The organism is Paenibacillus fonticola DSM 21315, assembly GCF_000381905.1.
GTDB lineage: Bacteria > Bacillota > Bacilli > Paenibacillales > Paenibacillaceae > Fontibacillus > Fontibacillus fonticola.
Genome location: NZ_KB907261.1, coordinates 57,672 through 115,342, shown reverse-complemented (window position 1 = coordinate 115,342; position 57,671 = coordinate 57,672). Strand labels below are relative to the sequence as shown.

The 57,671-nt window shown below is 43.2% G+C and carries 56 protein-coding genes, 5 tRNA genes, 1 pseudogene and 1 riboswitch (2 of these 63 cut by a window edge); of the genes and pseudogenes, 45 read left to right on the top strand and 17 right to left on the bottom strand.

Annotated elements, in window-relative coordinates; genetic code table 11:
* The 5 genes from G358_RS31810 to G358_RS0117535 form a co-directional block, all read left to right on the top strand.
* Positions 1-518: the 3' portion of a glycosyltransferase gene (locus G358_RS31810; RefSeq protein ID WP_019638554.1), read on the top strand. It extends 13 nt beyond the left edge of the window; 518 of the gene's 531 nt are visible here — the last part of the coding sequence; the start codon falls outside the window, past its left edge; the stop codon is at positions 516-518.
* Positions 519-697: 179 nt separating this feature from the next.
* Positions 698-1,525, top strand: coding sequence for a hypothetical protein (locus G358_RS0117560; protein ID WP_019638553.1), 828 nt, complete (start codon positions 698-700; stop codon positions 1,523-1,525).
* A gap of 601 nt (positions 1,526-2,126) precedes the next feature.
* Positions 2,127-3,704, top strand: coding sequence for a glycosyltransferase (locus G358_RS30360; protein ID WP_084662821.1), 1,578 nt, complete (start codon positions 2,127-2,129; stop codon positions 3,702-3,704).
* Between the two features lie 283 nt (positions 3,705-3,987).
* Positions 3,988-4,191 (top strand): FG-GAP repeat protein, encoded by a 204-nt coding sequence (locus tag G358_RS0117545; RefSeq protein WP_019638550.1) that lies wholly within the window; start codon positions 3,988-3,990, stop codon positions 4,189-4,191.
* A gap of 709 nt (positions 4,192-4,900) precedes the next feature.
* Positions 4,901-6,055 (top strand): YhcN/YlaJ family sporulation lipoprotein, encoded by a 1,155-nt coding sequence (locus G358_RS0117535; protein ID WP_019638548.1) that lies wholly within the window; start codon positions 4,901-4,903, stop codon positions 6,053-6,055.
* A 169-nt stretch (positions 6,056-6,224) separates the two neighbouring features.
* Here the strand turns inward: G358_RS0117535 and nagA are convergent, their stop codons facing one another.
* Genes nagA through G358_RS0117520 form a run of 3 tightly spaced genes read right to left on the bottom strand, consistent with a single transcriptional unit; the run spans position 6,225 to position 9,006 of the window.
* The gene (gene nagA / locus G358_RS0117530) at positions 6,225-7,409 is read right to left on the bottom strand and encodes an N-acetylglucosamine-6-phosphate deacetylase (RefSeq protein ID WP_019638547.1); all 1,185 of its coding nucleotides are present in this window, start codon (positions 7,407-7,409) and stop codon (positions 6,225-6,227) included.
* Positions 7,410-7,411: 2 nt separating this feature from the next.
* Positions 7,412-8,140 (bottom strand): glucosamine-6-phosphate deaminase, encoded by a 729-nt coding sequence (nagB, locus tag G358_RS0117525; RefSeq protein WP_026342324.1) that lies wholly within the window; start codon positions 8,138-8,140, stop codon positions 7,412-7,414.
* A 5-nt stretch (positions 8,141-8,145) separates the two neighbouring features.
* Positions 8,146-9,006 carry a MurR/RpiR family transcriptional regulator gene (locus G358_RS0117520; protein ID WP_033404178.1) on the bottom strand — a complete coding sequence of 287 codons (861 nt, stop codon included), beginning with the start codon at positions 9,004-9,006 and terminating at the stop codon, positions 8,146-8,148.
* 301 nt (positions 9,007-9,307) lie between these two features.
* Here G358_RS0117520 and G358_RS0117515 point away from each other — a divergent pair, with 301 nt between their 5' ends.
* The 3 genes from G358_RS0117515 (at position 9,308) to G358_RS30355 (ending at position 11,849) form a co-directional block, all read left to right on the top strand.
* Positions 9,308-9,763, top strand: coding sequence for a MarR family winged helix-turn-helix transcriptional regulator (locus tag G358_RS0117515; RefSeq protein WP_019638544.1), 456 nt, complete (start codon positions 9,308-9,310; stop codon positions 9,761-9,763).
* 268 nt (positions 9,764-10,031) lie between these two features.
* Positions 10,032-11,522, top strand: a complete 1,491-nt coding sequence (gene glpK / locus G358_RS0117510) for a glycerol kinase GlpK (RefSeq protein WP_019638543.1) — start codon at positions 10,032-10,034, stop codon at positions 11,520-11,522.
* Positions 11,523-11,654: 132 nt separating this feature from the next.
* Positions 11,655-11,849 carry a LuxR C-terminal-related transcriptional regulator gene (locus G358_RS30355; protein WP_019638542.1) on the top strand — a complete coding sequence of 65 codons (195 nt, stop codon included), beginning with the start codon at positions 11,655-11,657 and terminating at the stop codon, positions 11,847-11,849.
* A 279-nt stretch (positions 11,850-12,128) separates the two neighbouring features.
* On the opposite strand, the gene G358_RS0117500 is transcribed toward G358_RS30355, so the two are convergent.
* Positions 12,129-13,865, bottom strand: a complete 1,737-nt coding sequence (locus tag G358_RS0117500) for an ATP-binding protein (protein WP_019638541.1) — start codon at positions 13,863-13,865, stop codon at positions 12,129-12,131.
* The gene (locus tag G358_RS0117495; RefSeq protein ID WP_019638540.1) at positions 13,840-14,952 is read right to left on the bottom strand and encodes an SIR2 family protein; all 1,113 of its coding nucleotides are present in this window, start codon (positions 14,950-14,952) and stop codon (positions 13,840-13,842) included. Before G358_RS0117495 ends, G358_RS0117500 begins: the two co-directional genes overlap by 26 nt.
* Positions 14,953-15,240: 288 nt before the next feature.
* Here G358_RS0117495 and G358_RS0117490 point away from each other — a divergent pair, with 288 nt between their 5' ends.
* From G358_RS0117490 to G358_RS0117465, 6 genes are all read left to right on the top strand, one after another.
* Positions 15,241-15,996, top strand: coding sequence for an ABC-three component system protein (locus G358_RS0117490; RefSeq protein WP_019638539.1), 756 nt, complete (start codon positions 15,241-15,243; stop codon positions 15,994-15,996).
* Positions 15,993-16,232, top strand: coding sequence for an ABC-three component system middle component 7 (locus G358_RS0117485; protein WP_019638538.1), 240 nt, complete (start codon positions 15,993-15,995; stop codon positions 16,230-16,232). The genes G358_RS0117490 and G358_RS0117485 overlap by 4 nt, the downstream gene beginning before the upstream one ends.
* Positions 16,210-17,823 (top strand): DUF2326 domain-containing protein, encoded by a 1,614-nt coding sequence (locus tag G358_RS0117480; RefSeq protein ID WP_019638537.1) that lies wholly within the window; start codon positions 16,210-16,212, stop codon positions 17,821-17,823. Before G358_RS0117485 ends, G358_RS0117480 begins: the two co-directional genes overlap by 23 nt.
* 175 nt (positions 17,824-17,998) lie before the next feature.
* The gene (locus tag G358_RS0117475) at positions 17,999-18,607 is read left to right on the top strand and encodes a type IV toxin-antitoxin system AbiEi family antitoxin domain-containing protein (protein ID WP_019638536.1); all 609 of its coding nucleotides are present in this window, start codon (positions 17,999-18,001) and stop codon (positions 18,605-18,607) included.
* Positions 18,607-19,335, top strand: a complete 729-nt coding sequence (locus tag G358_RS31330; protein WP_019638535.1) for a nucleotidyl transferase AbiEii/AbiGii toxin family protein — start codon at positions 18,607-18,609, stop codon at positions 19,333-19,335. Before G358_RS0117475 ends, G358_RS31330 begins: the two co-directional genes overlap by 1 nt.
* 327 nt (positions 19,336-19,662) lie before the next feature.
* Positions 19,663-20,544, top strand: a complete 882-nt coding sequence (locus G358_RS0117465; RefSeq protein ID WP_019638534.1) for a tyrosine-type recombinase/integrase — start codon at positions 19,663-19,665, stop codon at positions 20,542-20,544.
* A 395-nt stretch (positions 20,545-20,939) separates the two neighbouring features.
* On the opposite strand, the gene G358_RS0117460 is transcribed toward G358_RS0117465, so the two are convergent.
* From G358_RS0117460 to G358_RS0117450, 3 genes are read right to left on the bottom strand one after another with little or no spacing between them, the layout of a single operon-like run.
* Complete coding sequence (locus tag G358_RS0117460) at positions 20,940-21,350, bottom strand: hypothetical protein (protein ID WP_019638533.1); 411 nt, start codon at positions 21,348-21,350, stop codon at positions 20,940-20,942.
* Complete coding sequence (locus tag G358_RS0117455; RefSeq protein WP_019638532.1) at positions 21,347-21,682, bottom strand: recombinase family protein; 336 nt, start codon at positions 21,680-21,682, stop codon at positions 21,347-21,349. The genes G358_RS0117460 and G358_RS0117455 overlap by 4 nt, the downstream gene beginning before the upstream one ends.
* A gap of 5 nt (positions 21,683-21,687) precedes the next feature.
* Positions 21,688-21,972, bottom strand: coding sequence for a hypothetical protein (locus G358_RS0117450; protein WP_019638531.1), 285 nt, complete (start codon positions 21,970-21,972; stop codon positions 21,688-21,690).
* Between the two features lie 332 nt (positions 21,973-22,304).
* Between G358_RS0117450 and G358_RS0117445 the strand changes: the two genes are divergently transcribed.
* Positions 22,305-23,756, top strand: a complete 1,452-nt coding sequence (locus G358_RS0117445; protein WP_019638530.1) for a TOTE conflict system archaeo-eukaryotic primase domain-containing protein — start codon at positions 22,305-22,307, stop codon at positions 23,754-23,756.
* Positions 23,753-24,298: a crossover junction endodeoxyribonuclease RuvC gene (locus G358_RS0117440; RefSeq protein WP_019638529.1), complete on the top strand. Its 546-nt coding sequence runs from the start codon at positions 23,753-23,755 to the stop codon at positions 24,296-24,298. The genes G358_RS0117445 and G358_RS0117440 overlap by 4 nt, the downstream gene beginning before the upstream one ends.
* Here the strand turns inward: G358_RS0117440 and G358_RS0117435 are convergent.
* On the bottom strand, positions 24,295-25,041 hold the full coding sequence (locus G358_RS0117435) for a LytR/AlgR family response regulator transcription factor (protein WP_240480058.1): 747 nt from the start codon (positions 25,039-25,041) through the stop codon (positions 24,295-24,297). The genes G358_RS0117440 and G358_RS0117435 overlap by 4 nt on opposite strands.
* Before the next feature lie 19 nt (positions 25,042-25,060).
* Entirely contained in the window at positions 25,061-25,456 is a 396-nt protein-coding gene (locus G358_RS0117430) for a type II toxin-antitoxin system PemK/MazF family toxin (protein WP_019638527.1), read from the bottom strand.
* A gap of 250 nt (positions 25,457-25,706) precedes the next feature.
* Between G358_RS0117430 and G358_RS0117425 the strand changes: the two genes are divergently transcribed.
* Entirely contained in the window at positions 25,707-25,994 is a 288-nt protein-coding gene (locus G358_RS0117425; protein ID WP_019638526.1) for a hypothetical protein, read from the top strand.
* Positions 25,995-26,057: 63 nt separating this feature from the next.
* Here the strand turns inward: G358_RS0117425 and G358_RS0117420 are convergent, their stop codons facing one another.
* Positions 26,058-27,428: a PIN domain-containing protein gene (locus tag G358_RS0117420; RefSeq protein WP_019638525.1), complete on the bottom strand. Its 1,371-nt coding sequence runs from the start codon at positions 27,426-27,428 to the stop codon at positions 26,058-26,060.
* Positions 27,429-28,097: 669 nt separating this feature from the next.
* On the opposite strand from G358_RS0117420, the gene G358_RS0117410 reads away from it, so the two are divergent.
* The 8 genes and pseudogenes from G358_RS0117410 (at position 28,098) to thiC (ending at position 36,298) form a co-directional block, all read left to right on the top strand.
* Positions 28,098-28,325: a DUF5348 domain-containing protein gene (locus tag G358_RS0117410; protein ID WP_019638523.1), complete on the top strand. Its 228-nt coding sequence runs from the start codon at positions 28,098-28,100 to the stop codon at positions 28,323-28,325.
* 119 nt (positions 28,326-28,444) lie between these two features.
* Positions 28,445-29,224 carry a DNA-methyltransferase gene (locus tag G358_RS0117400; protein ID WP_019638521.1) on the top strand — a complete coding sequence of 260 codons (780 nt, stop codon included), beginning with the start codon at positions 28,445-28,447 and terminating at the stop codon, positions 29,222-29,224.
* Positions 29,225-29,426: 202 nt separating this feature from the next.
* Positions 29,427-29,597, top strand: a complete 171-nt coding sequence (locus G358_RS33155) for a hypothetical protein (protein ID WP_019638520.1) — start codon at positions 29,427-29,429, stop codon at positions 29,595-29,597.
* Positions 29,598-29,694: 97 nt separating this feature from the next.
* Positions 29,695-31,305 (top strand): recombinase family protein, encoded by a 1,611-nt coding sequence (locus tag G358_RS0117390; protein ID WP_019638519.1) that lies wholly within the window; start codon positions 29,695-29,697, stop codon positions 31,303-31,305.
* Between the two features lie 381 nt (positions 31,306-31,686).
* On the top strand, positions 31,687-33,030 hold the full coding sequence (locus G358_RS0117385; RefSeq protein ID WP_019638518.1) for an AAA family ATPase: 1,344 nt from the start codon (positions 31,687-31,689) through the stop codon (positions 33,028-33,030).
* Positions 33,031-33,033: 3 nt separating this feature from the next.
* On the top strand, positions 33,034-33,939 hold the full coding sequence (locus G358_RS0117380; RefSeq protein ID WP_019638517.1) for a DUF4435 domain-containing protein: 906 nt from the start codon (positions 33,034-33,036) through the stop codon (positions 33,937-33,939).
* A 28-nt stretch (positions 33,940-33,967) separates the two neighbouring features.
* Positions 33,968-34,057 (top strand): annotated as a pseudogene (locus G358_RS32425) (LuxR C-terminal-related transcriptional regulator); the annotation flags it as partial.
* A 253-nt stretch (positions 34,058-34,310) separates the two neighbouring features.
* Positions 34,311-34,422, top strand: a riboswitch (TPP riboswitch).
* Between the two features lie 94 nt (positions 34,423-34,516).
* Positions 34,517-36,298 (top strand): phosphomethylpyrimidine synthase ThiC, encoded by a 1,782-nt coding sequence (thiC, locus tag G358_RS0117375; RefSeq protein WP_019638516.1) that lies wholly within the window; start codon positions 34,517-34,519, stop codon positions 36,296-36,298.
* Between the two features lie 462 nt (positions 36,299-36,760).
* On the opposite strand, the gene G358_RS0117370 is transcribed toward thiC, so the two are convergent.
* Positions 36,761-38,116 (bottom strand): dipeptidase, encoded by a 1,356-nt coding sequence (locus G358_RS0117370; RefSeq protein WP_026342321.1) that lies wholly within the window; start codon positions 38,114-38,116, stop codon positions 36,761-36,763.
* 279 nt (positions 38,117-38,395) lie between these two features.
* Here G358_RS0117370 and G358_RS30345 point away from each other — a divergent pair, with 279 nt between their 5' ends.
* The 3 genes from G358_RS30345 to G358_RS0117355 all read left to right on the top strand — a co-directional run bounded on the left by G358_RS30345 (position 38,396) and on the right by G358_RS0117355 (position 41,725).
* Positions 38,396-39,715, top strand: a complete 1,320-nt coding sequence (locus G358_RS30345; protein ID WP_019638514.1) for a peptidyl-prolyl cis-trans isomerase — start codon at positions 38,396-38,398, stop codon at positions 39,713-39,715.
* Positions 39,716-39,977: 262 nt separating this feature from the next.
* Positions 39,978-40,721, top strand: a complete 744-nt coding sequence (locus G358_RS0117360; RefSeq protein ID WP_019638513.1) for a class I SAM-dependent methyltransferase — start codon at positions 39,978-39,980, stop codon at positions 40,719-40,721.
* On the top strand, positions 40,718-41,725 hold the full coding sequence (locus G358_RS0117355) for an MBL fold metallo-hydrolase (protein WP_019638512.1): 1,008 nt from the start codon (positions 40,718-40,720) through the stop codon (positions 41,723-41,725). The genes G358_RS0117360 and G358_RS0117355 overlap by 4 nt, the downstream gene beginning before the upstream one ends.
* A gap of 146 nt (positions 41,726-41,871) precedes the next feature.
* Here the strand turns inward: G358_RS0117355 and G358_RS0117350 are convergent, their stop codons facing one another.
* On the bottom strand, positions 41,872-42,432 hold the full coding sequence (locus tag G358_RS0117350) for a phosphatidylglycerophosphatase A family protein (protein ID WP_019638511.1): 561 nt from the start codon (positions 42,430-42,432) through the stop codon (positions 41,872-41,874).
* Positions 42,433-42,595: 163 nt separating this feature from the next.
* Here G358_RS0117350 and G358_RS0117345 point away from each other — a divergent pair, with 163 nt between their 5' ends.
* The 3 genes from G358_RS0117345 to G358_RS0117335 all read left to right on the top strand — a co-directional run bounded on the left by G358_RS0117345 (position 42,596) and on the right by G358_RS0117335 (position 45,432).
* Positions 42,596-43,657, top strand: coding sequence for a GerMN domain-containing protein (locus tag G358_RS0117345; RefSeq protein ID WP_019638510.1), 1,062 nt, complete (start codon positions 42,596-42,598; stop codon positions 43,655-43,657).
* Positions 43,658-44,044: 387 nt separating this feature from the next.
* A complete protein-coding gene (gene rph / locus G358_RS0117340; protein WP_019638509.1) occupies positions 44,045-44,803 on the top strand; it encodes a ribonuclease PH in 759 nt (252 codons plus the stop codon).
* Positions 44,803-45,432, top strand: a complete 630-nt coding sequence (locus tag G358_RS0117335) for an XTP/dITP diphosphatase (RefSeq protein ID WP_019638508.1) — start codon at positions 44,803-44,805, stop codon at positions 45,430-45,432. The genes rph and G358_RS0117335 overlap by 1 nt, the downstream gene beginning before the upstream one ends.
* 231 nt (positions 45,433-45,663) lie before the next feature.
* On the opposite strand, the gene cmpA is transcribed toward G358_RS0117335, so the two are convergent.
* Both cmpA and G358_RS0117330 read right to left on the bottom strand, forming a co-directional pair.
* Positions 45,664-45,798, bottom strand: a complete 135-nt coding sequence (cmpA, locus tag G358_RS33150; protein WP_157274405.1) for a cortex morphogenetic protein CmpA — start codon at positions 45,796-45,798, stop codon at positions 45,664-45,666.
* 77 nt (positions 45,799-45,875) lie between these two features.
* Positions 45,876-46,226, bottom strand: a complete 351-nt coding sequence (locus G358_RS0117330; RefSeq protein ID WP_019638507.1) for a hypothetical protein — start codon at positions 46,224-46,226, stop codon at positions 45,876-45,878.
* Positions 46,227-46,356: 130 nt separating this feature from the next.
* Between G358_RS0117330 and G358_RS0117325 the strand changes: the two genes are divergently transcribed.
* The 6 genes from G358_RS0117325 (at position 46,357) to G358_RS0117295 (ending at position 48,672) form a co-directional block, all read left to right on the top strand.
* A complete protein-coding gene (locus G358_RS0117325) occupies positions 46,357-46,824 on the top strand; it encodes a SprT family protein (RefSeq protein ID WP_019638506.1) in 468 nt (155 codons plus the stop codon).
* A gap of 134 nt (positions 46,825-46,958) precedes the next feature.
* Positions 46,959-47,174 carry a hypothetical protein gene (locus tag G358_RS0117320; RefSeq protein WP_019638505.1) on the top strand — a complete coding sequence of 72 codons (216 nt, stop codon included), beginning with the start codon at positions 46,959-46,961 and terminating at the stop codon, positions 47,172-47,174.
* Between the two features lie 783 nt (positions 47,175-47,957).
* A tRNA-Asn gene (locus G358_RS0117310) sits at positions 47,958-48,033 on the top strand.
* A 5-nt stretch (positions 48,034-48,038) separates the two neighbouring features.
* Positions 48,039-48,130, top strand: a tRNA-Ser gene (locus G358_RS0117305).
* A 302-nt stretch (positions 48,131-48,432) separates the two neighbouring features.
* Positions 48,433-48,507, top strand: a tRNA-Glu gene (locus tag G358_RS0117300).
* An 82-nt stretch (positions 48,508-48,589) separates the two neighbouring features.
* Positions 48,590-48,672 (top strand) — tRNA-Leu (locus G358_RS0117295).
* A gap of 646 nt (positions 48,673-49,318) precedes the next feature.
* Here G358_RS0117295 and G358_RS0117290 read toward each other — a convergent pair.
* Positions 49,319-50,176 (bottom strand): Cof-type HAD-IIB family hydrolase, encoded by an 858-nt coding sequence (locus G358_RS0117290; protein WP_019638504.1) that lies wholly within the window; start codon positions 50,174-50,176, stop codon positions 49,319-49,321.
* A 200-nt stretch (positions 50,177-50,376) separates the two neighbouring features.
* Between G358_RS0117290 and G358_RS0117285 the strand changes: the two genes are divergently transcribed.
* Both G358_RS0117285 and G358_RS0117280 read left to right on the top strand, forming a co-directional pair.
* Positions 50,377-50,694 (top strand): AzlD domain-containing protein, encoded by a 318-nt coding sequence (locus tag G358_RS0117285; RefSeq protein ID WP_026342320.1) that lies wholly within the window; start codon positions 50,377-50,379, stop codon positions 50,692-50,694.
* Positions 50,695-50,710: 16 nt separating this feature from the next.
* Positions 50,711-51,409, top strand: a complete 699-nt coding sequence (locus G358_RS0117280) for an AzlC family ABC transporter permease (RefSeq protein WP_019638502.1) — start codon at positions 50,711-50,713, stop codon at positions 51,407-51,409.
* Positions 51,410-51,431: 22 nt separating this feature from the next.
* Here G358_RS0117280 and G358_RS0117275 read toward each other — a convergent pair whose 3' ends face one another.
* The gene (locus G358_RS0117275; RefSeq protein WP_084662817.1) at positions 51,432-52,076 is read right to left on the bottom strand and encodes a PAS domain-containing protein; all 645 of its coding nucleotides are present in this window, start codon (positions 52,074-52,076) and stop codon (positions 51,432-51,434) included.
* 201 nt (positions 52,077-52,277) lie between these two features.
* Between G358_RS0117275 and G358_RS0117270 the strand changes: the two genes are divergently transcribed.
* From G358_RS0117270 to G358_RS34025, 6 genes are all read left to right on the top strand, one after another.
* Positions 52,278-52,634 carry a helix-turn-helix domain-containing protein gene (locus G358_RS0117270; RefSeq protein WP_019638500.1) on the top strand — a complete coding sequence of 119 codons (357 nt, stop codon included), beginning with the start codon at positions 52,278-52,280 and terminating at the stop codon, positions 52,632-52,634.
* 68 nt (positions 52,635-52,702) lie between these two features.
* Positions 52,703-52,785: transfer RNA gene (locus G358_RS0117265), tRNA-Leu, on the top strand.
* 420 nt (positions 52,786-53,205) lie between these two features.
* Positions 53,206-54,924 carry an alkaline phosphatase gene (locus G358_RS0117260; RefSeq protein WP_019638499.1) on the top strand — a complete coding sequence of 573 codons (1,719 nt, stop codon included), beginning with the start codon at positions 53,206-53,208 and terminating at the stop codon, positions 54,922-54,924.
* 89 nt (positions 54,925-55,013) lie between these two features.
* On the top strand, positions 55,014-55,718 hold the full coding sequence (locus G358_RS0117255) for an ABC transporter ATP-binding protein (RefSeq protein ID WP_019638498.1): 705 nt from the start codon (positions 55,014-55,016) through the stop codon (positions 55,716-55,718).
* Positions 55,715-57,028: an ABC transporter permease gene (locus tag G358_RS0117250; protein WP_019638497.1), complete on the top strand. Its 1,314-nt coding sequence runs from the start codon at positions 55,715-55,717 to the stop codon at positions 57,026-57,028. The genes G358_RS0117255 and G358_RS0117250 overlap by 4 nt, the downstream gene beginning before the upstream one ends.
* A 13-nt stretch (positions 57,029-57,041) precedes the next feature.
* Positions 57,042-57,671, top strand: the 5' portion of a protein-coding gene (locus tag G358_RS34025) for a hypothetical protein (protein WP_019638496.1). The gene runs 408 nt beyond the window's last position; only the first 630 of its 1,038 coding nucleotides appear in the window; its start codon is at positions 57,042-57,044; the stop codon falls past the right edge of the window.

The window sequence follows — 57,671 nt, the reverse complement described above, 5'->3', positions numbered from 1 at the left end:
TCGGTATTTTTGCGCATCTCCCTGATATGCAAAATTATTACATGCCAAACAATGGACGAAAGCTGGAGAAGGCTAAAGTAAAGGATCCTATTTATGAGAAAATTTACGGTTATTACGAGCGGGAAATGAGGCATGTGGATCCATGGATCAGATGGAGAGATATCGAGAGATATTGTTTTGAGGTCGCTGCCACTGCTTTTGGACTGCAACAGTATGATTTAATCCACACCCAGGATATCGTCTCAACTAGAGCATTATGGCGTGTCAAACCGATTGTTTGCTCCGATGCGGGCGGGATTCCCGAAATGGTATTGCATGGCACTACAGGCATGATGTCTCCCGCAGGAAATAGTGAGGCGATGTACAGCAATCTGCTGCATATTTTGCAGGATGACGCGCTGCGCAGCCGGATTGATGAAACAGCGAGACAATGGGCTATACAGCGCTGGTCACTGCGAACGATGATCGACAAAAAGATGGATGCCTATCAGTCTGCAGTAACACAACGATCTATATAAGATGAACTAAAAAATGGGCTGCAGGCAAGGGAGAGAAATGATCCGACCGGACTTTTACTTCTTATGAACGTATATCATCCAAGAAATTCGGGCGCAATATCGATCGTAGGAACATTTTATGTACTTGCCACACATTCATTTGATTTGTTCAACTTATATACACTAGGGAGGATATAAGTATGTTTACGGGTTATTCTACAAGTCTGCCTCGTCCCGGTAAGCCCTGGGTTAGACAGGGGATGCGTATCGTACAGTCTGAGAGTACCAATTCGAACAAAGGGCTGGTGTCCGAGAAGAAAGCAGTAAAGAAAACAGTGAAGAAAGCAGTAAATAGACAAGGCCTGAAACAATCAAAGCCAATACTCACGCAAAAGCGCACAAGAATGATTTTGCAAAAAAGAGCGTCCCGGCGCCGTAAATATTATTTTATAAGAAGAAAAGCTCACAGCCGTAAACGTTTATTAATCAGAAGGAGCAGATTGCGGCATCATCCTAACAAAAGAAGATTTGCTGCTTCTTCCCCTCGCCGACAGGGGAGACAGCTTAGAACTCAATTGATTCACCCGCCAACAAGCCAGTCAGTCAATCCCAACCTAGCTGCTCCATTATCCCCGCCCCTTTGGGCCGCTCCAGAGAACACAGTCCATCTCCCCGTTGGTTTTGCAGGGAATCCTGCAGATCAGTTGACTCCGCAATCCGTTGCCGTGCTTTCTCCACCGGGTGACCCTATATTATTATATCCAGGAAACTCAGTACCGGTTGTCGAGCCATTGACGCCTGTGCCTATTGAACTTCTTCATCCTGGTCCTGGGAAAGCCGTTTCCGTATCCCCTGAGCAGCCTGAAACTTTGGAAAATGCTGTTCCAGCGCAAATTCCCCCTTTCGAGAACGCGTTCCCATTTGAAATGTATCCTGATCCTGCCTTCATTCAAATATTGTCATCGGAGAACGGTATTGAAGCGGTTAGTTCCGAAGCAGGCATGGCCGAAACGGATGAATCCGTTTGAACTGTTCTTCCGGCCAATGCGACCTCCTCGTTGGCCGGACAAATTACGGTCGAGCCAGTCTGAGCTTATGAACGATCATTTAAGAGCAAACGGCAGCTTCTTTATAGGGAGGCTGTCTTTTGCTGTTGAATGAATTTAATATAAATGATCGGATGTCCATACCATTCTATTTTACGGAATATACTGTCTATCGTAACCGTTGATATTGCAAGCAAGATTCTAATATTAGTATAAGGAGTTGGATTTAGAATGAGCCAGAACAGAAATAAGCCAGCACTATCTTCCGATTGCTGAGGACGATATTGTCGAGTATGTCCCTGAATATATTTCGGAATACAATGATGATGAGCTGACGGATGAATATGACGACCAGCTTGGTGGAGATGCAGTTAAGGATGAGGATAAGCTTTAATAGGGCTCCTGAAGCTGAACTAAATATGCAACTCTCTTAACCACGAGACGATTGTCTAGTGGTTTTCTCTTTTTATGCAGGAAAATAAGCCAAGCGCATAAAGCAAATCAATTGGCAGCGAATATATTGCTAATATATTCAAAGATTTACTGTCTATGAATTGAGCAGCAGAGTGGGGTGAGACGTTTCATGAGAATATTGCTAGTTACGTACTGGTCCTACCCGCACATTGGTGGTGTTTCAACACACCTGAACATTGTTCGCTCACGCTTGGAAGAAATGGGCCATGAGGTAGATGTGCTTGCTCAGCATCCTAACCTGACTAAGTATTACTTCGTACAAAGCGGTGTTTCCATTCATAAACAGTCCTATCTAAAAACAGCAGAGTCTGCCGTGAAGCTAATTTTCAAACGGGGCGGGATTGAACCTACCCCATGGATTTTATGGAGAGAGACCGAGAAGTACGCTTTTGAATTAGTTTGTAATGAAATTCCATTGGAAGACTATGATTTAATCCATGCACAGGATATTATCTCTTCCTATGTTTGCCGTAAAGCCAAGCCACCGCACGTTCCGCTTGTAACTTCGATTCATAGCTGTCAGGCTACGGAATGGATCGCTAACAACGAGATTCAGGTTCGCTCCAGGCTGGAGCGGGATTACTTGTCGCTCGAGGAATATTTCGGCTCGATGTCGCCCGACTGCCTGATTGTGCCAAGCCGCTGGCTCTCGGCAAACCTGTCCTATTTTCACGTGAACCATCCTAGTGAAAGTATAATCCCTTATGGTCTTAATCAGAAAGCATACCGAGATCTGCTAAAAGAATCCGAGACGAAAGCAAGTTTAGATGAGGCAGTTCAAAAAAATATCGACAAAAGGAAGACAGTTATCGCTTGCCCGGCACGATTTGTAGTGATCAAGGGACAAACTTATCTGCTGCAAGCGATGAGAAAGCTCGCAGATGTTACGGAGAATGTCGTCTGCTGGTTGATCGGCGATGGCGTGATGCGGAGGGAACTGGAGCAGCAGGTAAATAACTTAGGACTTGGAAATCACGTTTTTCTTTTGGGAAATCGGGACGACGTTCCCCAGCTGCTCTCTCAGGCGGACATTGTAGTTTTTCCTTCCCTGCAGGATAATCTCCCCTATTCCATTATTGAAGCACAGAGCCTTGGCAAACCCGTGGTAGCTTCCAGAACAGGCGGCATTGTAGAGATGATTGAGGAAGGGATCAATGGATTGCTTGCTGAGCCTAGAAATGTACAGGAGCTGTATGAAAAGCTGCTGCTGCTGATCCAGGATGAGGAGCTGCGTGCTGAGCTCTCAAGGGAAGCAAGAAAGCGTGCGCTTGCTGTATGGAACGACATGGTGATGCTTGAGCAGATGCTTCACGTATATGAAAAAGCGGTCACTAAGGGCAGTGAGCCCGTACTTTGGGAGCAAGATTTTATAGCCGCGTTGAAGTACTGCTCCAAAAATTATAAAGGGATAAAGGAAGGCGGGATTATCCATGTAACCAGTTTACTGGGTAAAGTGCTTGATACGGCTAGCAGCCGTCCGGTTTCAAATGCCAATATCCATTTGCTGGATATTTCCGGTGTTGTCCTTCGGTCGATTTCGAGTGATGCAGTCGGCAGGTTCAGGTTTCATGACGTTCAGCCCGGAAATTATGAGCTGGGCTGGTCTGTGCCGATGAGCAGCGGGCTGAGAACTAGGAAAATCGTTGTGAGTACTCTTGAACCATTAGATATTGAAGTGACCGTATAAGGAGGTATGAAATTGAGTAATCGGCTGCCGTTTTATTTGTGGAATCGTTTGGGAGGAGAACGCCAGCACGATCGGTTCGGAGACCTTATTGTCACTGCGATATTAATGGGGATGGGCTTGAGGAGTGGATTATTTCCGCGAGCACCGCAACCGATATTGAGGATGAAGATGGCGTTAATCCGATTCCTCATTATTATAAAGGCAAGGTATATGTATTTTCCCATGACTTGAAGCCTCATTTACATTGAGCGGGGAAAATTAAGGCAATTGTTTCGGCTCATCCTTGGCCGTTGGTGATGTCAATGGGGATGGCATACCGGAAATTATCGTTGCTGCATCCCGGGCCAGTGCTGCGGACAAAATAGAGTGCGGAGTCGTTTATGTATTCTCCGGCCAAAACGGGAAGCTGCATCACAAATGGACGGGAGATGAGGATTACGCCAGGTTTGGCACAGCTATGACGGTATTGAGACTGGAACCGGGATAGCGGTCTTATTTTTGCGATGACTGGAAAGCGGGCCTATGACGAATTCGGGAGAAGCTGGCGGTTCATGATATGGATGGAGATGAAATTGCCGACGTAGTTGTCTGTTCGGGCATGCCCTCGCCTGTATTCATTTGGAAGGAGGGGCGCAAATAGCTGTTGGCGCCATTTCGGGCATGAACCATAATAAATTCATGTCAGGCTGCGTATACTTTCTGATTGAGATGGCCGCACGGGGCTGCTGTTTGATGATGCGAATGAAGAACAGTTGGCAGAGCTGATAAACAGAATGATGATGGATGCGGATTTAAGGCAGTCCATTGCAAAGCAAGCATCCGAATGGGCTCCCGCATATTACTTCATTATGCCAGGAATTGTTGCCCGAAATCCCTTTGTTTTGCTTTAATAATTGTTTTGATTCAAATGTATTTGCCTATCGCCAGCCTTCAGCTCCCCCCACAGCACCCATTATCGCTTGGATCGGCCGTATCAAGGACACTAAAAACTGGAAGGGATTTTTGTAACAGGACATTCTTTAAGATTTTATTATCCCGAGCTGCAGTTATGGATGTTTGAATTTTATGCATATGCTGCAAACCATTTAGTTGGAATAACTATTTACCCGGATATGTTTACCTGTATGCCGATCCCCCTATGAGTGCATCCTAACAGATGTTCATCATACATTACTTTAATGACGGGGGATGACTACATGCGAATTGCCAAAGTCGTTAGCTTATCGTTGTCCGCGACGTTAATCGCCAGTTTGGTTGGAGTGACGGGCTGTGGGCCTAGAACGGACAACAATATGCGGTCACAAAGTTTACGGAATGTGAATCAGCGAAATTATAACGTAAATTCGCTGCGTGACGGTAACCGTAATCTTACTCGCAACCTTGGTGATGGCCAAAGCGAGCGCATCAATTCTTTGAAGTACAGTCCGGCTCTAAGCAATAAAGTATCTCAGCTTAGCGAGGTTCAATCCGCGCATGTTGTCGTTACAGACCGTGATGCTTATGTAGCCGTAACGCTTCACGATCAAAGGCATGGGCGGTCGGTTGGCCAAGGACGAGGGATGACTTCAAACTATGGAACGACGAGCCATGGTGCTACAAACATCATGAATACACCAAGCGGTTTAGCAAACTATGGAAGAACTCCCGGTACAGTGAACTACGGGACAACAGGTTATGGAACAGCGAATTATGGAACGGGCTATGGAACAGGTTATGGCTCAGGCTTTGATATGGGGAGCGGGGCAATGAATCCGGGAACCTATGGTAATAATTATGGGCCGCGCGGAACGGGAAATGACGGTTTAGGACGAGGCATTATGGGCAGATCGGGTGTAGCCGGAAGTCTGTTTGATACAACTCGGGGTAACCGAGGGATGACCGGTACCGGCCGAACCGATGGCCTCGGTATGACGACCCGCAATAGAAACACAAACGTTGTGGATGGTACAGGGAATGGATCCGTTGTCGGACTGGGAACGGGAACCGGAGCTGCATTGGTCGATAATGTTCCCCAGACCGTAAAAGATAAAATATCTGCAGCCGTAAAGAAAACAGCGCCTCATATTCGTAATGTGCACGTATCTGGACATCAGGAATTTGTAAACCATGTAAGCAACTATGCGACGCATTCACGCAGCGGAGCAACTTTACAAGGATATGTAACTGACTTTGAACAGCTTGTTAATCGAATTTTTCCTGGCCGTGCCGGAACGATGACTGGACCGAGCGGGTATAGAAACACCAGTGTTCCTAGAGGTACAGGAACAACAGGTACAGGAACGGGGATATCCGGTACTACAGGAACTGGTACGGGTGCCGGAACAGGATTTTCAGGCGGAGTAACCAGGTAAAAAAGTCAGCTTTTCGACAGGTAAAAAGCAGCAGCCAGGAGGAGAATACAAAATCCTAAGCTGCTGCTTTTTCGATAAAACATACAGTTTAAGCTGAATTGAGCTAGTTTCTGTTATTAAGAAACAAGTTATGGGCGAATTGCGCCAGTTTCTTTTTCCCTAAAAACAATCAGGAGTCGAACTTACGCCCCTTCACCCAGGTGGCCTGCAAATTTAATTCCTGATCAACTAGCAGTAAATCAGCTTGCTTCCCTGTCTCAATAGAGCCGGTCAAATGGTCAATGCGGATGAGTTTTGCCGGATTCAAGCTGGCAGCTTCGGAGGCTCTTTCCACCGAAAGACCGACTTCCTTTACTAAATGGCGGAAGCCGCGGATCATCGTTAATGTGCTGCCGGCAAGAGTATTGTCGCTGTCCTTAAGAGTACACACATTATCTTTTACGATTACGGGGAGATCGCCTAGTTTGTATTCGCCGTCCCCAAGCCCCGCTGCCGACATAGCGTCCGTAATCAAGATCAGGTTGCCGCTATTTTTAACTTGGGCGAGCAGACGAATAGCCGCGTGATGGACGTGAATGCCGTCAGCGATAATCTCCGCGCTGATCGCCGGAGTGCTTAGTACAGCACCAGCCGTTCCTGGTTTACGGTGATGAAGCGGAGTCATAGCGTTAAAAGTGTGAACGGCATGATGCAGTCCGACTTCAACGGCTGCTGTAATCTCTTCGTAGGTCGCATCTGTATGTCCTGCTGCTGCGACGATTCCTTCTTTGCGAAGATAGCGGATCAGCTCCAGAGCTCCCTCCCGCTCGGGAGCAAACGTAACCTGTTTGATCAGTCCCGGGTACTTGGTGTTCCAAGCCTCAACCCAAGAGCGGTTTGGCGGCACAATATGCGCGGGGTTTTGAGCCCCCGGCCATTCCGGGCTAATAAATGGCCCCTCCAAATGAACTCCAACCAACTGCGCATATGGCATGTCATTCAGCATATATTCGTGAACTTCCGCCAGCACTTCATCGATGACATCGTATGGCATTGTCATCGTAGTAGCCAGCATGGATGTCGTTCCCTGGCTGCAATGGAGCCTTGTAATCGCATCGAAGGCATCTTTGCCCGGAATGGAGAAATCCTCAAGCATGCCGCCGTGAACATGTACATCGATAAATCCGGGGATCACATAGTTTCCGCCAGCGTCAATCGTTGCAGCAGAAGCCGGAGAATTCGAAGGCAATCCTGATGCTGAGCCCACATAGGCGATAACGCCTTCCTCTACGATCACAGCGCCGTCATGAATGATTCCCCTTGGCGTTACGACCTCGGCGTGTGTAATTTGAAAGCTCCGGTTCTGGCTGGACATCGTTATAACAGCCTCCCGGCGTCCTGATCCACAATAACGACGACATTTGGATGAAGCTGCAGCAAAGAAGCTGGGCATTGCGTCGTGATTGGACCTTTAAGTGCTTTGGCTACAATTTCAGCCTTATCGGCTCCTTTGGCCATTAGTAGAATTTGCTTAGCTTTTAAAATGGAGCCGATCCCCATCGTAATCGCGTGAGTCGGTACTTCGTCAATTGAGCTGAAATAACGCGCATTGGCTTTGCGGGTCACTTCATCCAGCTCCACGACGTGTGTCGTTGCCTTTAACTCTTCAGCAGGCTCATTGAATCCGATATGTCCGTTATGACCGAGGCCGAGAAGCTGTAAATCTATTTGGCCTGCTTGCTCCAAAAGTTCCGTATATTGTTCTGCGGCTTTATGCCCATCGCCGGATACGCCTGATGGCACATGCGTGTTGTTTAAATCTATGTCTACATGATTGAACAGCTTCTCGTTCATAAATCTGCGGTAGCTTTCCGGATGATCCTCCTGCAGGCCAATATATTCATCAAGGTTGTAGCTGCGGGCTTCCTTAAAGCTAACAACCCCTTGTCTATGCAGTTCGATCAGATGTTTGTACACCCCGACAGGAGTGCCCCCGGTTGCTAGGCCTAGCTTGGCACGCGGATTCGTTTGCAGCAGACTGGCAATAATTCCTGCTCCGGTCTCATTGAATTGCTGCTCATTCTCTACTTTAATAATATTGAACATCATTATTAACCTCCTGTAGTCTTGCGATAGATTTGTACGTTCTGATATGAGTTTTTCAGCTTTGGTGTATAATCCGTAAATTCCAGACTTACCATTCCTGTAAATAAAATATCGATCACATGGAGCTGGGCAATTCTTGATGCCATGTCGCCCCGGCGCATACCTTCCTCCAATGACGAGGAGAATAAAGAGATGTCGGCGAGCGATGCAAGGGTGCTGCTCCCATATTGGGTTAAGGATAAGGTAACGGCCCCGCTGTCTTTGGCGCAGCGCAGCGCGTCTATCGTTTCCGGCGTTTCTCCGGAATAGGAGATGGCCAGTGCCGCATCCCCCTCGCTTAAACTGGACGCAGATGTGATTTGCATGTGAGAATCCGCAAAGGCGGTACAATTTTTGCCAATTCGAATGAGTTTCTGGTAAAAATCCTGCGCGATGACCGAGGAGGTGGCGACACCATAGAGATCGATCCGTTTTGCCCGGCAAAGGGTCTCTACCGCTTTTTGCAGCTGGGAAATATCCAGTAGGCGCGTCGTGTCGGTAATCGAAGCAAGATGATTCGCCTCCATCGCCTGCACGATTTTGTGCAGATCATTGCCAGCGATAATATCCTGATAGTGGCTTTCCGATGGTTTATGGGCCAACTCGAAAGCTAGCTTCATTTTTAAATCAGGGAAACCTTTAAAATGAAACGACTTGCAAAATCTTGTCACCGTGGAAGGACTAATTCCGCACTTCTCAGCAAGATCGGTAATGCCCATATGGATTACTGATGCAGGAGCATTCAAAATATGTTCTGCCAGGCGTTTTTCTTGTGGTGGCAAGGTGTTCAGCTGAGTAGACAACGCATGCAGAATAGGAGTAAGAATTTAGGTTCACCTTCTTCCTATAGGAGAATACAGTAAGTAAGAAAATAATTTTTGTTATTTTTGCTTAAATGATGAAAACTATTTTAGTACATAATAAAATATTCCACTTTATAATGCAAGGAGTTTTCTTGGTGCTAATGTGACATTTCTGAAACGATGTTCCTTGTAATTTCAGAGGGCACATAATACACTTATATGTGTTAAAAAACTACGTGTTAAACGATAGCTGCTATGTGCTGCATAGCCGTAGCTGGCTTGAAGTAACCCGTATGTTTGCCCGAAGAGGAGGAATAGGAATAGCGTGGATCCGAATCTTGATCAATATATCGACCGCCTTCAATCGAAATATTCTATGGTTATTAAAAAGCTGCGAAATGAAATCATGCAGCACCGCGAGATACAATTAACAGGGCCGCAGTTTCATATGCTATCGCTCATTGCTAAGGAGCAAAGCTGTAATGTCACTTATTTGGCAGAAGCGCTCGTTGTAAAGCCAAGTGCGATCACAGTCATGATCAATCGCCTTGTTCAGAACGGCTATGTGGAACGCAAGCATGATGAACAGGATCGCCGGGCCGTTTTGTTGTCGATTACTCGGCATGGCAAGGAAGTATACGAGCAAGCCCGCAGGAAATCTAGGGAGGTGCTCGCTTATTATTTTGCTTGCCTGGACGAGCACGAGAAGGAAGTACTGGAGCGGATTATAGTCAAATTTGACAAGGCGGGACGCCTCAAGGTGAAGGAAACGGAATTTTGAAACGGAACATGAGCTGGATGACAGCAGTTGGTTGAGCACCTGAAGGTGCTCTTTTTTTATTCATGCTGCTGCTTGTACTTGTTTTTTACTGTGGTTGTTACTCGTGTTGTTGATGTGCTTGGTAATGCTTTTTCATTTGTAACGTAATCGGCTGTCGAGGTAGAATAAGGTTAATATTACTCTAATTCTGAATTTCTAATTTTGAATATTTGCAATTATGTAATTTACATGCTGCTGAAAAGTAAAGATCGAAGAGTGGAGGATGTTTATGGAACAATATATACTTGCCCTAGACCAGGGAACCACGAGCACGCGGGCAATTCTGTTTAATAAGCAGGGAGAGATAGTGCATCTGGCGCAGCGTGAATTTCCCCAGCATTTTCCGAAACCCGGATGGGTGGAACACAACCCCAATGAAATTTGGGGCTCTACGCTCGCGGTGATTGCTTCCTGCTTATCGGAGTCGGGAGTGAAGCCGGGGCAGGTTGCCGGGATCGGTATAACAAACCAGAGGGAAACGACAATCATTTGGGAGAAGGAGACCGGAAATCATATTTACAATGCCGTTGTGTGGCAATCCCGCCAGACGGCGGATATTTGCGAAGAGCTTAAGGCGGCGGGCCATGACCGGGTATTCCAGCAGAAGACGGGGCTGCTGATCGATCCCTATTTCTCGGGAACGAAAGTGAAGTGGATATTGGATCATGTTGAGGGAGCCAGGGAGCGAGCGGAAAAGGGGGAGCTGCTCTTCGGCACGATTGATTCGTGGCTCATTTGGAAGCTGACAGGCGGGAAGGTGCATGTGACCGACTACTCCAATGCATCACGGACCTTGATGTTTAACATCCATGAGCTGTGCTGGGATGAAGAACTGCTTGGATTGCTCAACGTGCCGAAGGCTATGCTCCCCGAAGTCCGCTCATCCTCAGAGATTTATGGGCAAACGGCATCCTATCATTTTTTCGGACATGAGGTACCGATTGCCGGGGCGGCGGGTGACCAGCAGGCAGCTCTTTTTGGACAAAACTGCTTTGAGCAGGGCATGGTGAAAACGACGTACGGCACAGGCTGTTTCATGCTAATGAATACGGGAACAAAGCCAGTCTCGTCGGAGCATGGACTGATTACATCGATTGCTTGGGGGATTAGCGGAAAGGTTGAATACGCGCTCGAAGGGAGTATCTTTGTATCGGGTTCAGCCATACAATGGCTAAGAGACGGTCTAAGAATGTTCCGGGAAGCCGGGGATAGCGAGAGGTATGCCGAACGCGTCCAGTCCACAGAGGGGGTTTATGTGGTACCTGCTTTTGTCGGTCTGGGCAGCCCTTATTGGGACAGCGACGTTCGAGGCGCTGTATTCGGCCTGACGAGGGGAACGAGTAAAGAGCATTTTATCCGCGCAACCCTGGAATCCTTGGCTTATCAGACAAAGGACATTCTCGTGGCAATGGAAAAGGATTGCGGCTACAAGGTAAATACGATGCGAGTGGACGGGGGAGCGGTCTCGAATACGTTCCTGATGGCGTTCCAAAGCGATATACTCGATGTTCCGGTAGAACGTCCAGCTGTACGGGAAACGACCGCACTAGGTGCAGCCTATCTGGCAGGGCTTGCTGTCGGATATTGGCGGGACCTTGATGAAATTCGCCGTATATGGAGCGTGGAACGGCGATTTGTACCAGCGATGAGTCAGAATGAGCGCAAGGCGTTGTATGATGGCTGGAAAAAGGCGGTTCATGCCGCTATGGCGTTCAAATAGGCGAATGGGCTGCTGAGGCAGCCCATTTTTACTTAGTATCGCACCCTTGCTCTGTTTTTTTCATAATATGTTTTGACTGTATCCCTTAACCTTGTTATACCACAAAACCCGAGCAAGGAGGGGTGACGCATTTTGAAGAGCAGCGATCGTAACAGCAAATTTCTGTTGACTCATCGTGAGCGGGAAGTTTTCGAACTCCTCGTGCAGGATAAAACGACGCGCGACATTGCGGGGCAACTATTTATCAGCGAGAAGACCGTACGTAATCATATTTCCAAGGAGATGTGGTTTGAAACACACCGAAGAGGAAGCCGCGGGAAACGTTGATTTAGTTGGTTTTTTGGAGTGAGCTTGAAATATTTTAATGCGGCAGCCTTAACTAAGTACATCGAAGAGATGTTAGTTACACTGGTGGGGAGAATTTTAGGGGATTGGATGAAATAGGAGATGCAAAAGCAGTTGTCGAGTTATACTTGACAACTGCTTTTAGTTAAAATGCTATAATTTTCTGTGAGCGTGTAAGTTCATACGGTAAACAGTAACTGTTCGGAATTTCCGAATAGTTCAAAATGGAGAATAAAATAAGAATTGCAGCTTTATAAAAAATTACTCTTTAGTACTGTTTTGTCTTCTTAAATTTTGAACTGCCAAATCAAGATTTTGTATTTTAACAGATTCGCTCCATTCGTCCCAGAATTTCACTGAACCTGAATTAGGTTGATACTCTGGTTTTTGAATTTTTATTCTGCTGGGAAGTAAACAGGAATCACCCACAACAATTGCTTCTCCGACTCCAAGCGTTGGAAGTTGATCTTGAATCCCCCCCAGATTTTCTGGAAGCAGGTTTGCTACCGCGCTTTTATCTGATTGATTTGATAACCGAAGAGCGACAACATTATTGCACTGACTCATTACAGTAGTATTTAGTTCAGACGGACGCTGACTAATAATAAGTAAGCTAACTCCATATTTACGTCCTTCTTTTGCAATCCGCTCAAAATGGGCTAATGCGCGCGCTTCTGCTGCATCAGCAGCCAAGCGATTAGGCAAATATAAATGTGCTTCATCACAAACCAGTGCAATGGGGTGTCTTGTCGTACTATCAGACCATTGTTGAACCTGAAAGACTAAACGAGCTACTAAGCTTAAAACAATTGGTAATATATCCGAAGGAACCTCACTAAAATCAATAATTTTTATTCCTTGTGAACTTTCTGTATTTGCTCTCATGAGCTTTTCGACCAAGCTATCTAAATAATTAACTGCAAGTTGCTGTTGGCTTAGTGAGAACAAAAATCCATGCCGTCTATCACTGCGCTTTGATTGGAGTCTAGGCAAAAACCGATTAAACTTACCATTAAATGGACCGTTGACAGGTCCTCTTGAACCCTCAACTTTTTGTTCGTTTAGTTCGGTAATTGCTTTTACAACATCATCCAAACTATAGGGGACAGGACTGTCAATTGTAAACGTATCAAGTTCTTTATACATCTTCTCAGTTTCAAGAACAGATTTTTTGGCATTAATTACAGCATTACTAAAAGCCATAGCTTGATTTGGTGCGTTTTCGTCACTTCTATCTAGAATAAGAGCAAGCATATCTTCATAACCGAGCAACCAATACGGGAGAAAAAGAACATCTTCTTTCGGATTATCCAAATCTCCTGGTCCAGCAATTCGATATCGTGTGATATTAGGATGCTTAGCTAAAGGCTCATACTCTCCATGCAAATCAAATACAATCATATTAGAATTTTTAAGACCCGCGACTTGCTCAATTATCTTTGCTACAGTCCATGATTTTCCTGATCCTGTGGAGCCGACAACCATGGCGTGTCTTTGAAAAAAAGCATTTCCATCTAGTAATGCATGAGCATTAGCAGCCATTGTATATGTACCCAACGACAAAGGGAGTTTTGTTTTAGCAGTTTCGTCAGCGATTAGTCCCGTAAATAAAGTAAGATATTCACTGTACAGCAAATAACATTCTGCCCCGATTTCAGGGAGGTTTTCTACTGCCCTCGTAAATGATGGACTTTCTCTACCGGCGCGAGGTCCTTTCAGGGTGCCTAGAGCATTTATGGTAACATCATTATTAACATTGCTACTATTATCAGACGAATCTTCCTCATTTTCATACTCTAGACGAATGACCCGTTCGATGCGACCAACTAAACGAGTATTAGGATCAGCAGTGTTCAAAATGACATAGCCGTTAACATTAACTTTTCGGAGTTGTTCCTCGTTAGATGTTGAAACATTAACACGATAACTATCAACTTTATTAACATACCCTACGAAGTACTCATTACTAATATTAAATAGATCTAGGCGTTGTTGCATATGATACAGCCCCCCATGCTTGATTTAAAAGTTCGGTTAGCGTCCAATGATTTGGTTCCTCTAGAATAAACGGCTCGAATTTATCACTAATAATCTCACTGTATTGGTCTGCTTTTTGAATTGCAATGAAATTTCTGATAAGTTTCCTTTCAATTAAGACTCTAGCAGTACTTGATAATTCCATTGCCAAGATTATTTTTGGAATAGATTCATTTCGTAATAACGGTTCAAAACTACCTTGAATGTGTAGGTCATTAAACCCAAATCCTAAGAACATCAGGGCGTTACATCCACTTAGAACTTGTCTCATTTCTGAGAACACCGTATTATACGGCTCCATGTGTGTCTCAAGATACTTTCCTGTTCCAGGCGTTACAATTGTTGGTGATAGTTGAACTTGTTCTAATAGCGGTAGCAAATGAGTACTGACTCCAGGCACTTTCATCACATCACCATTAGGAATTTTGAACCAGCTTAGTGAACCATGAGGCTTGTAAACTCGCAAGTGAGGCTGTGTTATATTATTAGGAGTTCGACCGTTCCTTATGGTTCGAATCATTTGCTCATTTAATCTGCTTACAGGAAGCGGAGAACCGATTGAACCTTCGTCAAATCCATCCCACACCTTCCAACCTGCTTTTGAAGCCGACCATTCAATAAGGTGGTCATAATTTGTTGTCACTACATGGAGAATTCTGGTGTTGGACGTCATATATTTGGAAAAGTATCGAACAAAACCAGTAGGATCAGAGTTGGTGGATATATCCAGCAATAGTTTTTGCTCATCAGATGATATGCAACACCAAGTCTGTTGAATTATTTGTTTTAATAACGCATCACTAACAGCTTCTCCAGAATTCTGGAGTACTTCTTCAAGCCCCTTTCCTTTAGTCAACTTTGATTTAATATCTTCCCACACGATTTGTTCTTGGATGTTCAGTTTATCTGGGTTTACATGTTTAGTTAAAAATTCAGCTAACTTCCACATGCCAGAAATTCCAGCACCTGCAGAGGTCCCACTTCCAACTACAAGCACAGGATTTAATTTGAATGTTTCTTCAATAAATTCTGAATATTTGTCTCTCATAGAGATTTCCCCTTAAAGTTCGCCAATAAATTTAAGTTGGTTGCATCCATAAGTTACTTGTTTCGACAGCGTTCCTGGAAAAACCTGCTGCTGTATAAGAAGTATTCTAAAAATGGAATTTCGTTTATAACACTCGATGATTCGGTGAATATTTTTTCTGCTCTTGACTCAACGTGCAGAACTTTCTGCAAGATATGGAGGAATAATATGGATACATGTCGAATGACTCTACATGATTCGACTATCATTTATTTAGTAATGCTACTGAACTGTAAGTGAGGGTTATATATGCAGGATAATAGACGATTGTTTACCGATAATGAAAAAATGCTTTTATTTAACGAAGTCGATGGTTACTGTCCTATATGTACGGATGGGCTTACTCATAGAAAAAAGGGCAGGATATACAAGTCCTTTGAGGTGGCACATATCTATCCAGCTAATCCGTTACCTAATGAGGTAGATTTGTTGAAATTTGAGGAGAGGTTGTCTGATGATGTTAACGATTTGAAAAATGTAATTGCAGTTTGTTCAAAATGTCACGGTCGTTTTGACAGTCCACGTACTGTTGAAGAGTATAATAAATGGGTAAAACTAAAAAAAGGTCTTTTGCAAGATGCCCAACTCAGAAGTACGTATTACTTGTTCAATATTGAATCAGAAATCGCTGTTGTATTAGAAAAACTGCAAACTATTGACGGGGATATCACCACTCTAAGTTATGAGTCTTTAAAAATCGATGAGAAAACAAATGATTCGCTTCCTTTCATTCTTAAACGAAAAATAAAAAATGACGCAGTTGATTACTTCGATTTTATCAGAAATATATTTGTGACAATGGATCAAGTTACTCCACATAAGTTTGATACACTTGCATCGCAAGTTAAAAGTTTTTATTGGAAGTGCATGCAAACAGATACCAATCAAGAATACATATATAATGCGCTTGTAAAATGGTTAGATGAAAAGACAGACCATTGTTCTAGAAGAGCATGTGAGATAGTGATTGCTTTTTTTGTTCAAGACTGTGAGGTGTTTTCTTGATACTTCCTAATAAGCTAATACCATTTAAAGATAGCGTCATATCAAAATTAGTTTATATATTGGAGATTCTAAGTGTAGCAGATGACAGTGTGGAAAGTCTGTTTGAAAAAACATCTCACAAGTTTGAAGATGTTAACCAATTTATATTAGCTTTAGACGTTTTATTTGCTCTTGAAAAAATAGAAATTGATGAGGAACTGAAGGTGATTCGATATGTTAAAGCAAATCATTTGTGATAAATTTGTTGAACAGCGCGTGGTTTTTCACAAAGGCTTGAATGTTATAGCTGGTGATGGGATTGCCTCAAACTCCATTGGTAAGTCTACAATGCTAATGATTATAGATTTTGTTTTTGGTGGCGATGATTATATCAAGAAAAACCATGATGCTGTCGACAACTTAGGTCATCACGTATTTAAGTTTTCGTTTATTTTTGATGAGGATGAATACTTCTTTTATCGAACTACTTCTGAGTACAAGTTTGTAACAGTATGCGATGAAAATTTTCAGGCTCAAACTAATATTAAAATTGAAGCATATACCAAATTTCTTCAGGAGAAATATAAGTGTCAAATCGAAGAATTATCATTTCGAAATATTGTTGGAAGATACTTCAGAATCTACGGGAAAGAAAATCTAAATGAAAGAAAACCAATCCAATATTTTGAGAAAGAGCGACAAAAGGACTCTGTTGTTGCATTGGTAAAGCTTTTCAATAAATATAGTGAAATTGCTGGATTTGAAAAACAAATTACCAAGTTATCAGAGGAGAAGACTGTCTTAGCTGCAGCTGCAAAAAAAGAATTAATACCTAATATCAGCAAAAGTCTTTTCGGACAAAACGAGAAAAAAATCGAATTGCTTAATGATGAACTGACAAAATTAAAAGAGAGCATAGTCAGCGCTGCATTAGATATTGAAGCACTTGTCTCAAAGGATATTCTTGACCTTAAAAAGAAAAAAAGCAGCTTAGTTACACAAAAGAATATATTTGAGAGTCGTTTGAAAAGAACGTTAACAAACATTGAGAACAAGAATATAAATGCAAGCTCAGAATTGGAACAGCTGATTGAATATTTTCCCAACTTTAATATTGAGCGTGTGATAATGGTTGATAATTTCCACTCATCAATTACTTCCATTTTGAAAGAGGAGCTGAAAAATACTGCAAAAGAGATTAATACGCAATTATCTATACTGAATAATGAAATCGCAGATATTGATAAACTTATCAAAGAAAAACTTAGCATTAAAAATGCGCCTAAGTATACGGTTGAAAAGGTTGTAGAAGTTGCATCAAAAATAAAACAACTTACTGATGAAAATGGATTTTATACAAAGAAGAAAACTATTGAAATTTCGATGAAAACTGCAAAAGAAAACTTGGATATATACAGAGAGGCAATCTTGACTGAAATATGCAATCAAATTAACGTTCAAATGGGTAAATTAAATAAAGAAATTTATTCAGACAACAGACGCGCTCCAGTGTTATCTATTCAAGGGGAGAGATACTCATTTAATACCTTTGGAGATACTGGAACTGGGACTGCTTTTGCCAATTTAATTACTTTTGATATAGCTCTTTTGGAGCTGACATGCTTGCCTGCACTAGTACACGACTTACCTCTCATGAAAAATATTGAGAATAATGCACTCGAAAATATTGTGGAGATTTATAACAAGAGCAACAAACAAATATTTATAGCGATAGATAAAGTGAATTCCTATAAAAAAGAGACAGGGAAGTTAATTTCAGATAGAACCGTTCTACAACTAGCTAAAAATAAAATACTTTTTATTAAAAACTGGAATAAAGACCTATAAGAAACAATCAATTAAATTTGGAAGCCCTATACCCCATCAGCGGATATAGGGTGTTTTTCTGCTTTTACGTCTAAGTGCAGAAGTTTTTGTGAATAATAAAAGGGAATCATAAAGCAATCTCGAATATTTTTATGATGAGATTTTTCTTTATCTATCTGTGAATGGTGGTGAGTGCATGAACGAACAAATTATTACTACGGCAATGCAAGTGCTGGAAGAACATCATGGCTTCGCACGAACAAAAGATTTTATTACGGCTGGCATATCGCCTTATTACATAAAAAAACTGGAGTCTGTTGGAGAAATTGAACGAGTGAAGCAAGGGGTTTACCGACAGGCTGGTAAAGTTAATGAATCGCCTAATGAAATGGTAGAGGTATCAAAGCTGGTTCCCAAGGGGGTTATCTGTCTTCTCTCTGCCCTCTCCTACTATGAACTGACAACCTACAATCCTTGGGAATATCAAATTGCCATTCATCGGGATAGTAAAAAGCCAAAGCTTCCTGATTACCCTCCTATCAAAGTAATTTATTTGGCAGATGCTCAGTACCACATTGGAATTGATGAAGTTGATATTGACGGCTCAACTGTTAAGATCTATGACCGTGAAAAAACAATCTGTGACATGGTGCGCTATCGTGAGAAAATTGGAATTGACTTGATGAAAGAAGGATTGAGGAATTACCTTCAATCCCGTCATAAAAATATAACAAGGCTTGTCTCTTATGCTGATAAGCTGCGGATTCGAACCGTTTTGCAAAAGTATCTGGAGGTGCTGATTTGATGAGTGAGATTAAGAATATCCCCGCCTCTGTTTCAGAACGCTTGAAAAATATAGCGAAGAAATCAGGAAAATCATTTGATACGTTGCTTCTCCTTTATTTTCAAGAGCGTTTTTTATATCGCTTGTCCATCTCCGATTACAGGGATAAATTTATTTTGAAAGGCGGCTTGTTTCTATTCTCACAAACTCAATTCAAAGCTCGCCCAACCAAAGATGTTGACTTTCTCGCCAGACAGATTGCTAATGAGCTAGCAATATTAAGGGAGTCGTTTGTTACGATTTGCTCAATAGACGTTCCTTCAGATGGCATTATGTTTCAATTGGATGAAATGACAACGGAGAGAATTAAAGAGGATGCTGACTATGAGGGAGTAAGAGTCAAAGTAACAGCTCTAGGACGAATGAAAAAGAGCTTGCAATTTGATATCGGATTTGGAGATGTCGTAGTTCCGAAGCCACAACTAATCGACTACCCTGTTTTGCTTGATATGGCAACTCCACAGGTGCAAGCCTACTCGAAGGAATCCGTCATTTCAGAAAAATTTGAAGCGATGATTACATTGTCGGTAATGAACAGCCGGATGAAGGATTTTTATGATATCTATATCCTGCTAACGACTAATGATTTTGATGGTCGCATTCTTTACGAGGCAGTGTTTGAAACATTCCAGCGACGAGGTACAGTATTGGAAAAAGAGCATCCTTTGTTTATTTGCAGACTTTGTTGAGGATGAGAGTCGGACAAAACAATGGGTGGCTTTTGTACGTCGTTTAGGGATTGAGGAGCAGTTTGTATTTCAGGATATTATGACTTATCTTGTTGATTTTCTTAAGCCTATCTATCAATCAATACTTAATGAGAAAGAGTTTTTTGGTCATTGGAGTTGTATAGACAGAGCTTGGATGATCAAGGGATAATAAAATGAATTAATATTGAAAGGACACACAATTTTGATTGTGTGTCCTTTAATGCAATAATAGGGTACAGAATGTTCATAACAAGAGCCATCTGTCTTAGAAAAATAGGTCACAGAATGTAAAAGGAGATGAGCCGATTGGACTTTACCCTATACCTTAAACAACAAGAGATGCGGCAGAAAACAATTGCTGGCTATACTGCTGTAATAAATGAATTTATACAATGGCGGGATGCTCTTCCTGACCAATCGGAAATCGTTACACAACTGCTCATATTGGAATATAAATCTTATTTGAAAACGATCAGAAAGAACCATCCGAAAAGTATTAATCGAAAGCTTGCCGCTTTAAGGAAATGGATTCAGTATTTACAAGCGACAGGGAAATTAAAGGAAGTCATTGCTGTTAAGGATGAAGCATTGGCAGATATAGAACGCTGGAAAGATCCAAAATTCTTGGATAAAAACGAAATTAGGGATATCCGTAAGGGGTTAGAAAAAGAGCCGAGCGATTTTCTGAGAAATAGGGATAGATGCATGATTTATCTTATGTTGTATCTTGGTCTGCGACAGGAAGAAATGCTGAATTTAGAGCTTGCCGACATTATCCGAACACCAGGCAAGCAAAAGGTTATCATTCGAGAAGGCAAAGGTGGGTTTTACGGGGAGTTAGCGCTTGAAAGTGCTGAGCTACGTGGAGCCATTGACCAATGGATAGTTGAACGTGCCAAAAGCAGATTTGCCGACAGTCCTTATTTATTTGTCAGTCGGAAATCAGCCCATGCTGGTAAGCGAGCTGCTGTTAAAATGATTCAGCGAGTATGCAAAACATCTGGTGTTCAGTTCACCTGTCATCAGTTACGTCACACATTTGCAAAACGCATCATAGACGAAACAGGAAATATTAAAAAAGCGCAGGAACTTCTGCGCCACAAGCATACATCTTCGACAGAAATCTACACGAGGCATCGTAAGGAAGAACTGAACGAGGTACTACGAAAACTCGATGATGTGATGTAAAACAAGCGCAAATAGCCAAGCCGATTGTATGCTGATAGGGATCAGCGCAAAGGCTTGGCTTTTTTTATGTGATTTCCTTTGATTGGCTATCAGTCAGACTATATTCATTGAGTACATTTTATGAAATGGTTCGATTAAACGGAATGGTGGTATGGAATATAGCGGTCATTTCGGTTAGAACGTATTTGTTTGTTGTATTTACAATATCCATTCTTCCCGTTGTATCTATCGTATCTGATAGATAGGATAGGATTACTGATTTTAAAAATGACAAGCAGCTCATCATACTTGGTAGATACCTTTAATGAGAATCAACCTCTCTAGATTGAAACAACCTGTATATGCAATTAAATTCTCTTAATAATATTGGATTACCAAATAAAAAGCAGCATTTTTCAAGAAAAAACAGGCTCATAGCGATAAAAAATAATATGTGAGTGAACAAGCTCATTAATGGCTGAAATGCTGAGTGGCTGATTGTTCGTTGCTTCAAGTAAATCTAAAAAATGCTGAATAGCGTCAGCTTCCTCATCACTTAATCGCTTACGATAAACATAGACAAATAAGCCAAACGCCAGCACGCGATTAATAATAATCTCGTTTTCTAAGATGAACGCACTAGACTTACGTTCGGCATGCAACAGATCTACATATAGCAATACTGCAAGGATGACAGCAGGAACAAACCAATAAATCAAACTAAACTTAATAAATACAAGCCAGCTGGCGACAGCTAGAAGAACAGCAATCGCCAGTAAGAGAGATAATTTTTGACTCGTAAAAAATAACTTTCCATAATATTTCAAATGGCTTCACCAGCTTCTCGTTCATTAATAATAAGCAATGAGACACCATGTTTCAACAACTGCTCCGAGATATTTAAGAACTGGTCATGGTCGATGTGCAAAATGTGATAAGACTGAACGACTAATACATCAACTTTTGTTGAACCATCCAAAATAGACTGGAGACTTGGACGTGGCGCATCCGATTTGACAATATCTTTAAGTACGATAACATCCGCGTAAGCAACCTGATAATCGTAACAGAATTGCTGCAAGGTCAGGTATTGCTTATTAATGGTTCGAGGCGTTTCGCCGCGTATATAAAAGGCTACCGATTGATTGGTCAAGTCCATGGAGGTTATTGTTCTCCTTTCTTGGATGGTACTGTTGCTCGATGTGGCTTTATTTTTTGAAGTTCTATTTTAATTGCGTTCTCATCAAAAAAATGAACATGGCGTGCATCGGATTGGTCACGATATAGTTGCTGATAACGAGAACGAAATCCTTTTCCGATATGTTGAAAAGCTTCGGGTGTTTCATGCATGTCTTGCAATACCTTACGTTCTAAATACTTATATAGCGTAGAAAGCCCAATTAAAAACAGGGCAAATAAAATTGTGTTCTGTGGTGTAACAAAGCCCATTAGTTCATCCTCCCTACCGAAAATCCATTTTTATCCAGATTATCTGTAGCAACCAGTATAGCTGGTTTCCATTCCCTTGCCAAGGCTAGATTTTTAATTGTTTATGTTCCATCTCTTGTTTCTTGCTTAATGATGGTCTGGTTCTTGAAAGAAGAAAAATATAGTCTTGTGTCCCATAAAGATATGTCCCAAACCGTATAAAAAAATAGAAATTTGACTTTGCTTTTTACGCATATATAATGTCTCTACTCATGGCATCTGTTCCGATTTTCACCATCGAGTTAAATCTGCATGGATGCTTATAACTTATAGTTTGAAGGAGATTATGATATATGCTACAAAAGATAGAACAACAAATACAAGCGCAGAAAGAAGCGCTATTACAACAATTAAATAAGCTTGTCATTGGCGAGCGTACACGTTTTATTGAGCAATATGGAGAAGGCGAACAAGCCAGATACTGCACTTCCACTAAAAAGCTTGTTGACAGTACAGTAAAGTCTCATTTGACGGGGAAACGCACCGTTGGTTGCTATTACATTGGACAGGCAAGTAAGTTTCTATGCTTTGACGTTGATGAACATGACCCCTCGATTCCATTGCATTTGTTGCAATTGCTTAAAGCTGCTGGATTCAAGGCAGAAGACCTGCATATTGAATATAGTGGCTCAAAAGGGTGGCATATCTGGATGTTTTTTGAGGAAACCGTCCCCATCTCTAAATTAGTGTCTTTTGGCAAATACATCATTCAGCAGCTTGGTGATAAGGGCAGAAAGATTGAACTGAGACCTGAACAGAAAGAAAATAGTCGTGGCATCAAGCTCCCATTTGCGATACATCGGAAATCAATGGTGCGTACAACCTTCTTACAGCATGATTTGCAGCCAATAGAAGATGCCGTAGCGTATTTCTTGAATATTCAACCGATATCCAAAGAACAAGTTCAATTTTTAAGTAACACAAGATTAGATGATGATGAACGATTGCAAAAAAGTGATTTGACGATAGGACGCTCCAAGCAGAGCATTGAAGTAAGCGCGACTCAACTTGTCCCATCGGCTAAAAAGGCTGATTTGAATAGCACCGCGTTATCCGTTGCAGCTCAGAAATTACTTGAAGATGGTATTCCTCAGTATGATGCTGAACAACAGAAGGGACGTCATTATTATCAGTTTATCATTGCGCTCCATTACAAAGAACAAGGGCTGACAGAGTCAGAGACCATTGAAAAAGTTACCGAGTGGGCGCTCAGAGAAAGGCGAATGAACCGATCCAAAAGCAGTGAGCAAGAAATTAAACGAGATGTTGCAACGGATGTTCATCATATTTACATCAAGGACAAGAAGTTTTTTGCGGCAAGAGCTAGAGAAGTTGTTTTTTATGCAGAGGATATTCGAACAATTCAAGAAATGTATGACCCTGTTTTGCAGCAAGTGGCTTGGGCTATCATCATTTTGGGACGCATGTACCATGAAAATGGGCAAGTGTATTTTTCCATTAGACAATTAGAGGATATGACGGGCATAAGCCGTAATACTGTACACCGAAGAGTGATAGCGTTGCGAGAATCGGGATTTTTAGAGCTGATACAGAACGGGTATTATAAGATGGAAAAATCAATAGCAAGCTTGTATAAGGTCCCCACTCTTCTCAATCAAGATGCTAGCGAGCAGTTCTCAATACTCGTTCAATCGACAAAATGGGATGAGATTTACGAGGAAGCACTTGTTCAGCTTTATAAGCACTATATGATATTTGAAATGCAGCTAGAGAAGGTCCAATGAGAGTCCTTTTTTGCGACCAATCCCTACTCCGCTTTGGTTTTTGCATAGTGAAAATACATCGTGATCATTGCGAAGTTATTGCTTATGGTCTACTCCAATTGAATGGAAAGCAGCATTATATCGAGCGTCTTCAACAAATCCAAAAATGGTTAGCTGGAATGATTGGAGAATATGAAATTGATGAAGTGGTGTGCGAGGAAATTCAGTTTCAGCGAAACGTTCAGACTTTCCGTAAGCTTGCCGTATTGCAATACGTGATAGAAGTGACATGTCATAGCCACTCCATTTGCTTTGGCAAGCCGCTGCAAGTTCATGTCTGGCGAACCAAAGGTGTTAGACAGATTTTACAGCTACCCAACGGGAATAAGCAGACATTGTTTCAATTTTTGAATAGTTATCTCGGCTCTCCTCTGTATTTTGATACAAACCAAGCAGATGCATTAGGTTTGGCAATCTACTGGTGTTATACCAATTACGAAAGTTTACCGTTACATATGCAAGGCGCTGCTCAGCTACTACAAAAGGGCGAAGGAATATGTTAATTCCTAAGCCCTTTGCTCATAAAAATTTGAAATTGCTTGGTAAAGGAAGCTTTCTTGTCTTCTGTGATGACAGCGGTTTGAGTAGCATGCTTAAAACGAATAATGTTTTCATGAATATGTTCAATTTGATGAAGATTAATCAAGCAAGAGCGGTGTGTTAACACGAAATCGTGATACATTAAATAATTTTCGTAGACTTTAATGGGGATTTTCGATTCCATTTCCCCTTTCGCGGTATGAACATAGACCGTTCGATTGATGGATTCAATAAATAAAATATCATTGGGTGTGAATAGTTGAATCTCGTTGGAAACAACAGGAACGAATAAACCGCCGCTAGATATAAACTGATATTGCCTAATGCTCCAACGTTGTTTTTCAACCCCTATTTTAAGTCGTTCAAGTGTAAAGGGGGTCTCTAAAATATCGACAATACCCAAGTCAGCAACATAGCTTGCAGATAATAATTGGTTTGTAATCAGAACTGTCGGAACCATTCTGCCATGTAAACGGAGTTTATGATAGGCTTCAATAGCATTCAATTCCCCATCTATAGTATGACTTAATAAAACGGCATTAATATCAGGTTGATCAATGATACGATCCACGTAATCTTTGGTGGTAGCTACTGCTTCAATAATTTCAACGTTCGGAATATTTGACAGAAGCATCGTTAACATGCTTGACTGCTCATCACTCCCTACAATCAGCATCTTTAGAGTAGGTTCATTCAAATGGATCACCTTACCTGTAACAAATAGCTTAATAAATCAATTCCTTTAGCATGCCTTCCAATTGGCTCATCATATAATTGGACAGCCTTCCCAGTGGTTGCAAAAGTCGAGCTTGCTTATCAATCGTCATAATTTTACTAACATCAACATTCAGCTTGAATGCTCCCTCTGCAGAATAACCCGTTAATTCTTTAACGAATAGCGGATGACTATCAGCAGTTTTTGTAGCCACTATTTGTAATGTCGGGGAGTGCAGATTTCCTACGTTATTTTGAATCACAATTATAGGAGAAATCCACTCTTCATCATGGATTAGTCCATTTAATTGTGCGAGGAACACATCTGCACGTTTAGCAGGAATGCGCCCGCAGGAACATCTCTTTTTAACATTGGCAACGATTTGCCTACAGCTGGAACAAATCATGCTGCATCCTCTCCTTTGTGCTAAAACTGATCAGTTTTAACATGGGAAAGGAAAAAATCCAAATCGGAAACCACTTTTCATTATTTTAACCCAAGATTAGTTGCATCAGATGGGTTGTTGGCATTGACCATATAGCAATGGTCGGAACTGAATGGCTCAGGTCGGTACGAACAAATAGTAGTCGCAACCAATTCAAATGGAACGTTAGGAAGCAGATTCGTTACAATAATGGAGAGGGAGGGGGAATCGTATGGCTGTATTTATTAATCTGGCGTTGTATGTGGTTTTCATAGGATTCATTATATTTGCGGTTATTTTGGGGATAAGAAAAGCTGGAAAGCATGGAGTACAGCACTCTGTGAGACAAGATGAAGCAACAAGACGATTACATAATGAGCAGCATCAACGGATGATGCAGGATCCTTATTTGAATCCAGGCGTAGATGTCGTAGTGGATCGTCATTATCATGGTTTGGATCAGCATCAGTCGGGGAATGACCACAATAACGGAAATGGTGGGTTTAATAACGGGTTATAAATCGTAAAAAGCATGGTGAATGAGGGGCTACATCCTTTCTCCCATGCTTTTTCTATTTTAGGATTAGTTATCGAATGGTCCATAGCTCACGATATTGATGATGTCGTGTTTGACTTGATCTAGGTTGTCGTAGTCAGTAAATAGCTGGATTCCGACAGCGGATGAATCAATGGCAAGAAGTTCGCGCAGATCATCATCATTTCCACTAGTAAGCCAATTCAGCATGAGCAAACCAAAGCGAATATCTTTTTGACCAAAATAAAAGATTCCTTGAATGGTTTCATCCGTTTCTTTGGATAATTGAATGGATGGATAATACTGTTTGGCTAACGGCTGCAAAATTTCTCTTAGCTCGGAGGTAGGCTCTGCTCGCTCAGAATGCTCCATTGCTTTTAGTGACTGCAAAATAGCATAACCTCTCTCCGTAGGCTCAACAAATTGGCTGACATTATTATAATTGTAAATGTGACTTGTATCCTCGTTAATTTGCTCAATAATTTTATCGTAATCGGTTGAGTCTATATTCGCTTTATTAAACAAAGAGGCGCGTGCATCAGAAAAACCTTTGCTCACTTGACTACTTGCTTGGAAAAAGGAAACAGCATTATACCCAACAAGTCCGATTAACACTATTAAAGCAAACACGCCAGTAACTATAAAGCTTGTCCAAGAATTTTTTGCACCTTTTGAAGACTGCTCTACTTCCAAGACAGGCATTCCTGCGTTTCTTGCCGTAATTTTGGCACCGCGGTCATTGGTTAGGAAAAGGATTGCTTTTCCCTGCTTGTATATTTGCAAATAAGCAGCCAGGATACGGTCATCCATTGTATCCGTTAATTTAAGCTCGGTAAGTGTTTTAAAATTGACAGAAGGCAGTATGGTTAACGCTTGCCCCTGCGTTTGTGCATCTTCAATCGCTTTGAAAGCTCGTCTTGCGTTTGTGGCAGTCTCCGTATTCGAATTATTTTTTAATCCGTCTAGCTCTTTCTGAACCTCTCTGCTTATGAAAATATGTTCGTTTTTTAATAGCTCAAAGGTTTCGCTTGGATGATGCATAAGGATATTAGTATCCAAGCCAAAAGCAATTCCTTGTCCTGATTTTTCGACAATTGCCTGTTTGTACTGTTGTAAAAAGGGGTTCTTGGCTAAATGACGAACATTCGTTGTGGTAAGGGAGCGAGAATTAAATGCGATGCGCAATAAAGCTTCCTTGGTTCCAAAAATGTTCTTATAGTACTGGAATAAAAATAGGGTCCTAGCGATTGCAATAAATAGCACGAGTACAACAAGAGAAATAAACAATCTGATAAACGAAGCTGACTTGTCATGCTGTGTTTCAACAATTTGTTGGATGTTCTCACTTGCGAATGCAGTAACACTCCATACAAATAAACCTGTTACAAGCAACAGGCAAATGACTAAACCTTTTTTCATAAACGCTCTAATCTCCTTCTCCTATGATGATGGTATTAGATTTATTTTAAGTTAATAGGGGAAGTCCTGCCTGATAATAGGTCGTGACGAATAAGCTTTGGTTCCGACAAAATCAGAAAAGCGATTGACAATCCATTTTAACCCATGATAATATTCTACCTAAGCTCAATTGAGCGACCACTACAACTTAATCTTTTATAAATGGTACACCCATAGTTTCCGGTGCCTTACAAAGGCACGCGGAGCTGGTATCACCAATAAGTGGTTTTATACACTTGGTGATCGATCGTTTTTTGCTTTACTTGTGTATCTAGTTTCTGGCTATTAGACGGGAGAAATCTGCCCTCTGATAGACAAAGATTAGATGCCAAGAAAAAACGATAACCAGCTCTACAACGGAATACTATGGGTGTTTTTGTTTTGTCCATAGCTCCCTCTAATTGGTTGTTACTCATATAAATCCCCTCTTTGTAGAGGGCGCGGTTATCAGAGTCCGCGTTAGCAAATCTGAAGCGTAGCCTACCCAGTAGAGAGCAAGACGTCTACCGCAGTATTGCGATTAGGGTGGCAGTGGGGCGGAATTTCCTTCGGGGTTCTCGGTTGAAGCAGAACAATACTAACAACCAATTTAGAGTATAACAAAATAACTAAATCAACGGAGGAATTGGAATGGGCAACTATTACACGTTAAAGTACGATAAAAACGAAGATACCTGGAGAGCAATAACAGAAGCGAACCGCAAGTTCTCTATGCACTGTGGGGACATCTTCCATATTAATATGGGAAAGATTCAACTGCCCTGTCGCCTTGAAATGGATAGCGACTGGTATGCAATTTGCGAAAGTGTACGCTTCAGGCTGCATCCGAAAGAAGAATATAAGATCATTCTATATTAAGCACAGGAGATTATAATGCAATTGCTTGTCGGATTCTTGGTTCACTGCGACATTGAATTAAAGTTTGGAAAAAGAACGCATAAAAAGCATCAGCATTCTAATAAGAAGGAGCAATTGTTATGTCAAAACTATTAAATGGACTACAAATAAATCGAATCTACCAACGAGATTGTATAGAAGGTATGAAAATGCTGCCTGACAATAGCATTGACCTGGTTATTGCTGACCCGCCATATAATCTTGGCAATAACGGTACAAAGATCAATATGAAAGAAACATATGGTTTTAATTACTTCAAGGAAGATTGGGACAAAATTGATGATTTTCAGGCATTTAATGAAGCCTGGATTAATGAGTGTCACCGAGTATTGAAACCTGACGGTTCAATGCTTGCATATGGGACCCACCATAACATATTTACAGTCGGCTACTTAATAGAACAGTCATCTTTCACCATTCGTGCTAAATACGAGTGGAAAAAGAAAAATCCACCGCCAAACTTTTCAGGCAATGCTCCGCACTTTGCATCAGAATCAATTATTTGGGCGAGCAAAGGAAAACGACGAACCTATAATTTGGACTATGCTAAAAGGATCAATGACAACAAGAACATTCAAAGTGTATTCGAAACTGCATTGACTCCAAGATTCGAAAAAAGACATGGGAAATTCCCTTGTCAGAAGCCATTGGAAATTTCAATCAAGCTGATTAATCTTCATTCGCATCCAGATCAAATTGTCCTCATACCGTTTTGTGGGAGCGGCAGCGAAGCTGTTGCCACTCAAATGACGAACAGAAACTTTATTGCCTTTGAAAGAGAATCGAAGTACATAGAGCTTACAAATATACGTTTAGAGAATACGAATGAACTGAAAGACAAGCTAATTCACCTGATTTAGCCATTGCAACCTCACTACGAAATACAGCCTGTGTTTGCACAGTTTATATAGATAAATCATATTTAGAAAATTTACGGAACTCGGTTATACTTCAGCGACACATGAAAATAGAGCAAAGCAGCCCACTCCGATTTAATCGGTCATGGTACAAGATCAATAGAACATAAAATAAACATGAGAACGCTCGAGAGGAGAATGCCCGATGTCAAGGGATTTAAATAAAGCTTACCATATTCATATTCAGGCTGGGCAGGGTAATCTGGGTGAAATGATTGATGAACTTGCCAAACAGGTTGTTCATAAAAACATAGATGAGTATCAAGCCAATAATTACCGCGTAAAAAAAATCTCAGCTTTAGGACGTGCCATTTAATCTATAGCTATTCATAAATTTGAACATCCAGCAGTCCCTTTGGCTTGAGCTTGCTTTGCCAGAGGGATTTGCTTTTATATAAGGGGAATGATCAATCATGACGAAAGTAGCTATCTACGTACGGGTAAGTACGACGAAGGAAAGTCAGAAGGATAGCCCAGAGCATCAGCTTGCAGCATGTAAGCATTATGCGGAAGATATGGGCTGGGAAACCAGTGAAGATATTATATATGAGGACAGAGAATCAGGAACGAATATCATTGACAGACAAGCCATACAGCGGGTTGTAAGAGATGCTCAGAACGGTGCCTTTCAGGTTATCATTTTTGCTGCCTTATCTCGTTTTGCTCGTGACATTGGCGACTCTATTAACTTAAAACGTAAAATTGTTGATGCCTTGCACATCCGTTTAATATCTATCGACGATCATTACGATTCCGATTCTGACGGTGAAATGCTCTTCTCCATTATTTCGAGTATTAACCAATCGGTCAGTGAACAGATTAGCCGAAGTTCCCGTCGTGGTAAACGTGAATCAGCCCGTAAAGGGAATTTTATTGGTAGTCGCGCTCCGTATGGCTATAAGAGGGTGGTTCAAAATGGGTTGAAGGTGCTAGTTCCTGATGAGGAAACATTAAGCACTGTCCGTGCGATATTTCAGATGTACACGGCAAATAAAATGGGAGAAAAAGCAATTGTGGCTTATTTGAATGATAAAGGCATCCCCTCTCCCAAAAATGGATTGTGGGGCATTACAACGGTTCAGCGAATACTGCAAAATGAAGCTTACATTGGTAAAAATCGATTTTCCAAATATGAAACAAAAACGGTATACACCAATGTAAACGATATGTCAGAAAGAAAAAAGGTACAGGTGCAGCGCCCCAAAAGCGAATGGCGCTATGCCATTGATGAGCAAACTCATCAGGGCATAATTGATGAGGAAGTTTTCCAGTTAGCACAAGAGTTGCGGCTAGAACGAGGCGGTGGTGAGCGCGGCGGGATAAGGCAGAAAATCAATATATTTGCAGGTATAATCAAATGTGCGCATTGCGGTTCGTCAATGGTGAGTATGAAATCCAAAAGCAAGAAAACAGACCGTGATGGCAGAGAATACCGCTATCTAGTCTGCTCCAAAAGACGACGACAAGGCGATGCTGGATGTAATAACGATTTTTGGCTCCCCTACTATCCTTTTCGCGATGACCTTATTCATTCACTATCTCATGCTCTGAGACATATAACCTCAGCAGAGGAATTATTAGAAAAGCATAAAGGACTCATTCAAATTAATCAGTCAGACCTTGAAGGTGAGTTGAAGAAGCTCCATAAGCGAATTGCAGATAATCGCAAATGTCTGTTTGAATTGCGTCGTGAGAAGCTGTCAGGCGGGTTCCATGATGAACAGCAGTATAACATGGAGAAGGCTATCTATGAGCAGGAAATCGTTCAACTGGAGAAGAGGCTGACAGAGGTTAATGAGGAGAAACAGAAAAAGTCAGATTTAACCGAGCTATACGAGCAAGTAATGGATATGCTGGATGAGCTGCTGGATCTGGACTTGGATTCATTTGATGAGATGCAGTTGATACTGAAAAAGCTGTTATCCGAAATTAAAGTTAGCCGTGATGGTGAGATTCAGGTAGTGACGACCTTTGGGTTGTCGTTGCAGGAGTTGGAGACTGCTAGCAAAGAACAACATGAATAAGTTAAAAAGCGATAAATAAAGCTTGGTTTATTGTTTAATGTATAGAGGAGAATTAGCTTCTATTCCATTAGCAATAGTCAAGCTTATTGCTCGTCTAAAAACAATAAATATAAATTGCACATGCATCGTTTTCAAAAAACATGTCTGTCCACTATAGAGTATGCTTTTAGCATCAGTAAAAATGTACTCGGGTCAATTCTTTAATTTTAAGCGATGCTTAATAGTTTTATTCTCCTAATCCCCTGTTTCTTATAACTCGTACTAACAGGAAAGAGAACGTAAGCAAGTGCGAAGGTTGTAATTATATGGTATAATCTAGTTCTAAAGTCGTGTAACATCTACTGAAAACGTAGAGGTCTATCCTAGGGGGGATTAACTTTAATGATAAGGTACATGAAAATCTCTAAGATGTATGGTTGGAAAGATATTAAAGTAGACTTTAATGAGGATTTAACTTTATTGGTCGGAGCAAATGGATCTGGCAAAACAACTCTATTAAATATTATTTCTTCCTTAGCTTCGAAAAATCTTGATTTTTTAAATAAATATAGATTTCAAGAACTTTTATTAGAATATGAAGTGGATGAAGAAATTCGTAGAATTAATATTGATAACTCTGAGGGTTTGTGTGTATTAAGATGGAACAATTATGATATTCCTGTTGGCTTTACTACCAGGGATGAAGGGTATATTAGAATTAACAATCGAGAGGATTCTGAACCAAACTTAGATGCAATATTAAGCCAAATATCCAAAGAATTGAACATTCTATACCTACCATTATCTAGGGATAATAGGTTTCTTGAAGGTAATGACCTTGATGACCATAGAAAAAGAATTATGAGAGAAAAACAAAGAAGAATGTATATTGAAGAATGGAATGAAGGTGACAATCGTCCGATTGGAGGAATTGATGATTCATTAAGAAATATCAATAGAATGGTTAAAGAGTATCAGAGAAAAACAGGATTTGAACTAGAACAACTTAACGAGCGTATGCGAAGGGAAATATTTCAATCTTCGTTTCAATATTATGATGACAAAACATTTTTGACGGATATCAGCAAGTTAATAGGGATATTAAATGAAGCGAAAATTAATGAATTAAAGTTGGCTTTTAAAGATATGCGATTGCTTACCCCGAAATTTGAAAGACAAATGGATGCTTTCATATCTAATTTGTTTGATGGTTATAAGATCTATGAACAATGGAGAAAATCAGGTGGGCAAAGGGAATTTGATACAAATATTTTATCTTTTATGGGCAACTTACCACAACTTAATCGTATCATGCAGTGGCAAAAAACTATCCAAGATACAAATCAAAAAAAATCAGAACTGCAAAGAAATATGAATCTTTTTCTTGAAACTGTTAACGGTTTTTTGAGTGAGAGTAATAAAGAATTAATATTAAATGACCGTGAAGGAAATGTACTGTTCAAACAAAAGCACGGAAAAGAAAAAATGGGTCTTGAAAAACTTTCGTCAGGAGAAAAGCAGATTGTAATATTTTTTGCATATTTAATCTTTGAAGTTAGCTCTAATAAACGTGGAATATACATAATTGACGAACCAGAATTATCATTACATATTTCATGGCAAAGAAAGTTTGCTCAATCAATTTTAAACGTTTCTCCCTCATTGCAATTAATTTTTGCTACTCATTCTCCTGAAATAGTCGGAGTTTTCAGGGATCATTGTGTGCTGTTAAGGAGCGATAGATAACTAATGGATAGTAACGAAATTCCAACGTATAGTAATGATGGTTATTTAGGATTTTCAGTTCTTCTAACTCAAACTACTGATGTTTTAATATATATTGAAGATGAAAAAGGAGTTCATATTTACGAAACTTTGATGCAGAGGTTATTTTCAGATACCTCAATTGAAATACGAGTTGAAGCAGTTTCTGGCAAAAAGAATCTTAAAGATATCCATAGAAAAAATGAAGCTGAAGAACATAGGGAACATTTAGTCCCCTGTTTCTTTATAGCTGATTTAGATTTTGACGATATTAAAGGAGAAAATAAAGTTAGAGACGATAATTTTATATATTTGGAAAGATACTCGATTGAAAATTATTTGGTTGATGAAGAAGTTGGGATTAATTTTGTTAAAGGCAGAACTAATGAAAACAAGAGATTATGCAAGCATAAAATTGAATTTGATAAGTGGATTGAAAATATTTCAAAGCAGACAAGAAAATTAGTTACAATTTTTATTACAGTTCAAAAATTAAGACTTCCAGTTGATAATGCGAAACTACCAATAGCTAGATTCACAAATGAAAAAAAACCATATGAAATTGATGAAAGAAAAGTAGGTAACTATCTTTTAGAAAAGGTGTTTAAAGACTATAAAAGAAATAAGATGTACGGATTTACAAAACATTATTTAAGTATAGATAGAAGAATTACTACAATGTATGGATCTGAGTTCAAGAAAGTAATACCTGGAAAACAATTGTTGCAATTATTCATATCTTACCTTTCAACCTATACAGATGGAAAAGGTGTTAATCGAGTTGATTTTGAAAATATCGCTTGTCACTGTTGTGATTTATCAACCTTATATTATTTAAAGGACGCCATTAATAATTATTTAACTAGTTATCGTGCTGCTCTCGCAGGATAACGGTTACGTAGTTGGATGTACTTCAAAACACATCTCCAATGTCATGCAGAAATTGAACGTAAAAGGTCGTGCGCAGGCGGTTGTCGAGCTTATCAAGCTTGGGGAACTAAAAATTTGACGGTTTTGCCATGGCACGTCATAAAACCGTAAGCCTTCTATAACCTTTATCCGCTCTGCGAAGAGGAAATAGAAGGTTTTTTGTTGCCTAGAACCATTGGCTGTACATTAAAATTTAGTGAGCAAATCAGCTTTAGTTTATGGGGCGTTATTAGAAAACTTTCTTGAGAGGAAACTAAATGGCGGCATAGTGCCTCTTAGTTTTTGAGAAAAGGGTTGCCACTTCCTTCTTTTCCATATATTATGTATAGGTGAATTGAATACACGGGAGCTTGGGTCAACCAGGCTGAGAGGACAGCTAATGCGCTGTTGACCGTATAACCTGATCTGGGTAATGCCAGCGGAGGAAACGTCCAAGCCTTTGTGTATACAAAGACCGCTTCTTTCGTTGCGGTCTTTTTTTGTTGCACTTGGCAGCAGCAGCTCCGCTTGAACCCATTCATTCTAAGGAGGAATAGAAATGGCAAGCGAAATTAACAACAACACCGTCACCCCTAATGTTTCAGCTTTTTCAGGCAGTCGCAAGGTATATCTTCAAGGCTCTCGGCCGGATATACAGGTGCCTATGAGAGAAATTGCACTTACGCCGACCGTCCGCGGAGAAGCGGTAGAGGAGAATCAACCCGTTCGGGTATATGATTGCAGTGGTCCTTACACAGATTCCAACCACCATGCAGATATAAGGACAGGTCTTCCAATGAATCGCAAAAATTGGATTCTGGAGCGGGGGGACGTGGAGGAATATGAGGGCAGGAGCACGAAACCCGAGGATAACGGGTATAAAGCAGAAAAGCATATAGAACAAGCGGAGACTTTCCCCGGCTTGAAGCGAAAGCCGCTGCGCGCCAAAGCCGGCTGCAATGTGACGCAAATGCATTATGCAAGAAAGGGAGTCATCACTCCTGAAATGGAGTATATTTCGATCCGGGAAAACGTAGATCCGGAATTTGTTCGCAAAGAAGTTGCCGAAGGCAGAGCGATTATTCCATCGAATATTAATCATCCCGAAAGCGAGCCGATGATCATAGGCCGTAATTTTTTGGTTAAGATCAATGCAAACATCGGCAACTCGGCCGTCGCCTCCTCCATTGAGGAGGAAGTGGAGAAGATGAGATGGGCTACCCGTTGGGGCGCCGACACGATTATGGATCTTTCCACGGGGAAAAACATTCACACGACGCGGGAATGGATCATCCGCAATTCGCCAGTGCCTGTAGGCACGGTTCCGCTCTATCAGGCTTTGGAAAAGGTAGGCGGAAAGGCCGAGGAATTGAGCTGGGAGGTTTACCGCGATACTTTGATCGAACAGGCGGAGCAGGGCGTTGATTATTTTACGATCCATGCCGGCGTGCTCCTGCGGTATATTCCGATGACGGCTAAGCGAGTCACGGGCATAGTGTCCCGCGGCGGTTCTATTATGGCTGCCTGGTGCCTCGCTCATCATCAAGAGAATTTTCTCTATACCCATTTCGAAGAAATTTGTGAAATCATGAAAAGCTATGATATCGCCTTTTCGCTTGGTGATGGCCTGCGGCCGGGCTCGATTGCGGATGCCAATGATGAGGCCCAGTTTGCTGAGCTTGAGACGCTCGGCGAGCTGACCAAAATCGCTTGGAAGCATGACGTTCAGGTGATGATTGAAGGGCCGGGCCACGTTCCAATGCATCTGATTAAAGAAAATGTGGATAAGCAAATGGAGATTTGCCAGGAAGCTCCTTTCTATACGCTAGGCCCGCTAACGACCGATATTGCCCCGGGCTACGATCATATTACTTCCGCTATTGGAGCCGCGATGATCGGCTGGTTTGGAACCGCTATGCTATGTTACGTGACGCCTAAGGAACATCTCGGACTGCCTAACAAAGATGATGTTCGCGAGGGAGTTATCGCTTATAAAATAGCTGCGCATGCAGCCGATCTGGCGAAAGGACACCCCGGAGCCCAGGAAAGAGATAACGCGTTGTCCAAGGCACGGTTCGAATTCCGCTGGCGAGACCAATTCAACCTCTCGCTCGATCCGGAGAGGGCGATGGAGTATCATGATGAAACGCTGCCCGCGGAAGGGGCCAAGACCGCTCACTTCTGTTCCATGTGCGGTCCCAAATTTTGCAGCATGCGAATTACTCAAGACATCCGCGATTATGCTAAGCAGCATGGACTTGAAGATGAGGAGGCTATTACCAAAGGCCTCAAGGAAAAGTCGCAGCAGTTCAAAGAAGAGGGAAATGTTATTTATCGGTAAAGCGTATTGAGCAATCACATGACGAATGATCGGTCTGGATTTGACGAATCAAGCGATGGCGGCTACAGAGGTTAAAGCGCAATGTCATTTACTAAACTCGCTATGCCTGACTTTTGAAAGTTAAAATCCTGCGATTGATTGAGCATTCGTGAGATAATCCCTAAAATACGAGGGGATGGAATTCATGCATCTAATCGCGCTCTAAGCGAATGGAACAGGGGTTTAGATGGATTTTACGCACCTAAAGTCAAGCGTCAGCCCATGATTGGCAATTGCCCTACTTCTAACGACATCAAATCCATTTAAATCTATTTTTCCTTCCATGCCGCAGAAATTAACTGCTATAAATCCATTTATTATAAGTTGAATTTCTCAGTTCATCTTATATGGAAAAATACAGCTAAAGAACCTTCTAGCTCCTCCGCTGTATGGAGGGTGCTAGAAGGTTCTTTTGTCATCGTGCTAGAGCGACTTCAGATAGTCTACGATCGTTAACAGCCCTTTATCGAAATTTTCCAGATTGAAGTGCTCGTTCGGAGCATGGAGGTTCTCGTCGGGAAGCCCGAAGCCCATCATGACGGCCGGAGCATTCAGGACGCGTGATAACGTTTCGACAATCGGAATGGAGCCGCCGTCATTTGTGAACAGGGCACGGGTACCGTATACGCGTTCGTAGGCATCCGCCGCTTTCTGCAGCATCGGATTGGCAGGATTGATGGTGAACGCACGGGCCTTCTCGACTTGGAAGATGTTCAATTTGGCGCCAGGCTGTATGTGCTGTTTTAAGTGCGCTTCGATTTTGTCCAAAATATCCTGCGGATCCTGATTGCCGACTAAGCGGCACGTAATTTTGGCGTGAGCCTCTTTCGGAATGACGGTCTTGGTGCCTTCGCCCTGAAATCCGCCGTATACCCCGTTCAGCTCAAGCGTTGGGCGGGCACCGATCCGCTCCACGAAATTATAGCCTTCCTCGCCATAGAGCGTGTCTAGTCCGAGATCAGCTTTGAGTTTGTCCTCGTTGAACTGCTGTTTGGCGAATTCCTCGCGGATGGCGGGGGTCAGTTCCGGCACTCCTTCATAGAAGCCTTCCACAGTTACTCTTCCCTTGTCGTCATGGAGCGAGGCGAGCAAGGAAACGATCGCGTGCAGCGCATTTGGTACGCCGCCTCCGAAGGTTCCCGAGTGCAGATCCGTATTGGCAGTATGTACCGTAACCTCTAAGGAGCACAGACCTCGAAGCCCGATGCAGATGGCCGGCTTGCCCGGCTCCAGCAGAGCCGTATCAGAGATGAGCACCACATCGGAGGCCAGCATTTCCTTGTGCTCATCCAAGTAAGGAGGGAGGTTAGGGCTGGCGATCTCCTCTTCGCCCTCAATGCAAAATTTAATGTTGACCGGAAGCTGCTTCTCTTCTTTTAAAATGGCTTCTACGGCTTTAATGTGCAGAAACAGTTGACCTTTGTCGTCCGTTGCTCCGCGAGCGTATAGCTTGCCGTCCCGGATGCTAGGCTCGAATGGAGGGGTCTCCCATAAATGCAGCGGATCTACCGGTTGAACGTCATAGTGCCCGTAGACGAGCACGGTTGGTTTACCTGGAGCATGCAGATGGTCTGCGTAAATAATCGGATGCCCCTTGGTCGGAATGATTTCCACATTCTCCAGACCTGCGCTCGATAACGAGCTGGAAATCCAATCCGCTGCTTTGGCGATATCCGGCTTATGCTCGGATAGTGCGGAAATGCTTGGTATTGTTAGCAATTGCTTTAGTTCGTTCAGATGCTGTTCCCTGTGTTTTTGAAAATAGGATTCATAGCTCATCATTGATCAAATCCTCCCAGCTTTATTGTGACTCTTATAGTTTACTACGTTTTATGCGCTAACACGAATACAAAGAGAATACAAAGAGACGGCAAAATTGACATGGTTATTGTAACCGCTAGACTGGTTTGTAATGTGAATTAAGCAGATTTTAATAAAAGTCGGTTTAAATTTATATTTATTTAATGTTTGCTTCCGTTAATTCTGTTAATCTCTTTATTGGGAGTTCAAATTTGAGGGCTCAAGTCGTTAGGGATGATGAAGGGAGTTATTTGGTAAATGGTTGATAAAGATAAGAAAGATGAAGAATCATTAGAAGAAATAGAGAACGGTTCAGAGCAGGAGAGCAGTGTAAAGCAGCCTGAAGCGCCGGAGGTATCGGAAGGTACGAAATCTTCGGAAAATGTGCAATCCGAGAATCCACAGGCGGCCGATGAAGTCCATACAGACGATTCCGATGCGGTGGAGACCGTAACTACCGAAGAGCTTTCGGAGAGTGCTTCGGCTGAAGATGAGCCCGGTTCTGCATTATCTGAAGACACCGAGGCTCTTACTGAGGGCGTTGGACAAGCTGCTGATGCATCGGAGCTGACACTGGCTTCTGGCGATGTTCAAGGGAATGATGAATCGGGAAGCGGTCATGAACCGTCCTCTCCAGCATCTGCTTCAGGAAAAGTATGGCCTGTTATATCGCTTATTTTGGCGGTTGCACTTGTCGCTGTACTGGTAGCTCCGCTTGTAGGAAGCAACAAGAAAAATGTGGCTACGGTAAACGGGGCTGCGATTACGAAAGATGATCTTTTCAACAAACTGTTGAAAGTAAATAACGGAGAACAGGTGAAGCAGCTGCTTGACCTAATGATTACGGAAACGCTGATCAACCAGGAAGCGAAGAAGGCGAATGTTGTCGTTTCCGAGGAGGACTACAATGCGCTTTTCGATAATTACGTGAAATCATATGGCAGCCTTGAGATATTGGAGCAAATGCTCCCGCAGCATGGAATGACGATGGAGGATTTAAGACAGAACATTGAACTGGAAATCAAGATCAACAAGCTGCTTGAAAATAAAACGAAAGTAACGGATGAAGAGGTAAAGGAAACGTACGAGCAGTATAAAGACATCTATAAGAGCCCAGAACGCGTCCGGACGTCTGTCATCCTGGTAAAAACGGAAGCAGAGGCAAACGATGTTATTCAACAGCTTAAAGAGGGTCAAAACTTTTCCGAGCTTGCCAAGAGTAAATCACTGGACGATGCTACAAAAGAATATGGCGGAGATACCGGTTATTTCGAACGGGGCCAAGGAGATCCCGCTGTAGAAGAAGCTGCCTTTAAGCTTCAAAAGGATGAAATTAGCGGAGCGATTCAAACAAGTGATGGCTACAAGGTAATTAAGCTGACCGACCGTGAGGAAGCGAACGAAGGGACTTTCGATGAGAACAAAGAAAGAGTCAGGAAAAACTTGGTTTCCCAGCAAATATATGGAATGATTGAATCGTGGCTTGATGAACTGAAGAGCAAATCTAAAATCGTCAACACACTGGACAATCAAGTTGAGGATGAAGCTGCAGAGGATACCCCAGCCCAGGCAGAATAATAAGCTCAAACGAATTGCTAGCCGAGTTAAAGCAAATATAAGCAAAATAAGCCAATACAAGCCAATACAGCGGGAGGCCATTTACAGCCTCTCGTTTTTTTTACTCTACTCTTTATTTGAACGGTGCTTGGTTTATCGTAGAGCGTAATATTTTTCATGTAACAATTTATATTTTGCGTTTGGCTAAGGCTGGCGTACAATATGAAGCATGGGGTTGCAGAAATAGTCGGGGAGTAATAGGCAACTAAGGAGGAACAGTACGATGGTTGAGTGGTATGAACGTAGCTTTGGTGAGGATTATTTGCTTGTATATAAGCACCGCGACGTGCAGGGAGCGAAGCGTGAAGTACATACGATGATTTCCTGGCTGGGATTGTCCGATGGAGCGAAGATACTCGATCTATGTTGCGGAATGGGGCGGCACTCCATGGCACTCGTGGAAGCGGGCTACGATGTTACCGGTGTCGATTTGTCGGATGTTTTGTTACGGGAAGCGAGAAAAAATGATCCTGACGGTCTTGTTACATGGTTAAAAGGAGATATGCGTCAACTGCCGCTAGAAGGTGGTTTTGATGCAGTTGTAAATTTATTTTCTTCGTTTGGCTATTTTGAGCAGGATGCGGAACACATTAAAGTATTGAAAGAAATACGCAGAGTACTTAAACCTGGGGGGAAATTTATTATCGATTTCCTGAATCCGTCGTATACGATGAATCATTTGGTTCCTCGTTCCGAGCGGGTAGATGAGGGGCAGCACATTACTGAAGAACGCAGTATTCAGGACGGATATGTAAAGAAGCACATTACGATTAGTAATATAGAGAACGGCTCATCGGACGAGCCTAGGTATTATTTAGAGCGGATTAAACTGTATAATCGCGAGGATTTTTCCGAAATGCTGAAGCAGAGCGGCCTTCAACTGGAGCATGTCTATGGGGGATACGGCGATATTTCCTATGATTCAGCAACATCCCCCCGCATGATTATGGTTGGAAGCTCCTTATGATAACCATAGATATTCAGGAGTGGAAGGAAGCAGGAATTGTTCAAGTCCCGATTTCGATGGCTCCGCCGCTGCGGCAGGTTAACAGTTATTTGCTTCGCGGTCCTGAAGGAATCACAATTGTAGACCCGGGGCCGCGTACAGAAGTGACGGAGAATGAATGGGAAGCCGTATGGAAAAAGCTGCGGATTCATCCCGATGATATTATTTCGATCGTCCTGACACATCATCATCCGGATCATTATGGACTTGCCGGATATATGCAATCTTTGACAGGGGCTGCAGTCTTAATGTCGAGAAGAGCTTTTGAGGAGGCAGAGCGTATATGGGGGACGGGCAGTACGATGGATGTAGCGCTGCCCTGCCTGTTCCGGCAGCATGGAATGCCCGAGGAATGGCTGCAGCAGCTGCCCGGGCATATGAACAGTTTTATACAGCAAGTGACACCTTCCCCTAGGGTTACATTCGTGTCGGAAGAGGCTCCCGTCATCATGGGAGGAAGAAGCTGGGAAGCCGTTATGAGTGGAGGACATGCACCTGGACATTTGTCTTTTTATGATAGGAAGGGAAAAACAATGCTCTGTGGGGATGCTGTTCTGCCGCAAATTTCCCCGAATATCAGTTTGATTCCGGACAGCGAGCCCGAGCCGCTTCATGCTTTTATAACTGCATTAAAACAGTTCGAGCAATATGATGTTGCCATGGCATTTCCCGGGCATCGAAATCCTTTTGATTATTTTAATGAACGCACTCGTATACTGATACAGCATCATGAGCAGAGGCTGCTGCACATAGAGCAGCTGCTGGAGCAGCAGGCGCTGACGGGATTCCAGGCTTGTGAAGCTCTCTTTGGCACTAGGCTGAGCATTCATCAAATGCGCTTTGCGATGTCGGAGACGCTGGCCCATCTGCTTGAACTCGTCCGCCAAGGCCGGGCAGCGAAGGAAGGGGACGAAGGGGCGGAAATTCGCTTTAGAGCCTTCCAGCCCTTGTATAAATTGTTGTAGTCTGAAAAAGAAAGAAAACAAGCCGAGCGACGGGAAGCTTGGCTTGTTTTTTGTGCTGAATTCGGCGGGGCAAGGCCAGAGCCCCCCAAGATTCCATAGGAAGCTTGGAGGTTTATTATAGCACCAGTCCTCACTTCCAGTCCTTTTTACCGGTCCGAATCCGTCGTATCTTCACCGTGCTGTTTTTCGCGTTCCGCCTGTTTGCGATGGGCAATCCGGCTGCTTGCCGAAGCGGCAATTGCCCCGACAATATCGTCAAGGAATGTATTGCAAGGACCCAAACTTTTATCATTCAATCGTTCCAGTACTCCAGGCTTAAGCTTATCTACATAACCATAATTTGTAAATCCAATACTTCCATAAACGTTAACGATGGAGAAGGCCAATATTTCGTCTACACCATATAACCCCTCATCATTGGATATCATATCTTGAAGCTCAGGGATTAACAGCTCTTGTTCTGCTAAAATATCCAACTGAATTCCTGTGAGAACGGCGTTCTGTACTTCTCGTTTACTGAGTACTTGCTCCACATTGTGAATGCATTCCTCCATGGTCAGGCTCGGGTAATACTTCTGCTGCAGCAGCATGACCAGCTCGGCGATTTCAGTTAAAGTTACTCCGCGTTTTTGCAGCCATTTCATTGTGGCATCGGCGACCTTTTTACTATTTAAGCTATAAGGCACTTTCGCTTTCGGTTGTTCCATTCCCAATCACCTCTATCCCTTTAGTGTATGCTTTTCTGGTTTTGGCTGACTTGGCTAAGATGCAGTTTGTCCACTTATCGGAAAATTTAGTTATTTTTCAAACAAGGGGCTCGTATATATAGTAATACAAACCTAAGAAAAATGTTAGGGAGGAACCCAGGTGATGAAATGGAACGGATCATTACGCAATGCTGCTGTAGCGGGTGTACTCGTGCTCCCGTTAATGTTAACAGCCTGCAATCCTTTTGCAGCAAAAACATCGTCTCAAGTTGACCCTCCGCCTGCAGACGTTGAACTCCAAATGCTTGCGGACCTTGAGGCTGCAGAACAGACAAGCTTAAGCGCGGGAGGTCAGTTGTCCACGGTTTATTTAGAGAATGAGCATGGCTTGCTCGCCCCGGTTGCTCTGTCATTGCCAGAACACGAAAATACAACCCAATTGACTCGCGCTTTGGAAATGCTAGTTAAGGATGGAGTTTATGCTGAGCGGATTCCATCCGGCTTTAGAGGCGTGTTGCCTGTAGGGACTGAAGTTACCGCGGTTACCTTGCAAAAAGAGGAGCAACTGGCTGTTGTTGAATTTTCTAAATCATTTCGGGATTATGAAGCCCGGGATGAACGAAAAATAATGGAGGCAATTACCTGGACGTTAACCGAAAGTCCGGACATTCAGCGCGTTCAATTGTGGGTGGATGGAGAAAAGTTAAATGAAATGCCGGTAGATGGCACACCATTGGATCGCGCTTTGACTCGTGCTGTAGGAATTAACCTGGAAATCAGCAGTGGAACGAGCTTATCTCTCACCAGCCCTGTTACGGTGTACTTCTCCGCGGCAACGCCAGAAGGAATCCAATATTACGTGCCGGTCACCCGTTTTGTCAACAGCGGTTCGGATCGAGTGCAATCAGCGCTGCATGAGCTTATAAAAGGGCCGATACGCGGTGATGGCCTTGAGCGGGTAGTTACCGATAATACTATCGTAGATCATGTAGATGAGTCGCAGGATGGAGTTGTTACCGTTTCGATCAGTGATGATATGTTTGAGTCTGGTGAGAAAGTGCCAGCGCAAATGCTGGAATCCGTTGTGCTTACCGTTACGGAGAATACGGCTGCAGATCAAGTGCGTATTTGGCTAAACGGAGAGAAAAATGTCGTTGGACTCGATAATCAAAATTACAGTGAGCCGGTCTCAAGGCCACAGAGCATCAATGAAATTCCTTTGTAGTTATTTTTTATTCAGATTTTGCTCATATTTGGGCATATTAAGGTCAACTGAGGGCTTGCTGTGGCAAGCCTTTTGTTATAAGGAAATCATGTTAATGCAGTCAGGATGACTCAGAATGACAATTCATTGAACTGATCATCACTAGGCAGAATGGAATGGTGATTTTATGCTTACACTTTGGTAGAATAGGGAAAGCGTAAAGACATCGTAAGTTCATTTGTAAGCAAAAGTTCGAGTTGTAAGGCAAGCTTAAGAAAAGAACTTAAGAAAAGAACTCAAAGATCTCAAGTAAAGATCCAAGAAAAGATCATTTGAGAAGAACCTAAGGAAAAATCTTCAGGAAAAGCGTAAGGGCAAGGACAGCATGACAGTAGGAGGCGGGTTACGATGAGAATAAACGGGCGTGAGGCAAATGAGCGGCGGCCAATGAACTTAACAGTGAACGTTAACAAATATGCAGAGGGATCTGTACAGATTGAAGTTGGTGACACAAAGGTGATTTGTACCGCTACGGTTGAAGAGAAGGTACCGATGTTTATGAAAGGTCAAGGAAAAGGCTGGGTTACCGCGGAGTATTCTATGCTCCCCCGGGCAACGCATTCCCGTAACCAGCGCGAATCCGCACGTGGCAAACAAAGCGGACGCACAATGGAAATTCAACGTTTGATCGGCAGAGCTCTGCGTTCCGTCGTTGATTTACAAGCCCTTGGCGAACGTTCTATAACGATTGACTGTGATGTGCTGCAAGCGGACGGGGGAACTCGTACAACTTCGATTACTGGTGCTTTTGTTGCTTTGGCATTGGCGGTGAACAAGATCGTTCAGAAACATTCATTGCCTGTGTTCCCTATTACGGATTATTTGGCATCAGTTAGCGTTGGCATCGTCGGCCAGGAGACACTGCTTGATCTGAACTATGAGGAAGATTCAAAAGCAAAAGTCGATATGAATGTCGTTATGACCGGACAAGGCCAGTTTGTTGAGGTACAAGGAACTGGAGAGGAAAATCCGTTTTCCCGGGAAGAGTTAAACAGCATGCTGGAACTGGCTGAGCAAGGAATTCATGAAATGATTCAAATTCAGCGTGAAGCACTCGGGCCTGTATCGCTTAAAATCGGCAGCAGGCAGCCAGAGGCAGGTGTCTGATGAATAGGCAGGAAACGGCTATTATTGTAGCTACCCGCAACCAAGGGAAAGTTAGGGAATTTGCTCATGGACTTGCTTTTTTGGAGAAGCCTGTGAAGAGTATGTATGATTATCCTGACGTTCCTGAAGTGATAGAGGATGGTAACACATTTGCTGAAAATGCCCGGAAAAAGGCCAAGGAAGTGGGTGATTTCCTCGGTCAGCCTGTACTTGCCGATGACTCTGGGCTCTGTGTGGACAAGCTGGACGGTGCACCGGGAGTATATTCGGCCCGGTATGCTGGAGAAGGCGCTGCGGATGAGGCGAACAATGAAAAGCTGCTTAGAGAGCTAGGGCGATTTCGATCGGGAGAGGACACAGATCAGCCATTGCTCAGTACGGCACGTTTTGTATGCCATCTAGCACTGTACGATCCTGCAACCGGACAATTTACAGAGGCTGCCGGAACAGTGGAAGGATGGATTACAGCGGAACCTGCTGGGGACGGCGGCTTTGGCTATGACCCGCTTTTTTATTTGCCTGATTATGAAAAGACGCTGGCAGAGCTGACAGTGTCAGAGAAGCAGGCCATAAGTCACCGTGGTGCGGCTTTACGGCAGTTAGTTGCCAAGCTTAACGGTAAGAAGTAGGAGTTTTCCGCAAGCAGGAGTTTCCCGCGAGTTTTTTAGGACTACCTAACAATTTCGGGACCTCATGAATATAAATCCCCCCTTTTAGTTGGCAGCGTAATAGCCTACACTTCGCAGTGGGCTTGCCGCCCATACTCGAAGGGGTTTTTAGTATAGTAATCAGGTAAATCAGACAAATAAAACAAACCAGCATGCTTCCTTCGCTGTAGAAACATACTGGCATTACCAATTTTATTGAAATTGACTTGATTCATTATTATTCCGGCGGCTGTAGTAAAAAAACCAACAATCGTTAAGTAGTCGAATTTGGCGCCGATCCTTTTTATGAAATGCTCGCATCATTTGATTGCTAAGCCAATTGGGCAACACGATCTCCTCCCCGGTATTTCCCTATGTACGTTAACATATGGGGAGGAGCCAAAAAGTGTGCAGGTCCATTTGACTTAAAGCCCTTCTTCCTCGTACCATTGCTCTAGCTGGGCTTGTAAAGCGCGAATTTCCGTGAGCAAGGAGATGAGCGGGTAATTCTCTTCCCGGATTGCCGAGAAAGCAGCCTCCAGCTCATTAATGTACGACAAACCACTAGTAATTTGCAGTGATTCCTGCAGCAGGTCCAACTGATCACATTCAGCGATAGCCTGCGGCAGGGCAGGGATTTGGGGTGCCGTCAATTTATCGATTTCTTTGTTCAAGCGCAGATTGAGAGCGCTAAGCTGATAAGCGTAATCAGAAGGCATTTCTACAAATCGCAAATCACTGCCTTGTTGCAGAATGACATATCTCATTAAGGCCATTTGTTATTGTCTCCTTTTCATCATTGCTACTTGACAGTGTAGCCTAAGGCGAAGTTAAAATTCAAGTATAAATCATCGTTTGGCTGCCGACAGAAATGCCTTTCACGGCACAAGCAAGGAGGGTGTTTCTTTGAATAATACACAATTGCAGGCATGGGTGGAGCAAATTTCAATGAATAGCTTTGGCTTGCCCTTTCGACACGAGGCCCGGTTCAATTCTCGCTTACGGACAACGGGTGGACGGTATTTTATGAAATCTCATCATATTGAAATAAATCCTGCACAGCTTGAAGCCTTCGGAACAGCAGAAGTAGAAAAAATCATCAAGCATGAACTATGTCACTATCATCTTCACTTAATGGGAAAAGGCTATAGACATCGAGACTCCGACTTTAAGACTTTACTTCGTAAGGTTGGAGGGAGCAGATTTTGTCAATCATTACCCGGAGCGCAGGACAGAAAAACGCTGCCTTATCGTTATAAGCTGAAATGTACAAGCTGTGGAACGGAATATTTGCGCAAGCGTCGTGTTGATCCGAATCGTTACCGATGTGGAAAGTGTTCGGGAAATCTGAGCTTATTTAATTATCAGGAGTAATTTGTATATGATGCGTGCAGATGGGTGGCAGTGAGGTCAAATATTGTACTTGAATATGGGGAGGGGAGCAGCCAAACCTCAATTGAATTATGTTATACTGGCAACAAATAAAATCATAAGGAAGTGAACCCTATATGGCAAAATCCAAGGCCAAAAAAATGCGTGAGAAATTAACACGTGAAGGCAAACGTAATCCTGAGCTAAGCCGGAGTCCATTTGCTGCACTTGATATGAGCACGAGAAAAACAAAGACGAAGCAAGACCAACTGAATCAAAATAAACACAAGCATAAGAACCTGATCTCTTTTTACGGAGATGATGGTTCTTTTTTTTTGGTAGCCGTAGGATGAATGCCATGATCGACCGTTGGCCGGGGTCCGTTGTTCAACATCCGCCAACTTGCCTTGGTGCCCATGCGGCATTATTTGGAGGATCCGTAGTATATGAAGGGAATCTAATATGAAGGAAATTTAATAGATGAAATAAAAAGGAATGAAGCAGATGCAAGAATGAAGCAAATACATGATATATGGAATAAATCGGATCCATGGAATACGGGACAAAGCGGATACGTGGAATATGGAGTAAAGTGGTTACATGGAATATGGAATAAATCGAATACATCGAGTATGAGATAAATCGAACACATGGAATATAGAATAAATTGGATACCTGGAATATGGAGTAAAGAGGATAAATGGAATCGAATTTAATATATTGAATGGAATACATTGAATTAAATATACGATAAATAGGCAAGTAACAATAAAGCCTGTCATATACATGAGAGGGGGGCGTAAGGAATCCTTTGGGAGAGGAGCTACCGGTTTCGAAGGAGCAATTTACGAATGGAGGCGAGGCATATGACTGTAGAGTTGCTCATTCAGCTGCTTGTACTCATCGTAATGCTAATCGAACTGGCGCGATATCGTAAGGATTCCTGAGCTTTCGCTGGATCTGACAGCAATGTCAGATCCGCCCTTTTATAGTGACACTATCTCGGAATAGTTATAGGGTAATATGATCACAGAACAACGATATCCCAACCATGATCGCGTTAACACCTCATGATCAGGTTTCTTGACTTTGGCTTAGAATCATGATAAATTATACCGTAATCTGTTGTATGTCGTTCCCTGATAGCTCAGTCGGTAGAGCACTCGACTGTTAATCGAGTTGTCACAGGTTCGAGTCCTGTTCGGGGAGCCATTTTTGGAGAGATACCCAAGTGGCTATAAGGGGACCCTCTGCTAAGGGGTTAGACTGCGTAAGCGGTGCGAGGGTTCGAATCCCTCTCTCTCCGCCACCATAGTTTGAGAACCCTCTGTAGGTTCGTCGGAGCATAGACTACGATAGCATAAACTTCGCAGTCTCGATACGATAGCATAAACTTCGCAGTCTCGAATGGAATGAGAGTATCCCTCTCTCTCCGCCACCATAGCTTGAGAACTCTCTGTAGGTTCGTCGGAGCATGAGCTTCGTTAGAAGTTTAATCAAAGTCCGGATGGACTTTTTTTATTTCTTTAAAATAGGGTTGTCACCTCTCATTTATTTTGATATAATCTTTCCTGTCGTCACTTTTGATAAATGTATAACAAATATCTGCATGGCCCGTTGGTCAAGGGGTTAAGACACCTCCCTTTCACGGAGGTAACAGGGGTTCGAATCCCCTACGGGTCACCACTTTCTTTATTGCTTCAGGGGTGAGAATCCCTTGGGGGTTCGTCGGAGCATCCGCTTCGATAGGAATACAATAATTTAATATGCGGTCGTGGTGGAATGGCAGACACGCTATCTTGAGGGGGTAGTGGGTGTATACCCGTGGAGGTTCGAGTCCTCTCGACCGCATCGAAAACTTTGAAAAGAACCTTGCTGAGAGCAGGGTTCTTTTTGAAATTATAAAATTAACAGCTTTTCTGGTACTAAAAATGTATTGTCAGAATGAAATACAGAGTGTAACTGGATTTAATGTATTTAAAGCGAACGTTTTGGGACATAAGGAAGGAAAATCCGGGTTTAGATACCTGAAATCCATCTATTTCACCCGATCTCGAGTTAACCCATAAATTTAATACATAAAATACACTTAAATGCACGAAATCACAGTTCAGCCGCATCTATCCATCTATCCATCTATTCATTTATTCATCTACATTGTCTAGCATCCATGGTCTAGCATCCTTTGGCTCGGTTCCATATTCCCGCAGTGCGCTAGTGAATACAAGCCTGCCAAACGATCCTGACCTAACAGAATACAAGCTATCAGTACGTTCGCAATCATTACCATACATGTACTCAAAACGAGTTCGGGGGGCCTGCACCAAAGGTCTACCAGTCTGGAGTCATGTACCAAAGGTCTACCAGTCAGGAGTCATGTACCAAAGATCTACCAGTCTGGAGTCATGTACCAAAGGTCTACCAGTCGGGGGTCCTGCGTCAAAGGTTTACCGGTCAGGAGCCACGCTTCAAAGGTTTATCGCATCGCTTTATACCTCTAAAGCTCAAGCAGTTTCTTCAGTGCATATGCGACACCGTGATCGTTATTGCTGCGTGTCGATAAGGTGCTGAGCTGCTTGATTTCTTCAACAGCATTGCCCATGGCGACGCTTGTTCCGGCTACTTGAAACATAGATATATCGTTATAACTGTCCCCGATTACAATCGTGTCCACCATGTCGACGTTGTAATACGAGGCAAGGAACTGCAGGGCGCTTCCTTTGTCTGTATCTGTTGAAATGATTTCAAGTGTATGTCTGGCTGCGGCTGTAGTATGGATGGAATTTTGCTGGGAAAAATGCTCGTTTAAGAGGCTCAGCTTGGACTCGTCATACGTAAATATTAACAGTTTATAAATGGGGATCCCTTTGGCAAGGACTTCCCGGGGATCATTGATTTGGCAAATACCAAATTGTTTAAATTGAATTACGGCGCCCCTCCATAGCGTAACTTTATCCATGTGTGGATTTGCGCTAGTTAGAATGTCCAATTCGGCCTGAAGCTTGCTTTCTCCGCCAAAAGAAGTGTAAATTTCCTCAGGACAAAATATTTCGAAGTAAACATTTTGCTTCATTAAATAGTTTATCGCTTCAGCAGCGACCTGGTGAGGAATCGGTGTCTCTCGTAACAATTGTCCATTTTCATCGTGGACAGCCGCACCATTGGAAGAAATAATAGGTATGTTTATTTCATCGCCAATAATGCCGCGAACATCGAAGCGGGCCCTGCCTGTGCAAATCGTTACTTTATGACGGTTAGCTGATAAAATATTCTGAATTGTATCAAGCCCTTCCTTACTGGGGTTGCTTTCAGCGGTAAGTAAAGTCCCGTCCAGATCGATAGCGATTAACTTCATAAATAACATCCTCCCTATAGCTAGTTCAGCGGTAGTTATCAAGAGTATAAAATATGAAAATGATTTCAGGTCAAGGCCGAAGAATATCAGGTGAGGATCAGGATAATATGATACTATTTATAGTAGGGTTATCCTAGCGGAAAAGGTGAAATTGTTGCAGCCTATATATAATAATGATTACAAAGAACAGGGATGAGTGAATGGAGTCACAACTTTTGATTATTCTGCTTATTGGAGCCGGCACTTATTTGCTGCGCGCAGGCTCGCTGGTACTTGGGAGCCGAATTAAATGGTCGCATCAGTCAAAGGAATGGCTATCCTATGTTTCGCCGGCCGTACTCGGAGCCTTACTTGGGCCGCTGCTTTTATTGAACGAAGGACAGTGGGTTCCAATGAAAGACAATATGATATTAGTCGCGGCAATTCCTACGATTGCAGTAGCGTGGCTGACCCGAAGGCTGCTATTAACTGTATTGGCGGGCATTTTATTTTTTGCATTGGCTAATTATTTTATGTGAACAAGGTGGTACGAGCATGAGTCGACAAGATAAAATAGCGTTAGCATTACGGGATGCGCTGCCTATTGTTTTGGCGTATTTTCCCCTTTCCATTACATTTGGAGTGTTGGCTGCAGCTAGCGGCATGCCGTGGAATATGTCCATCTTTAGCTCTATTTGGATTTACTCTGGAGGAGCGCAATTTATGGTAATCAGCATGCTGGAAACAGCCACGGCTCCGGCAACGATTGTAGTAACAATCCTGCTAGTAAATATGCGTCACGTCCTTTACGGTGCAACGATGGGGCCCCATTTGGCGCATTGGCGGGAACCGTTGAAATGGTTGGCAGCTCTTGGATTAACGGACGAGAGCTTTGTAGTTACTTCTAATCGTGCGGCTGCTGGTGAAAGATTAACGCCTTCTTATTATCTTACATTTGCATTAGCGGCATACGGATCTTGGATTGCTGGAACGATAGTTGGCGCAGGAATAGGTGGAATTGTCACGTCAGAAACTGCTTCAGTGCTTAGCTTTGCACTTCCTGCACTGTTCTTGGCATTGCTGTTCGGGGGGGAACGAAGTTTTCCTCATCTGTTGTCAGCCTGTACTGGGGCTGCTTTAGCTACGTTGGCTGGATTAATGCATCTAGGCGGGGTCGGACTTATCATTGGCGGACTTGCCGGTGCAACAGTAGGGCAAATGCTGGGTAGAAGGAGCAAGCGTATTAGAGGTTGAACCACGAAACAGGTATAAGCAGTCAAATGTCATCAGAATCAGGGTCAAGGATAGATGAATACTTAGGATACAAAACTCGGATACAATCCGGGCAAATATCATGAGTGAATTCGGCATGGGTATTTCTGATTAAATAGCTTTCAATGTCCTCCCAATGATTAACCTTGTCTTTAATTCGCTTGCACACCGCACAGATAGGCAGCAATCCGCGCAATGTGCGAATTTGAGAAATGACTTCAACGAGCTGGAGCTCGTATTTTTTGAATCGGGTCATTTCAGAACAGCTGAGAACTGTACCTTTAATATGAGAGTCCTGTTGTTCGATTAACGGAATAACCTCCAGTTGGAACCATCTGGTCTCCCCGGACATGGACAAATGGAGGTGGAACTCCTTTCTGTAATAAGCACAGTCTCCATGCAGGATATTGTTGAGCTGGGCTAAAAACATGGGGGCTTGAGGGCAGAGTGTACGATTTTCCGGATTGTTCAGGAACTCCACAAGATTGAGCCCGGGACGATCCCACTGTGGGGACAGGCCCATTTCCACAGCTGTTAAAGCCCATGTAGTATTAATGTGGCGAATGGTACCTTGTGTATCGGTTATCGCAAGACATTGATTCAAAGCCAGAGCAGCTGTTATCCACAAACTTGTGTCATGATTCATCATGAACCTCCTATCCACTTAAATTATTGTTAACAGTATGAATACTCGCAGTGAAGAGCAGTAGCTGCCTATGATATAATAAGGATGGATGGAACAACTAGTACATAAAAGTGAATTTATTCAAATTATACACGCAATTAAGTAACTTTACAACAATAATTACTTAAATGCGTAAATGCGCATTTTGAAGGAAGGTAGGAGACGTTGTCAATATACGAAAGAATCGAATGGCTTATCAAAAATAACGCTATGACCAATAAGGAGTTTTGCCAGACGCTGGGAATCAGCACCGGAAATTTAGGGGATTGGAAACGCGGCAAATCAACGCCCGGAACAAATAAGCTGATCGATATTTCCTCATACTTCGATGTAAGTCTGGATTGGTTGATGACCGGGAGCGAACGGAACCAGGGACAGATCATGGAAAGAAAAGAGCTTTATGCGGTGAAAACTCCAGATTGGGACGATGTGGATAAGCAGCTGACTGACCAAGAGAAGGCTTTTATACAGGAGTATATTGAGTTTACTCGGTATCGAAAGTTAAAAGGAAACCTTGAATGAAAATAATTACGCTTTACTTTTAGTGTCTGCGGAGATATAATATAAAATGTTCGTTTCGAACACACTACGCGGTCGTGGTGGAATGGCAGACACGCTATCTTGAGGGGGTAGTGGGTGTATACCCGTGGAGGTTCGAGTCCTCTCGACCGCATATTCACAGCTATGAAGGGCTGTCTTACTAGTGGATTAAATCTGCTGGTGAGACAGCTTTTTTTGTTGTTCTTTTAATTGTAAAAGCTTTTTCTGGCAGTCCTTGAATCGCCCCGGCTCCTAACCGAAGTCTTATGTTCCACTCAACCTGCCTTGCTCACCAACTGCTCTTACTTTTCTTCCTCGCCTACTGATCTAACTTGCCAACCTATTATTACTCACCTCTATGTACCGTAATTGCTTTGTCTTATCTTGCTTTGTCCTGTCTTAATGCCAGAATTACTTGCCCACATCCATTTTAATTTTTTTAACTTATTTGGAAGGAACTTTAATCAAAAGTGAACACTCCCCTGACATTTCCCAAATATATCTTATTTAAACTGAGCGTATAACGAATTTTTTTGAGAGGGGAATATAATGGATGAGTAAATTTTGGAAAACTTTAGCGATTAGCGGTTTGGCATTTTCCGTTATTTTTGCAGGAAGTCTGGCTGCAGCGAAAGAGGGGCCTGCGACAAGCGGTGCGGCGAAAGGCGAGTCCCGCAATTTGATCGTACTGATTGGAGACGGAATGGGACCAGCCCAGGTTTCCGCAGCTCGTTACTTCCAGCAGTATCAACATGGCGTCAAGAGCCTGAATCTGGATCCGTATTATGTCGGACAGGCAACGACTTTTGCCGATCGCGGTGAAGACGGGGGACAGGTTGTATCGGGCATCGTAACCGATTCGGCTTCAGCAGGTACCGCGTTTGCCACAGGTAATAAAACATACAATGCGGCGATCAGCGTTTCAAACGAAGACGTATCGAGACCATTTGCTTCTGTACTCGAAGCGGCGGAACTTAGCGGAAAAGCTACAGGCTTGGTGACGACAGCGCGCATTACACATGCCACGCCGGCTGTCTATGCCTCTCATGTACGGAGTCGTGATAACGAGAATGCCATAGCCTCCCAGTATCTTGACAGCGGAGTTGACGTGCTGTTTGGCGGAGGGGAGTCTTTCTTTGTAACGAAGGATGAGAAAGGCAAGCGGACCGATAAAAATTTGCTGCCGGAATTCGAAGCCAAAGGCTATAAAGTTGTAAAAACGGGGCAAAGCCTGAGCGGTTTAACAGCCAAAGATTCCAAGGTGCTCGGTTTGTTCGGCGGTTCTCATGTCGCTTACGTGCCGGACCGCACCGCTGCAATTCCGAGCCTCGCTGAGATGACCTCCAAGGCCCTGGAAATACTGGCTGCAAATGAAAACGGATTTGCCATCATGATTGAGGGCGGCCGTATTGACCATGCCGGACACGCTAACGATTTTCCGACGATGATTCAAGAAACGCTTGATTTTGATGAAGCTTTTAAAGTGGCAATTGAATTCGCTAAGAAGGATGGGAATACGTCAGTAGTGGTGACGGCAGACCATGAAACGGGCGGTCTCTCCTTGTCCCGTGACAATATTTATGAGCTGAATGTGGATCTCTGGGATACACAGAAAATTTCTTCCGAAAGCCTGGTAACAGCATTGAATGAGGCCAACACGATTGCTGATATCAAAAAAATCGTTGCGAATAACACAGGGTTTACGGATCTGACCGATGAAGAAGCGCAGTATATCCTTGATGGGGACGGCTCCTCTTACAAACGTGAGGGCAGTTATAATGCGGTTGTTTCCAAGCGTTTGCTCGTCGGCTGGTCTGGCCATGGGCATTCCGCGGTGGATGTAGGAGTATGGGCTTATGGGCCGATTACAGACAAAGTAAGAGGGCAAATCGATAATACTAGAATCGCTACTGCAAGCGCCGAGGTACTCGGTGTTGACCTGCAAAAAGCAACCGCTGATCTCCAGGCCAAGCATCTGTATCCGAAGTTCAAAATCAATCGGAATAATGAAGTGCTCTACCCGGCCAAAGCATTGGCTGAAGCGCTGGGAGGAAGCTACAAGGAAACGAACGGAACCGCTAAAATCAGCGGCAAAGGCGGTACGCTAAGCGTGGATCTGACTGCCAAGACAGCCCAATTGGGCGGGAAATCCGCTGCAATTTCCGTTGATGTAGATAATGGAGTGCTGTATCTCCCCTTGACGGCATTCAGCCAACTGACAGGACAAACGTTAAAATGGGATGCCCTCTCGGAACGTATCATACTGAAATAAGGTTGTTATAGGGATATTAATGATCTAAGCGAGGAAACAGGGGAATATCATTCTCCTGTTTCCTGTATTTTATTACGGGAGGTAAGGATGTGCTGCACATTCATGGTCTGACAAAAGGATTTCATGTCGGCGGGAGCTATATTCCCATTCTGGATATTCCGCAGTGGCATGTAAATCAAGGAGAGAAATTGGCGATCATCGGTCCAAGCGGGTCCGGAAAAAGCACCTTGCTTCATATCATTAGTGGAATTTTGCGGGCAGATGAAGGGGAACTGCAGGTCGGAGGGGAACTGCTTCATCGCATGAAGGAGTCAGCCCGAGACAAGTTTCGTGCGAAGCAGATCGGTTACATCCTGCAGGACTTTCATTTAATCCCTTCGCTTACAGCAAGGCAAAATGTTGAGATTGTCATGCCCGGCCAGCTTGGAACAGCAGAACGGCGGGAGCGGATCGATCATTGGCTTGAGAAAGTGGGGTTAAGCGACCGCGGCCGGCATTTACCGGCACAATTGTCCAGAGGACAGCAGCAGAGAGTGGCTATTATCCGGGCGCTGATTAATGAACCGCCGCTCGTGCTGGCCGACGAGCCCACGGGAAGTCTGGATTGGGAAACTGCGGACGGAATAACCGGGCTATTGCTTGATTTGTGCCGCAGTGAGCAGCACACCTTAATCGTCGTTACTCATGATCTGAATATGGCTGACCGGTTTCCAGACCGTCTGCACATTCATGAAATAAATAAGATCAACGGTTCGAAGCGCTTCACAGGTGTTAAGGAGGAGCGGGCGATATGAGCTTTTTTCATTTTATCATCAGAAATATACTGCACCGGAAATTCCTCTCCCTGCTGACTATGCTCTCCGTAACAGCGACGGTGGCGTTTGTATTGCTGCTCTCATTATCGAGAGCAAGCGTCGAGCAGGGAGCTCAGAAAGGATACGGTCCCTTTGACGTCGTGGTTGGAGCCCAGGGCAGCCAGACTCAGCTTGTGCTAAATACGTTTTACCATATTGGGGCACCCGTTGGAAATATTCCAGCACATACAATGGAAGCTGTTCTTGAGGACAGCAATGTAGATAAGGCTTATGCTATGACGACAGGTGATAATTATAACGGTTTTCCGATTGTCGGCATCGATCCGCAATATTTCCTGACCCGTTATGGTGATCAGAAGCTAAAGAATGGCAGTTTGTATCGCAGCACGGGAGAAGTGGTTGTTGGCGCATATGTGGCGCGAACGCTCGGGCTGCAGGTCGGAGACACCTTTACTGGGGCGCACGGTTTAGTGGAAGGGGCGCATCATACAGGCGAGGCGGGCGAGGATGGAAATAAAGAAGCGTCACTGCATGGGGATGAAGAGCTTGACGAATTAGGCACTGATGCGGGCCATGGCGATGAAAGGCCTGAAGTGCACCCTGCTGAACATGATGAACATCATGATGAGCATGAAAGTTTTACGTATACGATAACAGGAATTCTTCCGGATTTGCATACGCCGGATGACCGGGCGGTTTTTACTACCCTGGATTACGCATGGGCTGTACATGGCGAGACTTCAGGGGACAGAGAAATTACCGCCATATTGGTTAAACCGGCTACATTACTGGGCGCACATGGCCTGAAAACCAAATTGGATGAGATGAATCAGGTCCAAGCAGTATATACGAGCAAGGCTGTTGCGGACGTCGTTAATCTGGTCGATCGCGGCTCCGAAATCATTGAATTCGTAACGCTGCTCTGCGTGATTTTGGCGGCCGTATCGATACTGTTATCGCTGGTAGCCGCCGTAAACGAGCGGACTAAGGATGTGGGGCTTCTCCGTTTGCTCGGCAAATCGAAGGGCTATGTCTTGATGACGCTTGTCGGGGAAGGGTTTTTGGTGACCGTAGCTGGATTGCTGCTTGGTATTGTGGCCGGGCATGTTACAGCATATTTTTTGAAAGACGCGTTATTCAGCTATGCAGGAATCCAAATTGATCCGTTCCAGTGGAGCGGCGATCACTTGTACATTGCATTCGGTGCGGTGGCTATTGGTCTTCTTGCAGCTCTGGGTCCGGCTCTTCGCTTATACAGAATGGATTCATTATCATTATTTAAAGCGTAAGGAGGTTGTCAGGTTGAAAAAAACAGCATTCATGCTTTCTCTTCTTGCTGCTGCCGGCATGCTGCTTCAGGCGTGCGGCCACCAGAAACAGTACAGTGGAGAGCAGGCAGGTTCATTTGCGTCCGCTGCCGATAATCGCAGCAAGGCTGATTTTTCACAGCAATTGCCTGCCAGCGGAGGGGAGGAAGCTCCTACTTTTGCCGTAGGGGCAGAGCGGCTGTCAGAAGAGGGATCAAGTTTGCCTCCTCAACAGGAAACAACGGCTAATGAATCAACGGCCAATGAATCGGCCGAAGTGGCGGCAGCCAAAGAGATGGACGCCAAAGAGATGGAAGTCATAGAGACAGAGGCCAAGGATCCGTCGAATGCCCGGGAGCCTTCGCAGCAGAAGGCAAATGACTCTAACAAGGCAGGTACGGACAAGGAAAAAGTCTCTACTAATAATAACTCCAATAGTAATCCCAATAGTAACTCTAAAACCAACTCCAACACGTCCGAGATCGCAACGAATGGTCCCAGCAACTCGGAAACGTCTGCTGCCGCAGGAAAGCCGTCCATAAACATGGCTTCAGGTGAAGCTGAGAAGAAGGCTGATAAGCAAGCAGCAGATAGTTCGAATAAAAAAGCTGAAGCTTCAGCGAAA

What these genes read in the sequence shown, in the direction of transcription:
- G358_RS0117475 (WP_019638536.1), top strand. Translation starts at nt 17,999, where the DNA reads ATGAACGAACAAATTATTACTACGGCAATGCAAGTGCTGGAAGAACAT.
- G358_RS30360 (WP_084662821.1), top strand. Translation starts at nt 2,127, where the DNA reads ATGAGAATATTGCTAGTTACGTACTGGTCCTACCCGCACATTGGTGGT.
- G358_RS0117535 (WP_019638548.1), top strand. Translation starts at nt 4,901, where the DNA reads ATGCGAATTGCCAAAGTCGTTAGCTTATCGTTGTCCGCGACGTTAATC.
- G358_RS33155 (WP_019638520.1), top strand. Translation starts at nt 29,427, where the DNA reads ATGTCAAGGGATTTAAATAAAGCTTACCATATTCATATTCAGGCTGGG.
- G358_RS0117445 (WP_019638530.1), top strand. Translation starts at nt 22,305, where the DNA reads ATGCTACAAAAGATAGAACAACAAATACAAGCGCAGAAAGAAGCGCTA.
- G358_RS0117320 (WP_019638505.1), top strand. Translation starts at nt 46,959, where the DNA reads ATGGCAAAATCCAAGGCCAAAAAAATGCGTGAGAAATTAACACGTGAA.
- G358_RS0117560 (WP_019638553.1), top strand. Translation starts at nt 698, where the DNA reads ATGTTTACGGGTTATTCTACAAGTCTGCCTCGTCCCGGTAAGCCCTGG.
- G358_RS0117330 (WP_019638507.1), bottom strand. Translation starts at nt 46,226, where the DNA reads ATGGCCTTAATGAGATATGTCATTCTGCAACAAGGCAGTGATTTGCGA.
- G358_RS31330 (WP_019638535.1), top strand. Translation starts at nt 18,607, where the DNA reads ATGAGTGAGATTAAGAATATCCCCGCCTCTGTTTCAGAACGCTTGAAA.
- G358_RS0117400 (WP_019638521.1), top strand. Translation starts at nt 28,445, where the DNA reads ATGTCAAAACTATTAAATGGACTACAAATAAATCGAATCTACCAACGA.
- G358_RS0117350 (WP_019638511.1), bottom strand. Translation starts at nt 42,432, where the DNA reads ATGGAACAACCGAAAGCGAAAGTGCCTTATAGCTTAAATAGTAAAAAG.
- G358_RS0117360 (WP_019638513.1), top strand. Translation starts at nt 39,978, where the DNA reads ATGGTTGAGTGGTATGAACGTAGCTTTGGTGAGGATTATTTGCTTGTA.
- G358_RS0117450 (WP_019638531.1), bottom strand. Translation starts at nt 21,972, where the DNA reads ATGGGCTTTGTTACACCACAGAACACAATTTTATTTGCCCTGTTTTTA.
- G358_RS0117420 (WP_019638525.1), bottom strand. Translation starts at nt 27,428, where the DNA reads ATGAAAAAAGGTTTAGTCATTTGCCTGTTGCTTGTAACAGGTTTATTT.
- G358_RS0117285 (WP_026342320.1), top strand. Translation starts at nt 50,377, where the DNA reads ATGGAGTCACAACTTTTGATTATTCTGCTTATTGGAGCCGGCACTTAT.
- G358_RS0117260 (WP_019638499.1), top strand. Translation starts at nt 53,206, where the DNA reads ATGAGTAAATTTTGGAAAACTTTAGCGATTAGCGGTTTGGCATTTTCC.
- G358_RS0117345 (WP_019638510.1), top strand. Translation starts at nt 42,596, where the DNA reads ATGAAATGGAACGGATCATTACGCAATGCTGCTGTAGCGGGTGTACTC.
- nagA (WP_019638547.1), bottom strand. Translation starts at nt 7,409, where the DNA reads ATGTCCAGCCAGAACCGGAGCTTTCAAATTACACACGCCGAGGTCGTA.
- nagB (WP_026342324.1), bottom strand. Translation starts at nt 8,140, where the DNA reads ATGTTCAATATTATTAAAGTAGAGAATGAGCAGCAATTCAATGAGACC.
- G358_RS0117335 (WP_019638508.1), top strand. Translation starts at nt 44,803, where the DNA reads ATGAATAGGCAGGAAACGGCTATTATTGTAGCTACCCGCAACCAAGGG.
- G358_RS0117495 (WP_019638540.1), bottom strand. Translation starts at nt 14,952, where the DNA reads ATGAGAGACAAATATTCAGAATTTATTGAAGAAACATTCAAATTAAAT.
- G358_RS0117440 (WP_019638529.1), top strand. Translation starts at nt 23,753, where the DNA reads ATGAGAGTCCTTTTTTGCGACCAATCCCTACTCCGCTTTGGTTTTTGC.
- G358_RS0117410 (WP_019638523.1), top strand. Translation starts at nt 28,098, where the DNA reads ATGGGCAACTATTACACGTTAAAGTACGATAAAAACGAAGATACCTGG.
- rph (WP_019638509.1), top strand. Translation starts at nt 44,045, where the DNA reads ATGAGAATAAACGGGCGTGAGGCAAATGAGCGGCGGCCAATGAACTTA.
- G358_RS0117425 (WP_019638526.1), top strand. Translation starts at nt 25,707, where the DNA reads ATGGCTGTATTTATTAATCTGGCGTTGTATGTGGTTTTCATAGGATTC.
- G358_RS30345 (WP_019638514.1), top strand. Translation starts at nt 38,396, where the DNA reads ATGGTTGATAAAGATAAGAAAGATGAAGAATCATTAGAAGAAATAGAG.
- G358_RS0117290 (WP_019638504.1), bottom strand. Translation starts at nt 50,176, where the DNA reads ATGAAGTTAATCGCTATCGATCTGGACGGGACTTTACTTACCGCTGAA.
- G358_RS0117380 (WP_019638517.1), top strand. Translation starts at nt 33,034, where the DNA reads ATGGATAGTAACGAAATTCCAACGTATAGTAATGATGGTTATTTAGGA.
- G358_RS0117280 (WP_019638502.1), top strand. Translation starts at nt 50,711, where the DNA reads ATGAGTCGACAAGATAAAATAGCGTTAGCATTACGGGATGCGCTGCCT.
- G358_RS0117455 (WP_019638532.1), bottom strand. Translation starts at nt 21,682, where the DNA reads ATGGACTTGACCAATCAATCGGTAGCCTTTTATATACGCGGCGAAACG.
- G358_RS0117355 (WP_019638512.1), top strand. Translation starts at nt 40,718, where the DNA reads ATGATAACCATAGATATTCAGGAGTGGAAGGAAGCAGGAATTGTTCAA.
- glpK (WP_019638543.1), top strand. Translation starts at nt 10,032, where the DNA reads ATGGAACAATATATACTTGCCCTAGACCAGGGAACCACGAGCACGCGG.
- thiC (WP_019638516.1), top strand. Translation starts at nt 34,517, where the DNA reads ATGGCAAGCGAAATTAACAACAACACCGTCACCCCTAATGTTTCAGCT.
- G358_RS0117480 (WP_019638537.1), top strand. Translation starts at nt 16,210, where the DNA reads ATGTTAAAGCAAATCATTTGTGATAAATTTGTTGAACAGCGCGTGGTT.
- G358_RS0117430 (WP_019638527.1), bottom strand. Translation starts at nt 25,456, where the DNA reads ATGATTTGTTCCAGCTGTAGGCAAATCGTTGCCAATGTTAAAAAGAGA.
- G358_RS0117385 (WP_019638518.1), top strand. Translation starts at nt 31,687, where the DNA reads ATGATAAGGTACATGAAAATCTCTAAGATGTATGGTTGGAAAGATATT.
- G358_RS0117490 (WP_019638539.1), top strand. Translation starts at nt 15,241, where the DNA reads ATGCAGGATAATAGACGATTGTTTACCGATAATGAAAAAATGCTTTTA.
- G358_RS0117500 (WP_019638541.1), bottom strand. Translation starts at nt 13,865, where the DNA reads ATGCAACAACGCCTAGATCTATTTAATATTAGTAATGAGTACTTCGTA.
- G358_RS0117370 (WP_026342321.1), bottom strand. Translation starts at nt 38,116, where the DNA reads ATGAGCTATGAATCCTATTTTCAAAAACACAGGGAACAGCATCTGAAC.
- G358_RS0117390 (WP_019638519.1), top strand. Translation starts at nt 29,695, where the DNA reads ATGACGAAAGTAGCTATCTACGTACGGGTAAGTACGACGAAGGAAAGT.
- G358_RS0117250 (WP_019638497.1), top strand. Translation starts at nt 55,715, where the DNA reads ATGAGCTTTTTTCATTTTATCATCAGAAATATACTGCACCGGAAATTC.
- G358_RS0117275 (WP_084662817.1), bottom strand. Translation starts at nt 52,076, where the DNA reads ATGATGAATCATGACACAAGTTTGTGGATAACAGCTGCTCTGGCTTTG.